The sequence below is a fragment of the Bacillus sp. BC05(2025) genome (assembly GCF_056725905.1).
The window spans coordinates 1-57,671 of sequence record NZ_JBWYRA010000006.1 but is presented as its reverse complement, the minus strand read 5'-3'; the positions used below and the strand labels follow the sequence as shown (position 1 = coordinate 57,671).

Here is a 57,671-nt window from a genome sequence, read left to right as displayed (position 1 = left end):
ATTGTCCGGTATAACAAATCCAAAGTTTTTCGATTCTGTATATGTACCAACTAGTTCTTTCGTGCCGCGTTCTAAAATGCGTACAATTGAACCTTCTTGACGTGAACCGCTCGATTGGGAACTAAGGCGCGCTAATACTGTATCGCCATGAAGTGCACCGTTTAACTCTGTAGGCGGGATGAAAAGATCATCGTCTCCCGTTTTCTTCTCGTCTGGTACAACGAACGCAAAGCCACGTGCATGTCCAATTAACTTACCACGTACTAAATTCATCTTTTCTGGAAGACCGTAACGATTGCTACGCGTACGAATAACAAGTCCCTTCTCTTCCATCATTACAAGTGCCTTTACAAAATCTTTAAAGCCTTCAGAACCTTCAATTCCAAATGCCTCTTCTAACTCTTGTATCGTTAGCGGTTTATACGCTTCTTCTCTCATAAATAATAACAACTTATCAATATGTTCTTGTGTGATTTCTTCCAAGCAAAAATACCTCCTTTAAAACCTTATATTATTTAGTGTATCCGAAAGATAGGGGATGTATAAAGCGAAACTTCAATACTCCCCTTATGATTTTTACAGTTTTCACAAAAAATTCCTTATGAAAAAAAGAGGCAACTAGATCTTACCAATCTAGTTGCTCCAAGAAGTTATATACATCCTCATGTAGCTCGTCACGCTGTTTATCAAGTGTAATGACATGCGTAGAGTCTTCATACCATTTAATGTCTTTTAACGTTGATTCTACACCGTTATAAATAATGTTAGCACTATCAGTATTAATCATTTCATCATGACGCGCCTGTACAACAAATGTTGGGGCATAAATCATGTCCACATTGTTACGCACGTCAGCAATTAATTGTTGTAATGCTTTTAATGTATTCATCGGTGTCTTTTGGAATTCCAACATTTCTTGCTCAATTTGCTCTGGTGATTTTTGCTCACGCTTTTTATATTCGCGGGCATATGCCAATATACCTTGGTACATTGTTTCTTCACTCTTAATATACATTGGTGCACACATTGGCACTACACCTAAAACCGGTACTGTATAACCTAATTTTAAAGAAAATACGCCGCCAAGTGACAATCCAACGACAGCAATTTTCTCAAAGCCTTTATCTTTTAAAAGCTGATATGCCTCCGTTACATCTTGCCACCAATCTTCAGGACCTGTATGAACAAGCTCTTCTGGTGGTACTCCGTGTCCTTTATAAATTGGCGCATGACAAGTGTAGCCTTTCTTTTCTAAGAAACGCCCTAACATACGTACATCAGCTGAGTTTCCTGTGAATCCATGTAGTAATAAAACAGCGCGGTCTCCACCTTCAAATGTAAATGGTTTCGGAGATGCTAATTTCATCATGTATTTCTCCTCTTTCTCTTCTGTAATCTAGTCGTATTCTTTCTATATCTAGTGTACCATATTTATATTTCTATAATCTAATTAGAAACTTTTTTCAAATAACAAAAAAGAAGAACCATTAGTACAACTTACTAACGCTTCTTCTTTCAATTCTATAAATTGAAGTACGTAACACCAATTGTTAATGCGAAGAACAATACAGCTAAAACAATTGTAATACGGTTTAATACCGCTTCAATTCCACGTGCCTTTTGCTTACCAAATAATTGCTCCGCACCGCCTGAAATTGCACCTGAAAGGCCTGAGCTATTACTAGATTGCATAAGTACCATAACAATCATTAAAATCGATACAATAATAAGTAAAACTGATAATAACGTATGCACTTGGCGTACCTCCTACAAAGATTCAGTTATTGTAACTGTAGCATAAATTCTATAGAAAAGCGAGAGCTATAGGGTTGCTCTCGCTTTTCTTCTATTACATGAACATCATTGCAAATAAAGGTCCAAGCAAACATGTCAAAATTGCTGTTAATGTCATTGTTACCGATCCAATAACACCTTCATGTTCATTATTTTTCATCGCTCTCATAACACCCATAATATGAGAAGCACATCCAAATCCGATACCTTTACCAACAGAGTTTGTAACACGGCTCCATTTTAATAAAAGCGGTCCGGTAATCGTTCCAGTAATACCTGCGATAACAACGAATGCTGCTGTTAATGACGGTACACCACCTACTTGCTCTGAAACACTCATCGCAACTGGCATTGTCACCGACTTTGGTAAAGAAGATAAAATTAAGCTTTTATCCGTTCCCATAAGTGACGCAATAGCAAAATCACTCGCGATGGCAACTGTTGTACCTACTAATACGCCACCAGCAATTGGTACAACATATTTTTGTAGAACGTGACGTTGTTTATAAAGAGGAATTGCAAATGCTACAACACCGGGTCCGAGCAGTTTTGCAATCCAACCGCCACCACTTTCCATATAATGTTGATAGGGTATATCAAGCATGATAAATAAGAAAGCCATTAATCCTGTTGCTACAAGCATTGGAATGGTGAATGGTGTTGGAAATAATTTATAGATTTTTTTAGATAATTGGTATAATAGCACCGTAAAAAGGACCCAACCGATTCCGATTAATATTTGGCTCATCTCGATTCTCTTTCCTTTCTATTCGCAAGATATTGTCCTGTATGTCCTGCGACAATAATAATTAAAAATGTACTCGCTACAATTGTAATGAAAAGAGAAATTCCTTTACTCATAAAAAAAGCACCGTAATTCATTAGGCCAAGCGTTGGCGGAATTAATAAAAACGGCATAATAGCAACGAGTGTTTCTGCTCCTAAATCGAACCATTTCACTGGAAGAACTTTTAGGCTAAGTAAAACAAGTAAGAAGAACATCCCAATCAAACTTCCTGGAATCGGAATATTTAACATTTCTTGCACCCAAGTTCCAACCATATAGAAAACATAAAGAGCAGCAATTTGGACAAGAATCTTTGTAAATTTCATGTTCATCATCCCTCATGTTTATACGATCTTCTGTTAATATCTTTATCATAGTATAAATTGTAAAAAGCTGCAATTTATCAACTTGACAGCAAAAACAGCCTATGTTACACGCTTACAACCTTGATATGACTGGATTTTCGAGTGTAAATTAAGTCAAAAACCTTGACCTAATATAAAAAGTTTTTATTTTCTGAATTTATATGATTGTTATTTCAATAAAATAATCTTTTTATCCTTACGCTTACATATATATAAAGTGAAACTTTAATCAGTGGGGGATTCTTTAATCAGCCCTCACCAATCGGACTTTAATGGGCAGCCCGCCCCCCACCTAAATTCTTTGCTTTCGCTGAATTTTGAGGTGGGGGTCTTACTGCCCATTAAAGTGGGATAAAGAAGATAGGTGGTGAACATATGTCCAAAAAAGTTCTTATTTTTTGTGATCCTGGAATTGATGATACGATGGCTCTCCTCCTAGCATTCTTCATCGATGAAATAGAAATCATCGGTATTGTTGCTGATTACGGCAATGTTCCAAAGGAAATGGCCGTACAAAATGCTCATTATTTTATGAACGAAACGAAGGATAGAAATATCAAAATATTTGGTGGATCAGAGCGTCCACTTACTGGTGCCCCACCTGCTTTTTTTACAGATGTACACGGGAAACAAGGGCTCGGGCCAATTATCCCAAAGGGGAATGTAACTAACGGAGAAATGGAGAATTTTTTCGAAGTTATCCCTCTTATCGAGCAGTATAAAGATGAATTAATCATTGTAAGTTTAGGAAGACTTACCTCCCTCGCAATTTTATTCATCCTATGTAAACAGTTAATGAAGCAAATTAAATCTTACTACGTAATGGGCGGTGCCTTTTTACACCCGGGTAATGTTACCCCTATTTCTGAAGCAAACTTTTATGGTGATCCTAGTGCCGCGAATATAGTCCTTCAATCCTCACCTAACATGTACATCTATCCATTAAACGTCACCCAGTATTCCATCATTACGCCAGAAATGGCTGAGTATATTGAAGCGAAAGGAAAAGCCCCACTCGTCAAACCGTTATTTGATCATTATTACTACGGATATTATAAAGACGCCCTACCACATTTAAAGGGAAGCCCCTTTCATGACACAATGCCAATACTCGCTTTACTTGATAACTCTATGTTTACGTATCACAAATCTCCTATCGTTGTCATGACAGAATCTTATGCACAAGGAACAAGCATTGGAGAATTCCCCTCTTTAGGAGAATCTAAACCATTTATTGATCGGCCGAGTCATCAAATCGCAATTGATTTTGATTATAACCGCTTCTTTAAACATTTCATGTCAATTATGACAGGTGAGCAATTTTAACCTAAAAAAACAGACCGTGATTTCTCACGGTCTGTCATTATTTTCTACAATTATCGTTTGATGTTGTAGAAAGATTTAATACCATCGTAAACAGCGATTTCGCCTAGTTCGTCTTCGATGCGTAATAATTGGTTGTACTTAGCAATACGGTCAGTACGGCTCATAGAACCAGTTTTGATTTGGCCAGCGTTAGTTGCAACTGCGATGTCAGCGATTGTAGCATCTTCAGTTTCACCAGAACGGTGAGATACAACTGCTGTGTAACCAGCACGTTTAGCCATTTCGATAGCTTCGAAAGTCTCAGTTAAAGTACCGATTTGGTTAACTTTAATTAAGATTGAGTTAGAGATACCTTTTTCGATACCTTCAGCAAGTTTTTGAGTGTTAGTTACGAATAAATCGTCACCAACTAATTGTACTTTATCACCGATACGCTCAGTTAATAATTTGTGACCATCCCAGTCGTTTTCGTCTAAACCATCTTCGATAGAGATGATTGGGAAGTCTTTGCAAAGCTCTTCGTAGAAATCAACCATTTCTGCAGAAGTTAAGCCAGTACGACCTTCGCCTGCAAGGTCATATTTACCAGTTTCTTTGTTGTAGAACTCAGAAGAAGCAACGTCCATTCCTAAGAATACGTTCTCGCCAGCTTTGTAACCAGCTTTTTCGATAGCTTCGATGATTACTTCTAATGCTTCACGGTTAGAACCAAGGTTTGGAGCGAATCCACCTTCGTCACCTACTGCAGTGTTAAGACCTTTGTCATGTAATACAGCTTTAAGTGCATGGAATACTTCAGCACCCATACGGATTGATTCTTTGAATGTTGGAGCACCAACTGGTAAGATCATGAACTCTTGGAAGTCTACGTTGTTATCAGCGTGAGAACCACCGTTGATGATGTTCATCATTGGAGTTGGTAATTGTTTTGCATTGAATCCACCAAGGTAACGGTATAATGGAAGACCTACGAAGTCAGCTGCTGCGTGAGCTACTGCCATAGATACACCAAGGATAGCGTTAGCGCCTAGTTTACCTTTGTTTGGAGTGCCATCTAATTCGATCATAGCACGGTCGATACCAGCTTGGTCAGTTACGTCGAAACCAACGATTTCTGGAGCGATTGCTTCGTTAACGTTGTTTACTGCGTTCATAACACCTTTACCAAGGTAACGAGATTTGTCGCCGTCACGTAATTCTACTGCTTCGTGTTCACCAGTAGATGCACCACTTGGTACGATAGCGCGTCCGAATGCGCCGCTTTCTGTGTAAACTTCTACTTCTACAGTTGGGTTACCACGAGAGTCAAGGACTTCGCGAGCATAAACATCAATAATTGTTGACATAATAAATTCTCTCCTTTTTATATAAGCAAATTATTTAATAATTGTTTTACCTGTCATTTCTTTCGGTTGCTCAACACCAAGAAGTGTAAGCATTGTTGGAGCGATATCACCTAAGATACCATCTTCACGTAATTCTACGTCGTTCTTAGTAACAATGAAAGGAACAGGGTTAGTTGTATGAGCTGTCATTGGCTCTCCGTCAGAAGTTAATTCTTCATCCGCATTACCATGGTCGGCAGTAATAAGTGCTACACCATCTTTTGCAAGAATCGCTTCTACAACTTTTCCTAAACATTCGTCAGTTGCTTCTACTGCTTTAATTGTTGGTTCCATCATCCCAGAATGGCCAACCATATCACAGTTCGCAAAGTTAAGAATGATAACATCATGTTTATCATTTTCAATTTCATTTACTAAAGCGTCCGTTACTTCGTAAATGCTCATTTCAGGTTTCAAGTCATACGTTGCAACCTTCGGTGAGTTAATTAAGATACGCTCTTCTCCTGGGAATTCAGCCTCACGACCACCGCTAAAGAAGAATGTAACGTGCGGATACTTTTCAGTTTCCGCGATGCGAAGTTGCTTTAATCCCGCTTGCGCAACAACTTCACCTAATGTGTTATCAAGGTTCATTGGCTTAAATGCCACGTAACCATCTACAGTTTCACTGAAATGTGTCATACAAACGAATTCAGGAATGTGAGGTACTTTTTCACCACGATCGAACTCACGGAAGTCTTCGTTTGTAAATACACGAGCAATTTGAATTGCACGGTCTGGACGGAAGTTATAGAAGATAACTGCATCATCATCATTGATTGTTGCAACTGGCGTGTTATCATCGTTAACAATTACAGACGGCAATACGAATTCATCGTAGATACCATTTGCATAAGAGTCTTCTACACACTCTTCTGCTGATTTATAAGTAGGGCCTTCACCATTCACCATAGCACGGTAACATTTTTCTACGCGATCCCAACGCTTGTCACGGTCCATGGAGTAATAACGACCAGAGATAGTCGCGAATTGTCCTACTCCTGTTTCTTTAATTACTTCATTTGTTGCATCAATATAGCTTTGTGCTGTTTTTGGTCCAACATCGCGGCCATCTAAGAATGCATGAATGTATACTTTCTCAACGCCTTCTTTAGCTGCTAAGCGAAGAAGAGCAAACATGTGGTTCATGTGACTGTGTACACCACCGTCAGAAAGTAAACCGAATAAATGAAGTGCAGTACCTTTTTCTTTTACGCTTTTAATTGCACTTTGGAACGTTTCGTTCTTATCGAACTCACCTTCACGAATTGCAACGTTAACGCGTGTTAAGCTTTGATATACAATGCGGCCAGCACCAATATTTAAGTGACCAACCTCAGAGTTACCCATTTGACCTTCTGGAAGACCTACTGCCTCACCACAAGCTGTAAGCGTTGTGTGAGGGAATTTGTTCCAGTAACCATCAAAATTAGGTTTCTTAGCTTGTGCTACAGCATTCCCGTAAGTTTCTTCACGAAGTCCGAAACCGTCAAGAATGATTAAAGCTGTTGGCTTTCTCATTTTACCGCCCCCAGAAGACCTAAGAACGAAGCAGGCTCTAAGCTAGCACCGCCAACTAAAGCGCCGTCGATGTCAGATTGTGCCATGTACTCTTTAATGTTTTCTGGTTTTACGCTACCACCGTATTGAATACGAACAGCTTCTGCAGCTGCTGGAGAAACAGCTTCTGCAACAACTTTACGGATATGCGCACATACTTCATTTGCATCTGCAGAAGAAGAAGATTTACCTGTACCGATAGCCCAGATTGGCTCATAAGCGATAACAGTTGCTTTAACTTGCTCTTCTGTTAAACCTGCAAGTGCTTTCGTCACTTGACCTGCTACTAGATCAAATGTTTTTCCGCTTTCGCGCTCTTCTAAAGTCTCACCACAACATACGATTGGTGTTAAACCATGTTCAAATGCTGCGATAGTCTTTTTGTTTACTGACTCATCTGTTTCAGCAAACATTTCACGACGCTCAGAGTGGCCAAGTACTACGTAGCCTACTTTTAAGTCGCTAAGTGCTACTGGGCTAATTTCGCCAGTGAATGCACCATTTTTTTCGAAGTGCATGTTTTGTGCACCTACTTGTAAATCAGTTCCTTCAGTCGCTGCTACAAGGCGCTCTAAGAATAGAGCTGGAGAGCAAACTACTGCATCAACAGCTGAAGCTGCTGGGATTTGACCTTTAACTTCCTCTACGAAGCTAACTGCTTCAGATAGAGTTTTATTCATTTTCCAGTTACCTGCGATAATTGGTTTACGCATGCTTTGCACCGTCCTTTTTCTTTGGCTGCTACTTATTTGTCGTTAAGACAAACGACACCTGGAAGCTCTTTACCTTCCATGAATTCTAATGACGCACCGCCGCCAGTAGAAATGTGGCTCATTTTATCAGCCATACCGAATTTTTCAACAGCTGCTGCAGAGTCACCACCGCCGATAACAGAGTATGTACCTTCTGCATCTGCTAATGCTTGTCCTACTGCTTTTGTACCTTGTGAGAATGGAGTCATTTCGAATACACCCATTGGTCCATTCCATACAACAAGCTTAGAATTTTTAATTACATCTGCATAAATTTCACGTGTTTTAGGACCGATGTCCACGCCTTCCCAGTTAGAAGGGATAGAATCGATATTAACGATTTGAGTTGTTGCAGTTTCAGAGAATTCCTCAGTGATTACAACATCAACTGGCATGTAGAAGTTTACGCCTTTTTCTTTTGCAAGTTGCATAAATTCTTTAGCTAGTTCGATCTTGTCGTCTTCACATAGAGATAGACCAATTTCATGACCTAAAGCTTTAACGAATGTGTAAGCAAGTCCGCCACCGATGATTAAGTTATCTACTTTGTCTAATAGATGACGAATTACACCGATTTTATCTTTTACTTTCGCACCACCAATAATAGCTGTGAATGGGCGTTCTGGGTTAGAAAGTGCTTTTCCAAGTACCTCTAACTCTTTTTCCATTAATAAGCCAGATACTGCTGGTAGGTAGTCTGCGATACCTGCTGTAGAAGCGTGAGCACGGTGAGCTGCACCGAATGCATCGTTTACGAAGATATCAGCAAGAGCTGCAAATTCTTTCGCTAATTCTGCATCGTTCTTTTCTTCGCCCGCATAGAAACGTACGTTTTCAAGAACTAATACGTCGCCTTCGTTCATTGCTGCAACCATTTCTTGTGCAACTGGTCCGAATGCTTCGTCTGCTTTTTTAACGTCTTTACCAAGAAGCTCGCCTAAACGTGCTGCCACTGGAGTTAAACGCATTTCTTCTACTACTTGACCTTTTGGACGGCCTAAGTGACTTGCTAAAATAACTTTCGCACCTTGCTCTACTAAATATTGAATTGTAGGAAGAGCTGCACGGATACGAGTTTCATCAGTAATTTTGCCTTCTTTCATAGGTACGTTGAAGTCAACGCGGCAAAATACACGCTTACCTTTTAAATCTACGTCACGAATTGATTTTTTGTTCATTGGATTTCCCTCCGACTACTAGTTAGGATTGACAAAACCCACTCAAAAGCTTAACACATTTGCTTTTAAAACGAAAGAAGAGAGAGAGGGAACAAACCCTCTCCCTCGTTTTGTCATTGATAGCTTATATAATTAAGAATTAAAGACCTTTAGAAGTCATGTAAGCTGCTAAGTCTACTACGCGGTTAGAGTAACCAGTTTCGTTATCGTACCAAGAAAGTACTTTAACCATGTTACCTTCCATTACCATTGTAGATAATGCATCGATTGTAGAAGAAGCTGTACATCCGTTATAGTCGATAGATACTAATGGCTCTTCGCTGTATCCAAGGATACCTTTTAATTCGCCTTCAGCTGCTGCTTTGAATGCTGCATTTACTTCTTCAACTGTTACTTCTTTGTCAAGTTCAACAACTAGGTCAACTAGAGAAACGTTAGCAGTTGGAACACGTACAGCGCCACCGTTTAATTTACCTTTAAGCTCTGGTAATACTAATGCTACAGCTTTAGCTGCACCAGTAGATGTTGGGATCATGTTTTCAGCTGCTGCACGAGCACGACGTAAATCTTTGTGTGGTAAGTCTAAGATTTGTTGGTCGTTAGTGTAAGAGTGAATTGTTGTCATCATTCCGCGTTTTACGCCGAATTTTTCGTTTAATACTTTAGCGAATGGAGCTAGACAGTTTGTAGTACAAGAAGCATTAGATACTACGTTGTGGTTAGCTGCATCGTATTGTTCGTGGTTAACACCCATAACTACAGTGATATCTTCGTCAGAAGCTGGAGCTGAGATGATAACTTTCTTAACTGATCCACCTAAGTGTTTTTCAGCGTCTGATTTTTTAGTGAAACGGCCAGTAGATTCTACTACTACTTCTACTCCGTAGTCGCTCCATGGTAATTGAGCTGGGTCACGCTCAGCGATAACTTTAATTTCTTTACCGTTAACAACGATGCTGTTTTCGTTAGCAGATACTTCTGCATTTAAAGTTCCGTGAACTGTGTCATATTTTAAAAGGTGAGCTAAAGTTTTAGCATCTGTTAAGTCGTTGATTGCTACTACTTCTACCTCAGAGTTGTTAAGAGCTGCGCGGAATACGTTACGTCCGATACGTCCAAATCCATTAATACCAATTTTAGTCATTTGAATTTCCTCCTTGGGGGATTATATTAAAGGGTAATACCCTTTGTTAACTGTTTTGCTGCACCTTCATCTGTAATTAGAATTGAAGTGTGCCCTTGTTTAATTACAGCCTGTATTGCCTTTGCCTTTGAAGAACCTCCAGCGACTGCAACAACGTGAGATACATTTTGTAAATCCTCTAGTTGCATACCAACTGTTCTTACTTTATGAACTACATTTCCTTGTTCATTAAAGTAGTAACCGAAAGCTTCGCCAACTGCTTCGCTTGCCTGAATCTTTAACCAATCTGCTTCTGAAGTATTTCTGCGACGTGCCATTGTTAACGCATCACCTATTCCATGAATGACGATATTGGAAGATCGAATCAACTCAAGAACTTCTTTCACGGAAGGCTCTGTCACAATAGACGCATATGCTTCGCTACTAACATGGTCTGGAACATACAATAAGCGATAATTACTCATCGTATTTTGCGCCATTTTGGCACAAATGGTATTGGCTTCTAATTCGACGCCTTCTCCAATTCCACCACGTGCTGGGACAAATAGCATATGTAAATCTTTGCAATCAAGCTGCATCATGTCCGCAGCAGCAGCTAGCGTAGTTCCTCCAGCCACAGCAACGATATTATTCGCTGTCAGACGGTCTTTTATACAAGTCACACAAGCACGGCCCATCTCCAGTTTGACCCAAGGTGATTCATCACTATCACCAGGGACAACGAAAACTTCATCCAAGTCTAATGTTTCCTTAAGTTGCTTTTCTAAAACCTTTAACCCGGAAATTTCTTTCATAAAGTCTTCCAAAGCAAGAACTAAAGCTGTTCCTTCTTCTGTCAAAGTCATTCCAGAAGAAGCGACGTGAACTAAGTTTTGTTCTTTCAAAACTTGAACCTCACTTCGCAATACTCGTTCTGTCATACCGAGACTTGCTGATAAGTTTCTTCTTCCAATCGGCTGCATGAGCCTAATGTATTGAAGAATCTGCATTCTCGTTTGCATAACAGGTAGCAGATCAGGTAATAATTTTTTTGTGTTCTGAATCCATGAGCGCATATTTTTTCTCCTCACTACATCGGTTCATTTTTCCTCGTGGTCACTTTACGTCCCATAGTGACATTTTGTGTCCCACACAGGTTAAAAAAATAATCCCTGCTACGTGTATTATTGTAACAGGAGATAGAAACTTATTCAACTCTTAACTGCATTCTTTATATAGTTTATTATGACACCTTTGTGAATGTGACCATATTCTACTTGTTTTCCGTCTATTTCTACAACCGGAATCATTAAGTGGTATTTTTCTAAAAGGTCATTATCTTCATATATATCTATTTCCTCGATTTGAAAAGAATATTCACATTGTACTTCCTGTAAAACTTGTTTCGCCTTCACGCAAAGGCCACAATCTTTTTTTGTATACAGTACAACTTTCATCTTCTTCACCTATCCGATCGTTTTTCGTAATGACGACGCTGGAATATGCATTTGTTCTCTATACTTTGCTACTGTTCTTCGAGAAATAACGATTTCATGCTCTTCTTCTAACAATTTTGAAATCTTTTGATCTGAAAGTGGCTTTTTCTTATTCTCCGCCTCAACAAGCGTTTGAATAAATTGTTTTACACGCTTTGTAGAAACTGCTTCATCCTCAGTGGTTGAAACGGCATTACTAAAGAACGATTTCATCTCAAATAAACCGTGTGGTGTTTGCACATATTTATTTCGCGTTGCACGGCTAATTGTAGATTCATGCACGCCTAACTCTTCTGCTACTTCTTTTAAAGCAAGTGGCTTTAAATACTCCGGACCTTTCCAGAAGAAATCACGTTGTTTTTCCATAATAATGGTCATCACTTGCAGAAGCGTTTGTTTTCTCTGTTTCAAACTACGCATAATCCACTGTACATGCTGATACTTTTCTGATACGTAAGATGCTACTTCGCTTTCACTATTATTAAGAAGCGCACTATATTCAGAATGAATTTCGATTCTCGGCATATTCCTCTCATTCATTTGTAAAACGAGACGATCGCCATCTTTTTTCACCGCCATATCAGGCACAATATAAAGTGGTTTATCAGAAGAAAACGCAAGACCTGGTTTCGGCTGCAGGGACGTAATACAGTTCACCGCCGATTGCAATTCCTCATTACTACACTTCAGCACTTGAACGAGCTTTCGCCAATCTTTCTTCACGAAATAAGCGAAATGGTCTTCTACAACCTCTTCTGCTAATCCGTTCCGCCTTTGTAAGCGCTTCAATTGCAAAGTTAGACATTCCTGAATATTACGCGCTCCTACCCCTGCTGGCTCAAGTGATTGGACAAGCTCTACAGAGCGTTCAACTACATGAAGCGGTGCAGAAAGGAGATTTGCTAACTCCTCGTTCGTTTCTTGTAAATACCCATTCCCATCCATGTTCATAATAATGAAAGAGGCTATTTTTCGCTCTTCTTCATCTATTTTATAATACTGTATTTGATTTAATAAATGTTGCTGAATCGTTGTGGAATCCACACTGTAGATTTCCATCTGATTCTCGACTTGTTTGCTGGTACTTTTACTGTTGTTAGAGCTCTTTTTCTTCTCCCTCTCAAAACCACCTAACTCAATAAGGGGATTCTCTAACGATTGCTCATACAAAAACTCCGATAATTCTTGTACATTATACTGGAGCATTGTAATCGCTTGCCTTAACTCTTGTGTCATTGCCAAACGTAAGCTTTGTTCTTGTAAAAGACTTGCCTTCAAACTAATCTCCCCCTTGTTTCTATTGTACAATAAGTTTGGTAAAAGGAGAATCCTATCGCAGACACCCATTCCAAAATATTATTAATTTATATGTATTAATGAGATTCACAACTTACAACCGAAATTTGAATAATATTGAAAGAAAATAATAAGTCATAAAAATTATTATCAAGTACTAATAGTAAATCTTATTATCAGATATAACAAGAGGGAAATAAAAAAAGTCCTAACCTACAAAACGTAAGTTAGGACTTTTTGACGCGCCCAGAGGGATTCGAACCCCCGGCAGACGTGGTACCGGAAACCACCGCTCTATCCGACTGAGCTATGGGCGCATGATTATAGAAAATACTTCATTTTCTTTTCATAATAATAGCAATAAAATCCATCTAAATCAATAAAAATATCCTCGTAATCCTTTGTGCACCCTAGTTATGAATATATTAACAAAGTACTATCCCCTAAATTTTCCAATCATAAATTCACCTCAACTCACAAATTATAATCTTTGAATTGATATTCCAAAGGGGGCTTCATTCAATGACTGTAATTACAAAACTAAAGCAAACTGTTTCTGGATTAAAAAGTGCACAAGCTAGCTTAGAGGGATTCGCTCTTGATACGGATAACCAACAAGCGAAGCAACTTTTCCAAACAGCTGCGCAGCAAACACAAACGATTATCGATTCTTTAAACCCACGTGTTGAAGAAGTCCAACAAGAAGAACCACAATACTCACAGCAATAACGAATTCGTCATGCTGTGAAATAGAAAAAGGATGATATGCAGTCATCCTTTTTCTATCACATTACATATTGCAATAGAAACGGAATGATAATCATGCGAAAACTCGGCCTCATAACCGCGTTATTTGCCCTGTTATTTAGCTCTTTTACCGGGTGTGATAATAGTCCCTTGGATAAAAAAGTGAAAGAAGAGGCAAAACGAACAGAGAAAGAAAAAGGTCCAAAATTAACAAAGACGAGTACGGAATCCTTTAATCAATCTATATCACAAGGAGCCAAGAAAAGAGCTCTCGCTATGGATGAAATTATAAAAAGCACAGCAGTGAATTCAAATTTAGATCTCTACATAGCAGTTACACCTGAGCATCACGAAAGATTTGGATTAAAGCCTCTCCGTAAGAAGCTTCAAAAGCAGCTAAGTGATGAGTATCCTACTTTCGATGTTCGTGTAAGTACAGATAAAAAAATCTTTATATTACTTGAAAAGCTTGAAAGAAAAATTAAAGAAAAAAAAGTATCTAAAGATGAAATTAATAAGCAATTAAAACTCATTGGGAAAAAAATGGAGTCTAACACTTAACGCTTTTTTAAAAGAAAAGGAAGGATTGCAATGTCTAGTAAAGATAAAAACTTAACTCCTGTACAACAGGAATATAAAAAATTCGAACAAGAACGTGAACCGAAGCGTCCTGTCTTGAAAAATTGTATTAAAGCCTTTTTCGTCGGTGGTTTTATTTGCTTCATTGGACAACTCATTTCTACGTTTTATATCACATATTTTGATTTCACTGAACGCTCGGCGGGAAATCCAACAGTCGCAACTCTTATTTTCATCTCGATGTTACTAACTGGGTTCGGTGTATATGATCGTCTCGGTCAGTTTGCAGGTGCTGGGACAGCTGTACCTGTCACTGGATTTGGTAACTCTGTTATCGCCGCATGTATCGAACACCGGACGGAAGGGTTTGTCCTTGGCGTTGGCGGTAACATGTTCAAATTAGCTGGTTCTGTTATTTTATTTGGTGTATTTTCGGCTTTCGTCATCGCACTTATTAAAACGATTCTCGTTCAATGGGGAGGGCTATAAATGTTACAAGGACACCGAACGTGGGTATTTGAAAACAAACCAGTTATTATTTCGACAGGAGTCGTTGGCGGGCCATTTGAAGCAAAAGGAAAAATTCCAGAAGACTTCGATATCCTTCATGAAGATTTATGGCTCGGACAGGATTCCTATGAAAAAGCACATAAAATTTTATTTGAAGAAGCTTGTAGCCGCGCTACTGAAAAAGCAGAACTTCGTAAAGATGATATTCAATTCGTACTCGCAGGAGATTTAATTAATCAAATTACCCCTACAAGCTTTGCTTGCCGTACACTAGGCACTCCTTATCTCGGGTTATTCGGTGCTTGTTCTACTTCTATGGAAGGTTTAGCACTTGGGGCAAGTATCGTAAATGCAAAAGGTGCTAAATATTTATTAACCGGGGCATCAAGTCATAACACTGCTGTAGAAAAACAATTCCGCTATCCTACCGAATATGGTGGACAAAAGCCACCTACTGCACAGTGGACAGTAACCGGCGCCGGAGCTGCTATTTTAAGCGATACTGGACACGGTCCCCGGGTAACATCCGCCACAATCGGAAAAGTGGTTGATATGGGATTAACAGATCCATTTAATATGGGAGGCGCAATGGCTCCAGCTGCCGTCGATACAATTGAAGCTCATTTACGTGAACGTCAAATTGATGCCTCTTACTACGATTTAATCGTAACAGGCGATCTCGGACATGTAGGACGCGAAATTGCTTATGACTTACTACATAAACACGGAACAAAAGTAACGAGCGAACAGTTTCAAGATTGCGGGCTACTCATTTATAGAGAGGGGCAACCTGTCATAGCTGGTGCTAGTGGACCAGGATGTTCCGCAACAGTCGTTTACGGTCATTTATTAAACCGAATGAAAAGAGGAGAGTTCAAAAAAATACTTGTCGTTGCGACAGGCGCTTTACTATCTCCCCTTACATTCCAACAAGAAGAAACGATTCCGTGTATCGCTCACGCCGTTTCGATTGAATATGGAGGTGCAACGCAATGATTTTCTTCTGGGCTTTCGTCATTGGTGGACTCATATGTGTAATTGGCCAACTTATGTTTGATGTCGGCAAACTAACCCCTGCTCATACAATGGCAACACTTGTTGTTGTCGGCGCTATACTAGACGGCTTTAACCTGTATGAACCATTAATTGACTTTGCAGGTGCCGGTGCAACTGTACCCATTACAAGCTTTGGTAATGCCCTCGTCCACGGCGCAATGGAAGAAGCTGCAAAACATGGCATCGTTGGCGTTATTACCGGCATGTTTAAAGTAACGAGTGCCGGTGTATCTGCAGCTATTATTTTCGGCTTCATTGGAGCTCTGCTATTCAAACCGAAAGGATAAGAGGTGTTTGTATGACAGTTATCGCTAGCGTTAAAACTTGCCTTGCTAGTGTAAGGGGCGCTCAAGCAAGTTTAAGCTCCCTTTCACTACATTCACAGGACGCGGAATCAAAACGCGTCTTTCATGAATGTATGTTAGAAATGGACAGCATCATCGCTGATTTACAGAATAGAGTTTCAGTATTAGAACGTGAAGAACCTCAATATAAAGGGTTTTAAGTAGACTGGAGGAAATGACTATGTCTCACCTGCCGGAATGGACACTTGTCATTCTTCGCTCTGTATTCATATTAATTATTTTATTCGCTATTACAAAATGGTTAGGGAAAAGACAAATCTCTCAGCTTTCCTTCTTTGAATACATAGCCGGGATGACAATCGGTGACATCGCTGCCCAAGTATCTACAGGGCTCGATTCAAAATTTTTTCACGGCGTCTTTGCGATACTCATTTTCGCTGTGGTACCTTTTTTAACAGGAATCCTCTCTTTAAAGAACAAAGCAGCTCGGGACTTCTTTGAAGGGAAATCTACCGTATTAATAAAAGATGGAAAGATACTCGAAGACAACTTAAAGAAAGAAAAATATACAAGTGACGAATTACTGGAACTTCTCCGTGGAAAAGATGCTTTCAGCGTAGCTGATGTTGAATTTGCTGTACTAGAACCGAGTGGAGAATTAAATGTATTATTAAAGAAGGATCGCCAACCTCTTACAGCAAAAGACATCGGCTTAAAAGTAGCAAACGAAAAAGAACCACAAACTGTTATTATGGATGGAAATATATTAGACGAACCTTTATCCTCTAGTGGGCATAACCGTGCTTGGTTACATTCTGAATTAGAAAAACTCGGTGTTGTCATCGAAAACGTCTTTCTCGGTCAAGTTGATTCATATGGACAACTTACTATCGACATTTATAATGACAAACTACAAATGCCTTCTCCTCAAAACAAACCTTTATTATTAGCATCTTTAAAAAAATGTCATGCTGATCTTGAACTATTTTCCCTAGAAACAAAGTCGAAATCAGCGAGCGAAATGTATAGTAAAAACGCGAAACAAATCGAAAAGATTTTAAATAAAGTAACCTATCTTTTAAAAGAATAAAGTGAAACTTTAATCAGTGCGGGTTTTCTTCATCCCCCCTGATTATTAGCCCTCACCAATCGGACTTTTATGGGCAGTTGATCCCCCACCTAACTTCTTTGCTTTCGCTGAATTCTGAGGTGGGGATTTTACTGCCCACTAAAGCGGGGTAAATATCGGAAGAACGCTTCAGTAAAAAGGCGTTCTTTTCTTTTTTTCTACAGTTTTTATAACGTTTAAATTTATGTAATTCGGTTATGATGTTGAAGATACATAAGCAGGGAATTTCAAAAACATAGCGAATATTTCATGGTACAACTACATATTTTTTTGATTTAAAGTGGTTTCGTTTGACCTTTATTGACCATAATTGTATTATAAGACTAAGAAAGCTTTAGAAGGAGGAAATAACAGATGAATTTAATTCCTACAGTAATTGAACAAACAAATCGTGGAGAACGCGCTTACGATATTTACTCTCGACTATTAAAAGACCGCATCATTATGCTTGGTAGCGCAATTGATGACAACGTAGCTAACTCAATCGTTTCCCAGCTTTTATTCTTGGAATCTCAAGATCCAGAAAAAGATATTCACATCTACATCAACAGCCCTGGTGGTTCTATCACAGCAGGTATGGCAATTTACGATACAATGCAGTTTATTAAACCACAAGTATCAACAATCTGTATCGGTATGGCTGCATCTATGGGTGCATTCTTACTTGCAGCTGGTGAAAAAGGAAAACGTTATGCACTTCCAAACAGTGAAGTAATGATTCACCAACCACTTGGCGGAGCACAAGGTCAAGCGACTGAAATCGAAATCGCTGCTAAACGTATCCTATTCTTACGTGAAAAACTAAACCAAATTCTTGCTGACCGCACAGGTCAACCACTTGAAGTACTACAACGCGACACAGACCGCGACAACTTCATGACAGCAGAAAAAGCTTTAGAATACGGTTTAATCGATAAGATCTTTACAAATCGTTAATAACTAAAAGCGGAAGTGGCTCGTTCAGAATCGCAGGGTGTTGGAGCTTTTACATCCGAGGCGCTTTTTTCCTCGAATGTAAAAGCGAAACAACCGGAGATTCTAGCCGCTGGAGCTAGATATAACTAAAAGCGGAAGTGGCTCGTTCAGCTCTGACTGGCTAAGGTTCTTTCGCATAAAAGGTGATTTTTGCCTTCTTATGCGGAAGGTTCTTAGACACGAAGAGCTAGCTGCTGGAGCTAGATACACTAAAAGCGAAAGCGCCCTATTACAGGGCGCTTTTTTATATGTTGTTCTCCTCTCACATACCCCACCTAGTATCACCTTAAATATATCGGCGATTTTTCAAATATATCGACCGTAACTCCAATTATATCAGCGATTATTTCAATATATCGACGATTCTACACAACTTATCGACTTACCGACAATTCTCGACAAGCGCGCACCCCTACATACCCCCATACCCCCACAAACAAACCCCAAACAACAAAAAAGCTATCGCACGCGCGCGATAGCTTCTTATTGTACATATGCAGCTAATGCTTCTAAAGCTTCTTCTGCATCTGAACCTTCTGTTGTAATTGTTATCATGCTACCAGTTCCAATTGCTAAGCTCATAATCCCCATTATGCTCTTTGCATTTACTGTCTTTCCATCTTTCTCAATGAAGATATCCGCATGAAAACGATTTGCCTCTTGTACAAACAACGCAGCCGGACGTGCTTGTAAACCGTTTTTTAATGAAACCTGAACTCTTTTTTGAACCACAGCTCCATTTCCCCTTTACCCTCTTATTTTTTTGCTACCGTTTCCCCCGCGCGTAATTTCTCTGCAATATCATCAATTTTACGCAAACGATGATTAATACCCGATTTACTAATTTTCCCCCCGGATACCATCTCACCTAACTCTTTCAATGTTACATCTTGATAATCTCTTCGTAGTTGCGCAATTTCTCGTAGTTTATCTGGCAATATATCAAGACCAACCGTCTCATCAATGTAGCGGATATTTTCAATCTGCCTTAGCGCTGCACCAATTGTTTTATTTAAATTAGCTGTTTCGCAATTCACTAAACGATTTACAGAGTTACGCATATCACGTACGATTCGAATGTCTTCAAATCTTAAAAGCGCATTATGAGCACCTATAATATTTAAAAACTCTGTAATTTTTTCTGCTTCTTTCAAATACGTAATGTACCCTTTTCTTCTTTCCAACGTCTTACTATTTAAATCAAATCCGTTCATCAATTCACATATAGCATCATTATGTTCCTTATATAACGAAAAGATCTCTAAATGATAAGATGATGTTTCTGGGTTATTTACTGAACCACCTGCTAAAAATGCACCGCGTAAATACGATCGTTTACAACATTTCTTCTCAATTAATTCTTGCGATATATTTCGAATGAATGAAAAGTCATCTCGCACGATATGAAGATCAGCTAATATTTCGCGAGATTTCTCAACGAGTCTTACGATATATACGTTATTTTTCTTCAATCGCATTTTTTTACGAACAAGTAATTCTACCGTTACGTCATATCCTTTTTTCAAAAGCGTATAAATCCTTCTTGCAATTGCTGCATTCTCTGTTTGAATATCGATAGATAGACGACGATTTGAAAAAGAAAGCGATCCGTTCATGCGAAGTAACGCTGATAATTCTGCTTTCTCACAGCATTCCTTCACCTCTAAATTCGTCAACTCTTTCTTTGTTTCTGATGCAAATGACACAGCCAACACCTCCTTATACGATTATTGTGGAACAAAAATCTTGTCCTATATGAAATGAGGAGCGTTACCTCAAATGAGGCAACGCACATCTACAACAGTGAATATAAAATAGAAGCTAGTTTTAATGTATCGTGTCTTACAACACGGTCATCATACTTCGCTAATTGATCTTGAATAACATCAATATTGTTTTCAGTAAAACGTTCTTCGTCCACTACAACTGGTGCTGACATTTCTTCCTCATATAACTGACGTAATTCACAAGGAATATCACGGTTATTTACAATTGCAGTATCGATAAATGGTTTACCTAAATGATCATGTAACGCCTGCACATGGTCAAACGCAGTATATCCCATCGTTTCACCAGCTTGCGTCATAACATTACACACATATACCTTCTTCGCTTTTGCAGAAAGAACAGCGTCCCCGATTTTGTTAACAACTAAATTCGGTAATATACTCGTATACAAACTTCCTGGGCCGAAAACAAGTAAATCAGCTCGTTTAATCTCAGTCAACGTTTCATGTAACGGCTCTACATCTTCTGGAGTTAAAAAGACACGGTTAATCTTCTTCCCGTAATAAGGAATCTTTGATTCACCTGTTACAATTTCTCCATCTTCTAGTTCCGCATGCAGTACTGCACTTTGATTCGCTGCCGGTAATACACGTCCTCTAACATTTAACACTTTGCTCGTTTCCGTAATTGCATGGAAAAAGTCTCCTGTAATCGAGGTCATACCTGCCAACAATAAATTTCCTAACGCATGACCTTTCAGTCCGTCTCCCGTTGTGAAACGGTGCTGAAATAAAGCTTCCACCAGTGGCTCTACATCTGATAACGCAACAAGTACGTTACGAATGTCACCTGGAGGCGGAATTTCTAGCTCATCACGTAATCTACCTGAACTGCCACCATCATCAGCGATTGTAACAACTGCTGTAATATCAACTGGATATTGTTTTAATCCTCTTAATAATACAGAGAGTCCAGTACCGCCTCCCATGATAACAATTTTAGGTTTTCTCTCTTTTTTCATCCCTTAATGGCCCTTTCTCTTCTCCACATCACGATGAGATACATGAACGCTATACTCTGGTTTCAAATGTTTCCCAAGGTATTCTGTAAGCGTAACAGAACGATGCTGCCCACCTGTACATCCAATTGCAATTACAAGTTGACTCTTACCTTCTCTTTTATAATGAGGCAGCATGAAAGTGATAAGATCCGTCAATTTTTCTAAAAACTTATGCGTCTCATTAAATTTCAGCACATACGATGAAACTTCTTCATCTAGTCCTGTTAATGGCTTCATATGTGGAATGTAATATGGATTTGGTAAAAAACGAACATCAAATACTAAATCTGCATCAATTGGAATACCGTACTTAAATCCAAATGACATAACATTTACACGAAATGCTTGCTCAGTTTCTGTTGAGAACAAGTGAACAATTTTTTCACGTAATTCTTTCGGTTTTAAATCCGATGTATCAAGCACAATATTCGCTCGTGCCTTCATATCTGTTAATAAATTGCGCTCTGCTTCGATTCCCTTTAACGGCAGACCGGTTGGTGCAAGTGGATGCGAACGTCTCGTTTCTTTATAACGAGTTACAAGCGTACTATCTTTCGCATCTAAAAATAAAATATGAGGAATAATCCATGTACGTTCTGATAAATCATCAAGTGCTCCCCATAAATGTTCGAAAAACTCGCGGCCACGTAAATCAATACCAAGTGCCACTTTATTCATTTTCCCTTTTGAATCCGCCATAAGCTCAATAAACTTTGGCAATAACATCGGTGGTAAATTATCTACACAAAAATATCCTAAATCTTCAAAACTTTGTAAAGCTACTGTCTTTCCGGCTCCAGACATTCCTGTAATAATTACCATTTTTATATCATTATTCTCTGTCATCGTATCCTCTCCTTGACGGTTTAACTCGGATCTAATCGATATGAAAGCAACTCAAAATCTGGGGTATATACAAATGTACCGTAGATTATGCCATTTCCTTTAATTAAATAATCAATAATGTGATAATCTCCTGGTGCCATTGCTAAATCATCAATTTTATCAAATGTATGCCAACCAATGATGCCTTCTTCGCTCTCTAGTTTGTTTTCTCCTGCAAAATCTGTCGCTAAAAAGGAGAACATCATCCATTCAGAAACAACTTTATCACCTTCTTGGATGACAAAGGTGAAGACCCCCTTTAACGCTGGGTTCTTTAAATAAATACCTGTTTCTTCACGATACTCGCGAACAACGGAATCTCTTACAGTCTCCCCACGCTCCATTTTCCCGCCTGGTGCAACCCACCAATTCCGGCGAGGTTTTTGGAGTAAGAGTACTTCATTATCTCTAATTAACACACAGTTTGTCACTCTTTGCATGTTTCTTCACCTCAGCTACTTGCAGCAAATTTCTCACTGCATACTCATTTCATTATACTATCAAAAACAGTTTGCTACAACGAAGGAGCCAGTCCCCCTTTCGCTAAGCACTGCTACTCAACAATTTTAAAAAAGCTTTTTATAACAAGCAATGTAAATGCCTGGACTTTCAGTGAATAGCATGAAAAATCCCCTTAACGACTTTTATCGCCAAGGGGACTCCATCCCTTACTTCTTACCGAAATAAGTAACAATCGCAAATCCTAAAATAAAGGTAATAATTGAACTTATAATTGAGAATCCACCAGTCGGAATACCAGGGAACACAATCACAATCGAACCGATAACAAGTCCAATAATTGCCGCAAATGTCATACTTTTATAACGATCTAATAAGAAACTAATTCCTTTACTACTTACCACGAATCCTACCATAACACCAGCACCGATAACTAGAATTAAAGGTAAGTTCAGTGTAGTTAAAGCATTAATTGCTGTCGGATACACACCAATAATTAATAAAATAAATGATCCGCTAATTCCAGGAAGCAACATAGCCATACTAGCCATCCACCCTGCAAAAAATAAACCAATTGCATTTAAAATTGTTAACGTTGTAATTGGGTCTGCTGTCTTATCTGGTTTAAAGAAAGCTGTGATCGCAACAAGAATTGCTGCAACGATTAATAAAACAATGTGCTTACCTTTAAACGACGACTTTGCATCAGCTTCCCTCATTAACATCGGTAATATGCTAATAATTAAACCGAGGAAGAAAAATTGAGTCGGTTCATAATGATTCTCAAGTAAATATTTAATAACGTGACTTAACGTTAAAAACGCTGCCGCCACACCAGCTGCAAGGGGAATTAAAAATCCTAAATGTTTTTTCCATTCACGACTAAAGAACCCACTAATTGCTGCAAGCAATTGTTCATAAATCCCTAACACAACAGCGATTGTACCGCCGCTCACACCAGGAATTAAATCACTAACGCCCATACAAAATCCACGATATATATTACGCCATTCCATACTGAATAAATTCCTCATTTCTTATAGTGATTTTTTCCGTAAAGTTCAGTATATCAATAAGAAAGCTTATAATACCGATATTTTTTGACAAAACTTTGACATTTTCACACAAAAAAAGAAGAAAGCTCCTATCTGTAGCTTTCTTCTCAAAAGGTATGTTATTCCTTATTTTTCTGATACGGTTTTTAGTTCTTCTAATAATTCTTCAACGTAATGCTGTGCACTTTGTGCTGCGATACTACCGTCACCTGTTGCAGTTACAATTTGACGTAGCATTTTTTCACGAACATCTCCAGCTGCGAAAATACCAGGAATTTTCGTTTCCATACGCTCATTTGTTTCAAGGTAACCATTTTCATTTGTAATACCTAGTTCAACAAATGGTTTTGATAATGGTAACATACCGATGTATACGAATACGCCGTCAGTTTTGACTTCTTTCTCTTCTCCACTGTTTACGTCTACAAGTGTTACACTTCCTACTTTACCACTTGCTTCGTTAATTTCTTTAATCGTGTGGTTCCAAATGAAATCTACTTTCTCATTTTGGAAAGCACGATCTTGTAAAATTTTCTGTGCACGAAGCGTGTCACGACGGTGAACAATCGTTACTTTTGATGCGAAGCGCGTTAAGAACACACCCTCTTCAACAGCAGAATCTCCGCCGCCAATAACTACAAGTTCTTTCCCTTTAAAGAATGCGCCGTCACATACTGCACAATATGATACACCGCGGCCACCAAGTTCAGCTTCACCTGGCACACCAATTTTTTTATATTCTGCACCGCTTGCAACGATAATTGCACGTGCTTTATATTCTTTTTTACCAGCAATAATTGTTTTGTATTCTTTACCATCGATGACTTCTTTCACATCACCGTATGCATATTCAGCACCAAATTTCTTCGCATGCTCAAACATTTTATTTGATAAGTCTGGTCCTAAAATAGACTCATAACCTGGATAGTTTTCTACATCTTCTGTGTTTGCCATTTGGCCACCTGGAATACCGCGCTCAAGCATTAATGTGCTTAAATTCGCACGAGATGTATATACTGCAGCTGTCATACCAGCTGGTCCTGCACCAATAATAATGACATCATAAATTTTTTCTTCTGACACACCATTCACTCCTATTCATTCCTACACAATTAAGTTACCCTCATTATACTGTTAGCATCATTTTTTTCCCAATGATTTGCTTATCTTATGTGTGCGTACGTTTAACAGCCTGCACATATTTTCGAACAGTCGCTACAGATACATTATATACATCTCCAAGCTCCGACTGTGTCATCTTATTTCCTTGTTCGCTGCGTACGATATATTCAACCGCAGCTGACCAACCGTATACATTTGTAAAAACTGCTCCAGATGTATATAAACGTATGAACGTACAGAACCAAAATTGTAAACACTCTTCGATTAATTCATCATCTTTTTTCGTATAATTGTATAAAGCATCCGCAATTCGCGCGCACTGTTCAAATTGCTGTAAATCAGCTGGAATGCTCTTATGGCTATTAAGTAAAAAGAAATACTTTGCAAGTTGCGATACGATTGGAACACCATTCTTCGCTTGCGTTACATCAAAGAAGAATCCCACCTTCTCCGGCGTTGATAATTCATTCATTAAATATAAAGCTAGCATTTGTTCCTCTAGCGTCGCGCTTTGCTGAAATGATTTTCGTAATTCTTCAAATAACACATTTTGTCCTTCATCCGCTAAATTTAGCGCATTCCACGGCTCTTTCCCCTTTTTATCAGGGTGCAATTCTACAACATGTTGCCACATTTTTTCCGCTACTTGCTGATCTTTCACCATATAAGCAGAATATGCAAACCAATAATAGAAACTAACGTCTCCCTCGTATCCTTGACGTTTTAATACTTTGAACCATTTATACGCATGCTCGAAATGACCGATTGTTGCAAGTGTCGTTCCTAGTTTCAAACGATGTTCAAATGAAATTGGATATACTGCAACTAACTGAGCAGCTAACGCTTCTACTTGTTTATGCTCTCCAATTGAATACAGAAAAATAAGCGTATTACAGAGCGCATGTATATTACCAGGATTTTTCTCTAAAATCATTTCCGTTAACTTTAGTGCCTTATCTACATTGCCAGATTGAAAATGAGCAATGGCTAAATTATTATGCCCCGACCAAAATTCCGGATAATCTTTCGTAACAATTTCTAATGTAGTAATCGCTTCTTCCAATTGTCCGTTACGAATATAACGATTCGCTTCTTCCTGCATAACAATTAAATCATCTTCATCCTCAATCTCTTCTGCACCCATCGCTTCTTCTTCCATAATTTCAAGTAATTCTAATGTATCCTCAACGAATTCTTTCTCTTCCGCCACTTCTAAATAACGCTCCGCATATTTTTTCGCCTGCTGAAATAGCCCCATATATGCATAGTTATTTGCAATAAAATAATAGCATTGTTCAAGTTCAGGGTTAGATCTAACTAACTTTAAGAAGGTTTGATTCGATTCTTGATATTCACCAGCCTCAGATAATACTGTTGCTAATTGGCATAAAATAAACGGCTCCTTCTCACTTTGTGCCGCTCTTCGAAAATATTTAATTGCATCTTGCAATTTTTGTCCTTTGTAAGCCCTCATCCCTTTTTTATAAAAGAAGTCCGCTAATTGATTAAAAGAGATAACTTGTCCGTTCTCCTTATATATTCTTTGATTTTTCCCCATATATCCTCCAGTTTTTTGTTTTCTTCGTTCACACATTCTTCTATCTATAAGTATAAACGATTCCGTAAAAAACAAAACAGTATATTATACTCAATTATTTCCTTTTTATGCATTAAAAAAGAAGAGAAATGTTACATTTTTAGCATCAACCTTCTCTAGCATCCATTTCTTCTTTTGTATAAATAACACGCATTGGATTTCCACCTACGAAAGCGCCACTTGGTACATCTCTATGAACGAGTGTGCCAGCTGAAACGATCGCACCATCGCCAATCTTAACACCTGGTAATATCGTTGTATTCGCTCCAATCATCACTTCATTTCCTATGATGATCTCTCCAAGTCGATATTCTCGAATTAAATATTCATGCGCTAAAAGCGTTGTATTATATCCAACAATTGAATTTTCTCCCACAGTTATCTTTTCTGGGAACATAATGTCCGGCATTACCATAAGCGCGAACGAGGTTTTCTTTCCTACCTTCATCCGTAAAAATGTGCGGTACAGCCAATTCTTGACGGATAAAAATGGTGTATAACGAGCGATCTGGATAATAATAAAATTCTTCATTACCTTCCAAAAAGACACTGTTTTATACACATTCCATAATGAATTTTCTCCCGAAACGGGATAGCGCGTTGTCCGTCGCACTTAGCTCGCTCCTCTACTAAAAAGTGAAACTGTAAGTTAGTAGAGAAACATATCCCCTACTAACTTACTTGGACCTTTATGAACGGTTCATATGAGACAAAATCGGTAGTAAATCACTCATTTTATCTAACATAAAGTCCGGCTTATAAGCCTCTAAATACGCTCTACCTTTCAGTGTCCATGAAACCGCAGCTGTTTTCGTACCCGCATTTTGTCCACCAACAATATCATGATGGTTATCCCCAACCATCAATGCTTCTTCCGGTTTCGCATCTAATAACTGAAGCGCTTTTTGAAGTGGCTCTGGATGTGGTTTCACATGATCTACATCATCGATTGTCACGACAACATCAAAAAACTCATCAAGTTTCGACAACTTTAATCCCATTTCAACAGTTTGTCTCGCTTTCGTTGTAACAATCCCAACTTTATAGCCTTGCTTCTTCAACTCTTGAACTGTTTCATATACAGTTTCATATTCTTCTACTAATTCATCATGATGATCATGGTTAAATTGACGATAGCACGTGATCATCTCTTCAACCTTGTTTTCATCAATCTTGCTGAAAGTATCCTGTAAAGACGGACCGATAAATGGCAATACATCTTCACGCTTATATTGATTTGGATAATATGTATGTAACGTATGTAAAAAAGAAGAAATAATAAGTTCGTTTGTATTAATTAACGTTCCATCTAAATCAAATAACACTGTATTTATTCTCATTGCCTTAGTCCTTTCGCTTTCCTGAATATGAAAGAAGCAGCATCTCATAATAAGATGCTACTTTTCTCTAATTTTCCGAATATCTTTTATCAGCTTGCCCCATTTTTCGTCTCACAATAATGAAAATAATAGAAATAACAACAAGTCCAATTGACATTACTTGTGCAATACGAAGTGGTCCTAGCATTAAACTATCTGTACGTAAGCCTTCTACAAAGAAGCGTCCTATTGAATACCAAATTAAATATGTGAAGAATAGTTCACCACGGCGTAAGTTCACTTTGCGTAATGCAAGTAATAGAATTACTCCCGCAAAATTCCATAATGATTCATATAAAAACGTCGGGTGGTAGTACACACCATCAATGTACATTTGATTAATAATGAAATCCGGTAAATGAAGACCTTCTAAAAACTGTCTCGTTACTTCATCACCATGTGCCTCTTGGTTCATAAAGTTTCCCCATCGACCAATTGCTTGTCCTAATAAAATACTTGGCGCAGCAATATCAGCCAACTTCCAGAATGAAACCCCGCGGCGTTTCGCAAAAAGAATCCCTGTAATAACAGCCCCGATTAAACCACCATGAATCGCCAATCCACCTTGACGAATATTAATAATTTGACTCGGGTTTTGCGCGTAATATTCCCATTCAAAAATAACATAGTACATCCTCGCAAATAGAATAGCGATCGGTACTGCAATTAATACAAGGTCAACAAATGTATCTTTTGGAATACCTAGCCTTTCTCCCTCGCGAGTTGCTAGCCAAAGACCTAATAGCACACCTGTACCGATAATAATCCCGTACCAATAAACAGGAAACGGCCCAAGTTGGATAGCTACGCGGTCAAGCTGTGGTACAGAACCTAGCAGCATATGTATGACCTCCCTCTCCAAAGTTTACTCCTGATTTCCTAATTCAATCGCACTCATTAATCGTTCAGAGAACTGCTGAGCTGCATTGACTCCCATACGTTTTAAACGGAAGTTCATCGCTGCCACTTCAATAATAACAGCTAAGTTTCGACCAGGGCGAACTGGAAGTGTAATCTTCGTAAGTTCTGTATCAATAATCTTCATCTTCTCTTCATCAAGACCTAAGCGATCGTAATTTTTCTTTTGATCCCAAATTTCAAGATTAATAACAAGTGTAATACGCTTATAATTTCGCACTGCCCCTGCACCAAATAACGTCATAACGTTAATGATACCTAGACCACGAATTTCTAATAAATGCTCAATTAAATCTGGTGAGCTTCCTACTAATGTGTCTTCATCTTCTTGGCGAATTTCTACACTATCATCCGCAACAAGACGGTGACCACGTTTTACAAGCTCAAGAGCTGTCTCACTTTTACCGACACCACTTTGACCTGTAATTAAAACACCAACGCCATAAATATCTACTAACACACCATGTACAGCTGTTGTAGGTGCTAACTTACCTTCTAAATAATTTGTTAAACGACTTGATAATCTTGTTGTCGTTTGAGCAGAACGTAATAAAGGCATGCCTGATTCACGTGATGCTTGCAATAACTCATCTGGTACATCTTGATTACGAGTCACAATAATACATGGTGTCTCCTCAGTACAAAGCGCTTTCATTCTCTCTTGTTTTTGCTCTGTCGTTAACGTGTCAAAGAACGTAAGCTCCGTCTTTCCAAGAAGTTGCACGCGATCAGCTGGATAATATGTAAAAAATCCTGCCATTTCAATTCCAGGTCGTGATAAATCACTTGTATCAATTGGACGATGAATTCCCTCTTCACCACTTATTAACTCCAATTGAAATTGTTCAATTAAATCTTTTGTCCTTACTTTCGGCATATGTATAAACCTCCACTCCGCTGCGGGTTCAGTCTCATTTGATGTAAAATTCCATTCTACCGGATATTGTACCATTTTTTTCTGGAAACAAGAAATACGGTTTCTAATAAATAGAAAAAAACATTTCATACACAGCATGAAATGTTTTTCTTTTTGTCATTTTCTCTTTTTTTCATATAGAGGTTCCACAATTGCTTTTTCAATAATCATATTAAAGATTGAAATACAAATTGCCGCAACAATCGCTACACCAAATCCCGATATATTAAATGCATCTCCTAATAATGAATCTGCTATTTTTAGCGTAATCGCATTAATTACAATTAAGAAGAAACCAAAAGTTACAACAGTAATTGGTAGCGTAATTAAAATTAAAAACGGTTTTACAAACACATTTAAAACAGCCAAAATAATACTCGCAATAATTGCAGTTTGTATATTTGCTACGTAAAACGCGTCTGGTGCAATCCCTTTTAAAAGTCCCGATACAGCGATTAACACAACGCTATTTACAAGAAGTGATACAATCCATCTCATTTTCTTACACATCCTTTTGACATATATATTTCATCATACGCTAATAGATAAGAAACGCAAGTATCATACAAACACTTATATCAACTTATTCTACTCTTCCTGCTTGTATACCTACCAACATCTCTTTGTGAAATAGGGACCACACCATCTATGTTCATGCGTTTTTACAAAAGTCCAAGTGAACTCTTTACCTACAATATAGATATCGCCTTTATACATATCATCCGTCTCACACAATATATCATTCAGATGTAATGAACTCGCATCTTTTATTAGCAGTACATCATCACAATGTTGATAGAATATATAGCAATCCTTTTTCACTTCATTATGAAACGCGTTCTCCGCTTCTTCACCCTCTAAACACTTCTTTTTCTCATAACTAAATATGTGCCAAAGATACCCACATCCGTACTTATCTCCGTAAAGAAAAATGTCTTCTTTTTCCTCATCACTTACATGGTTTGCAAAGTTATCCTCCCAGCGCTTCCGAAAATATACACCCCAACTTTGAAACTCTCTTACCTTCATATTTTTCTTTCTTAAAACATCTACAAACTCCATTTTCTCCCCCTATGAACGAAAAACCGAGTGTCATTGCCACTCGGTTTTTAATAATACCTTATTGTGATAGCTCTACTTCTTTTATCTTCTCTTTCATTCTTGCTTTATCACGATTTAAAATCTCTTTTAAATATTTACCTGTATATGAACGCTCTTCTTTCACTACTTGCTCTGGCGTTCCGGAAGCAACGATTTGTCCACCTTTGTCTCCACCCTCTGGTCCAAGGTCAACGATATAATCAGCTGTTTTAATTACATCTAAATTATGTTCAATTACAAGTACCGTCTCACCGCTCTCAACAAGACGTTGCAGCACTTCTAGAAGACGTGCGATATCATGTGCATGTAAACCAGTCGTTGGCTCGTCTAAAATGTATAACGTACGTCCTGTAGAACGACGATGTAATTCAGAAGCTAATTTCACACGCTGCGCTTCACCACCAGATAACGTCGTAGCTGGTTGCCCTAATTTCATATAACCAAGCCCAACGTCTACAAGCGTTTGAAGTTTACGTTTAATTTTTGGAATATTAGCGAAGAACTCTACTCCATCTTCAATCGTCATCCCTAACACTTCAGAAATGTTTTTATCTTTATATTTCACTTCTAACGTTTCACGGTTATAACGTTTACCGTGACAAACTTCACACGGAACGTATACGTCTGGTAAGAAGTGCATTTCGATTTTAATAATTCCATCACCACGGCACGCTTCACAACGTCCACCTTTTACATTAAAGCTGAAACGTCCTTTTTGATATCCGCGCACTTTCGCTTCATTCGTTTGTGCAAACACATCACGAATATCATCGAATACACCTGTATACGTCGCTGGATTAGAACGTGGTGTACGACCGATTGGCGATTGATCAATATCGATTACTTTATCTAAGTGCTCAAGACCTTTAATTTCTTTATGCGTACCCGGCTTCGCTTTCGCTTTATATAACTTTTGCGCTAACGATTTATATAGTACTTCATTAATCATCGTACTTTTACCTGATCCAGATACACCTGTTACCGCTACAAACGTACCAAGCGGGAATGACATCTTCGCATTCTTTAAGTTATTCTCTTTTGCGCCGACAATTTCCACTTTCCTTCCGTCACCTTTACGTCTTTCAAGTGGAACAGGAATAAACTCTTTACCGCTTAAATACTTCCCTGTTAATGAATTATCATCTTGCATCACTTCAGCCGGTGTACCTGCTGATACGACTTGTCCACCGTGAATACCTGCACCAGGTCCAATATCAAGTAAATAGTCAGCTGCCATCATCGTATCTTCATCATGTTCAACGACAATTAACGTATTACCTAAATCGCGCATTTCTTGCAATGTACGAATAAGACGATCGTTATCACGCTGATGCAAACCGATAGAAGGTTCATCAAGAATGTAAAGTACGCCAGTAAGACGAGAACCAATTTGCGTCGCTAAACGAATACGCTGCGCCTCACCACCTGATAATGTTCCTGCGGCACGACTTAACGTTAAATAATCTAAACCGACGTTTACTAAGAACCCAACGCGCTCCTGGATTTCTCTTAAAATTAAATGCGCAATTTTTTGTTGTTTCTCCGTTAGTTCCACATTTGAGAAGAATTCCTGTACTTCTTGAACAGAATACTTCGTTACGTCAGCAATCGTTTTCCCGCCAACGAAAACAGCTAAACTCTCAGGCTTTAAGCGCCCACCTTTACACTTCGGACAAGCTTGCTCTGCCATATATTTTTCCATTTGCTCACGAACATAATCAGAACTCGTTTCACGATAACGACGTTCAATATTTGGAATAACACCTTCAAATAAAATCTCATTTTCCTTTACTTGACCAAATTCATTTACATAGCGGAAATAAACCTTCTCTTCACCGCTTCCGTATAACACTTTATCAAATAAATCTTTCGGTATATCTTTCACAGGCACATCCATATCAACGCCATAATGATTACATACAGATTGTAAAAGCTGCGGGTAATATTGTGAGCTTGTCGGTTCCCAAGGCGCAATCGCATGTTCCTTTAACGATAAATCCCAGTTCGGAATAACAAGTTCTAAATCTACCTCTAGCTTTGAACCAAGTCCATCACAAGAAGGACATGCTCCGAATGGACTGTTGAATGAAAACATACGCGGCTCTAATTCTCCAATTGAAAAACCACAATGCGGGCAAGCATGATGTTCACTAAATAGAAGTTCCTCTTCTCCCATTACATCGATTAACACACGGCCTCCGCCAAGCTTTAATGCACTTTCAAGTGAATCTGCAAGGCGGCTTGCGATTCCTTCTTTTACAACAATACGGTCAATGACAACTTCAATAGAATGCTTCTTATTTTTATCTAACGTAATCTCTTCAGATACATCCAGCATTTCACCATCAACACGTACACGAACATATCCTTGCTTCTTAATATCTTCAAGCACTTTCACATGTGCACCTTTACGCCCAGAAACGATAGGGGCTAACACTTGTAATTTCGTACGCTCAGGATATTCAAGAACACGGTCTACCATCTGTTCCACTGTTTGTGATGTAATTTCAATGCCATGATTTGGACAAATCGGCGTACCAATTCGCGCAAATAATAAACGTAAGTAATCATAAATCTCCGTTACCGTTCCGACAGTTGAACGCGGATTACGACTCGTCGTTTTTTGATCAATTGAAATCGCTGGTGACAATCCTTCAATCGTATCTACATCCGGTTTATCCATTTGTCCTAAAAACTGACGCGCATACGCAGATAACGATTCTACGTATCTGCGCTGCCCTTCTGCATAAATCGTATCAAACGCTAATGATGATTTCCCAGAACCAGACAATCCCGTCACAACAACAAGCTGATTTCTCGGAATGGTTACATCAATATTTTTTAGGTTATGTGCCCTAGCACCTTTTACAACAATAAAATCCTTGCTCTTACTCACTCTTTTCACCCTTCCGCTTTTAATTCTAATAGTAAATCTCTTAATTCAGCTGCACGCTCGAAATCTAACGCTTTTGCTGCTTCTTTCATCTCTGCTTCCATCTTCGCAATTGTTTTTTCACGCTCTTTTTTCGTCATCTTCTTAGCTGGCGTTGCTTCATATGTTTCTGTTTCTTCAGCAGCTGTCGTGGCACGTATCACATCACGCACGCCCTTTTGAATTGTTTTCGGCGTAATACCATGCTCTTTATTGTAAGCTTCTTGTATAGTGCGACGACGCTTCGTTTCTTCAATTGCAATTCCCATCGATCTCGTTATACGATCTGCGTACATAATAACGCGGCCGTTTTCGTTACGTGCTGCACGACCGATTGTTTGGATTAACGAACGCTCTGAACGTAAGAATCCTTCCTTATCAGCATCTAAAATAGCGACAAGTGAGACTTCCGGAATATCTAATCCTTCTCGCAATAAGTTAATACCGACAAGAACATCAAACTTACCGAGGCGAAGATCACGGATAATTTCAATACGTTCTAACGTTTTAACTTCAGAGTGAAGATAGTTCACTTTAATTCCTACATCTTTTAAGTAATCCGTTAAATCCTCTGACATCTTCTTCGTTAAAGTCGTAATTAATACACGTTCATTTTTTGCAATGCGATCTTGAATCTCTCCTAATAAATCGTCAATTTGCCCTTCAATTGGTCGTATATCAATAGGTGGATCTAAAAGTCCTGTTGGACGAATAATTTGTTCTATTACTTCTGGCGACTGCTCTAATTCGTACGGTCCCGGCGTTGCTGAAACGTAAATCACTTGATTCGTTTTCTCCTCAAACTCATCAAACGTAAGCGGTCTATTATCTAAAGCTGATGGCAGACGGAATCCATGATCTACAAGCACTTGTTTACGTGCTTGGTCCCCGTTATACATCGCTCTTACTTGCGGTACTGATACGTGTGACTCATCCATAACGATTAAGAAATCTTTCGGGAAATAGTCTAATAGCGTATACGGCGTTGCACCCGCTGGACGAAGTGTTAAATGGCGGGAATAGTTTTCAATCCCTGAACAAAAGCCCATCTCGCGCATCATTTCTAAATCATAACGTGTACGTTGTTCTATACGCTGCGCTTCTAACAATTTGCCATTATCATTTAATTCCTTTAAACGTTCTTCTAATTCTTTTTCTATATTTTCAATAGCGACCTTCATCTTTTCTTCACGTGTAACGAAGTGAGATGCTGGGAAGATTGCTACATGATCACGTTCTGCTAATACTTCACCTGTTAACGCATTTACTTCACGAATACGATCGATTTCATCACCGAAAAACTCAATTCGAATACAATGCTCGTCAAGTGATGCCGGGAAGATTTCAACTACATCTCCGCGCACGCGGAATGTACCACGCTTGAAATCAATATCATTACGTCCATACTGTACATCAACAAGTTCACGAAGCAATTGATTGCGGTCCTTTTCCATACCAACTCGAAGTGAAACAACTAACTCACGGTATTCTTGCGGAGAACCTAAACCATATATACACGAAACACTCGCAACGATAATTACATCGTCCCGTTCAAATAATGCGGACGTTGCTGAGTGACGCAATTTATCAATTTCATCATTAATTTGCGCATCTTTTTCAATAAACGTATCTGTTTGCGGCACATATGCTTCTGGCTGATAATAATCGTAATAACTAACAAAATATTCAACTGCATTATTCGGAAAAAAGTCTTTCAACTCACTATATAACTGTCCTGCTAATGTTTTATTATGAGCCATGACAAGTGTTGGCTTCTGCACTTCTTTAATGACATTTGAAATCGTAAATGTCTTACCCGTTCCTGTCGCTCCAAGCAACACTTGCTTTTTCTTTCCACTATTAATTCCCTCTACAAGCTTCTCTATAGCTACCGGCTGATCACCTTGTGGGGAATACGCTGAGACAATTTCAAATTGACGTTCCAAGAAAATCCGACCTCCTCATAAAAAATCTGTATTATTATTTTACCACGAATGCCCATAAAAAACCTAAAAAAACGAACAGATATTCGGTAAAGTTTTCGACAATATATACATAGAAAAAGGAAGGAGAGAACACTTCCTTCCTTATCAAACCTTCTCCCACATGAACAGAAAGTAAACAACACACTAATTAAAAACCTAATGCATTTCAAATAGACATATAAAACTAGCTCTTTTTCCTACTGTCATCCTCTCCTATACAAACTATTGGTATACTAAAAAAGCTACTTTCCTCTACGAAAGTAGCTTCTCTTTTCCTTTTTCCTTCTTCGGGAAAAGAACATATGAAAATGAAATAACTGTATCCACTAAAAGTATAATCGCCCAAACTTGGCTAACACGACTTGCTTTTTCATTTAAAACAATCCCCGTTTCTAACCAATTATGCCATTGTTCAAACGGGACAAAACCGTACAGAAAGAAAAAGAAAATATGCACAACAACGAATAAAACAAGATGTAATACCCAATTTTTTATTTCCTGCTTCGCATAAGCCATACCTGTTAATTCTACGTGTTCTTCCATAATTGGCGCTGGTTCATTCCGCCATTTCGCAACTAGCTTTTGCGCAAATATATCAAGCTTCTTCAAATCCTTTTTCCCGTAGAAAACTGCATACAATAAAATAATTACCGTAATGATTTGAAAGTTAGAGAACTTTCCTGTTTGATAATAATCCACTACCCCTACGGTTAAAATAAACACTTCATTTATGAGGAGTACAATCCCCATAATAAAGCTTGCCTTCTTCAAACGGAATCCGTAGCGGAGTAAAAAGAAACCGATAGCTGATAACCAAAATACAATCTCTGCCCCAATTAAAAAATACCAACGATATTCTGCAAGTATACTCATTTATCCTTCTCCTTTTCATCATATATACGAAAAGCTTCATCCATATATAATAAAAGTTCTTCTTCAATTGGATACATGCTCATTTTCTGTGAATCTTCCTTCGATTTTCTAACTTCCCATAACTTATCTAAAAATGCTTCATCACCATTGGCCATTTCTAAACACTTCTGCATTAATCTCTTCGTTGCCCCTTGCACCTCATCACTTGCGGCTTCTTTACCGTCTTTCATAAAAGTGCGTAATTGCTTTAATAAATCTACCCATTCTAAAACATTCGGATCTTCTTCACTCATATTTGGCAAATTATGAAGTAATTTTTGTTCTTCCTTTGAAAATACTTCATTTTGAAATATTTCACGTATACGAGAAGACTGTTTCGAAAGCTGGATCAGTTCAAACATAACTTTCCAATCGAGCTCTCCCTCCACATCTACCGAATAAACAACTGCTTGTAAAACGCGCTCCATTCGATTGAATTTCTTTTGTTCTTCCTGTACAAATCGAAGTTGTTTTTCAAGCGAATCCTTTAAGTTAAGTTCACCTTTTACTAACATATTCGCAGACTCTTTTAATGAAAATCCCATTTCCTTTAAAAATAAAATTTGTTGGAGACGTATTACGTCAGCTTCACTATATAAACGATGACCGCCTTCTGTTTTCCCGCTCGGCTTTAATAAATCTATTTGATCATAATAACGTAATGTACGTACTGTTACCCCTGTTTCTTTCGTCAATTGTTGTATTGAAATCACTACCATCACCTCTTCCCCTTCATTATAAAAGATGACGTAACGTCACTTTCAATACTTTTGTTAAAAAAATACAAAAAGCTGTTTATACTCTTCGTATAAACAGCTTTTACGGAAATAATCCTTTTTGTACAGCGCGCCCACAAAATAAAATAAGTGCTCCAACGACAACACTCGTTGCTGTTTTATGATAATGAGCTGACACTAATAAATAATATGATAAACCTACAGTGCCAAGCATAATACAAATACTTGGTACTGGATTACGAGAGAAATTCTGCATTCCCCAAAACAAAGCAAAAATAGCCGTAGCGACACATAATACCGGTAATCCCATCCCAGTTCCCCTTTTTCTATCTATTCCTTGTTGCTAATACACTCGTCGATGCCACACTTATTAATAAACCAAAACCAATCCCTATATATTTAAACGTATAATCTAATTGAAATCTCTCAAACTTATCATTTATTTTTTCTCCCCTTACTCTAGCGTAAATATTTCCTCCACCTTCATTCCAAAATATTTAGCGATTTTTAACGATAATTCTAGACTCGGGTTATAATGATGGTTTTCAATCGCCACAATCGTCTGCCGCGTCACCTGCATCGCCTTTGCCATTTCAACTTGCGTTATATGATTTTGCTTTCTTAACTCTTTTATTGTATTTTTCACACCCATAGGCTCCACCTTCAAAAGTAAAGATATCTTTACTCTAATTATAAATATTTTCCATTTCAAAGTAAAGATATCTTTACAAATTTTAAAAATACATTTCACTGAACATCTTCTCTACCAAAGTACAAGAGTCATTTAATTTATATCAGCGATTTTTTAATATATCGACTTACCGACATCCGTAGCCCTATAATCATAAGAAAAAGCTGTTCCCAAATACCTATGGGAACAGCTTCTCCGCCCTACTACATAAACCTTAACGCATATACAAGAACGTATCCAAGAATAGCAAGGAAAACTGAACCGATCAGCCCCGCCACGAATGCTTTGCTTCCTAACTTACGGAACGTTTTAAACTCTACATTTAAACCAAGCCCCGCCATCGCCATTGCGATGAGCATATAAGCAATGACAACAATGTATCCGGCAACAACTTCTGGGATAATACCGAGCGAATGCACTGCACTCATCGCTAAAAATCCGAAGATGAACCACGGAATCGGAAGGTCACGCCACGATCTTTTTTCCTCGCTACCTTCGCTCTTACCGAACCATAATCCAATTAAAATCGCTACTGGCACAAGCATTGCAACGCGCGTTAACTTCACAATAACTGCGATGTCTACAGCCGTGCTTCCTCCTGGCGCTGCAGCTGCGATGACATGAGCGATTTCATGCAGCGTCGCACCTGAGAATACACCGTAGCCGTACGGCGAGAAGCCAAGCACTGGGTATAATAGCGTATAAATAAGTGTAAATATTGTACCTAAAATTGCAATAATCGCTGCGCCAACTGCCGTTTCCTCATCCTTCGCTTTCACTTGCGGTGCAATTGCCACGACAGCAGCCGCCCCGCAAATTGCCGTCCCGCATGCTGTTAAAATTCCAAGCTTCTTCTCTACCTTAAATACTTTCGTTAGTCCGTATACAACGAAAATCGTAAATGTAATAACAACCGCTGCGATGACCAATACTTTCGGCCCTGCCTTCGCAATATCAACAAGATTTAATCGCATTCCAAGTAAGATGATCCCGAAGCGAAGCAACTTCTTACTCGCAAAGTTTGTCCCTGCAATTGCATCATGAGGAACTCCAATTGCCGCACGCCAAACCATCCCAATTAGAATAGCAATTACTAATTGTCCCATAATATTTAAAAATGGAAGCTCTGCTAAATATTTCGCCGCAATTGCAATTAATAGTGTAATTCCAATTCCTTGCGAAAATCCAAAACGCTTCTTCTTTTGTATAACAAGTGTTTGTTCCACTTTGTACCACTCCAATAATCGTATTGGAACATGCATGTTCTATCTACTTACATTATAAGAGAGTTTCTATAATAAGTTTAATATCAATATTGAATCTCTATCATCAGAAATATTTATGATAAGATGAAAGAAAAACGAGAGGAGCTCATTACATGAACGTAGATATTTTAAAAATTTTCGTTACTGTCGTGGAACAGAAACACTTCTCCCGTGCAGCAGAATTATTAAACCTTTCACAGCCTGGCGTAAGTATGCATATACGCAACTTAGAAAATGAATTTGGAACTACACTTATTCAGCGATCCCCGAAGCACGTTCAAGTGACAGAGGCTGGAAACATATTATATATACATGCAAAGCAAATGCTCTCTCTTTACGAAGATGCGAAACAAGAAATTAACGAACTACATAACGTTGTAACAGGAACCCTTCGTATCGGTGCTAGTTTTACAATTGGCGAATACTTACTTCCCAAAATAATGGCTAACTATGCGAATGAAAATCCACACGTCGAAGTTCATACCTTTATCTCAAATACAGAAGACGTCTTGCAAAGTCTTCGCTCTAATCAAATTGATATCGGCTTAGTGGAAGGGCAAGTCGTATACGGCGACGTTGACGTTGAAACATTTATGCAAGATGAAATGAAGCTCGTCGTTCCGCCAAATCATCCGCTGCTCCGCACAGATGAAATAAATGAAAGCTCACTCCAAGATCAAGTATGGGTATTAAGAGAAAATGGCTCTGGTACACGTGCTTATAGCGATCGTTTTATTCATCAACACCATTTAAAAATGAAACGATTCTTTACATTCAGTAGTATCCAAAGCGTAAAGGAAGCCGTCGCTGCCGGGCTTGGCATCGCTATCCTTTCCGATTGGACTGTACGGAAAGAGCTACTGGCAAAAGAACTATTCCACGTCGAAGTTCCAGACGAACAACTCATCCGTCCATTCTCCATCGTGCGCGGCAAATATTTTATCCCATCTAAAGCTATTCAAGTATTTTTAAATCATGTAGACTCTTTTGCGAAAAAACAGAGTAAACCTTCACATTAGTGTGAAGGTTTACAATTATGAAACATTATTAATTCAAATCCGGAAATGCCAAGAAGCGCTCTAATGTCTTCCCTATATATCGACGAGACCTTCCGCATTTCCCAAGAAATATTGAAACTTCGACATAGAATAGCATCAATAACAGTAAAAGCCGTGCATCAGCACGGCTTTTCACTTTAAATACGGACAGCAGTCCCGCTCACTGCAACCATTAGCATCCCTTCGCGAACTACTTCGTAATCCACGTCGATACCAACAATTGCATTCGCATTTTTTTGCCTCGCGAAAGTTTTCATTTCTTCCATTGCGATGTCGCGCGCTTCTTTTAATTTACTTTCATAAGCGCCAGCACGACCACCGACAACATCACGAACAGAGGCGAAAAGGTCACGAACGATATTCGCGCCCATAATCGCTTCTCCATTCACGATATCGATATACTCAATAATTTCTTTTCCTTGAATTGTAGATGTTGTTGTTACAATCATACTTTATAGCCTCCCATATGAGATTTCCATCTACTTATATGATGTGCTAATTCATTAGAAATTATATTTACGAACTGAACTGAGCCTCGTATAACCTGCTGTATCCTCCGCCTTGTTCAATTAATTCATCATGTGAACCTTGTTCCGCAATACCATCTTTATTTACAACGACGATACGATCTGCATTTTTAATCGTCGCAAGTCTGTGAGCGATAACTAATGTTGTACGGCCGACAGATAGTTCAGCAAGTGATTTTTGAATCGCTAGTTCCGTCTCTGTGTCTAGTGCAGAAGTTGCTTCATCAAGTATTAAAATTGGCGGGTTTTTCAAGAACATACGAGCAATCGCTAGACGCTGCTTCTGTCCACCTGAAAGTTTCACGCCGCGCTCACCGATAACGGTATCTAAACCATCTGGTTGTGAGTAAATTAAATCTTCTAATTGCGCACGTTTTACTGCCTGCCAAATTTCAGCCTCTGATGCCTTTAAATTTCCGTAAGCGATATTTTCGCGAATCGTTCCAGAGAATAAGAACACATCTTGCTGCACGATTCCGATTTGCTTACGAAGTGACGATAACGTCATATCATTCGTATCAATACCATCAATTTGAATGGATCCTGATGATTGTTCATAAAAACGTGGTAATAAGCTACATAAAGTCGTTTTTCCAGCTCCTGATGGTCCAACGAATGCAACTGTTTCGCCTGCATGTATTTTCAAGCTAATGTCATTTAAAATCGGTTCTTTATTTTCATATCCGAACGTAATGTTGTTATATTGAATATCACCATGTACATGTTTCACTTCCAACGCATCTTTAGCGTCTACAATATCTGGCTCTGTTTCAAGAAGCTCTACATATCTCTTAAAACCAGCGATTCCTTTCGGATAACTTTCGATTACCGCATTAATTTTTTCAATTGGGCGGAAGAAAATATTCGTTAATAGAACGAATCCGATAAATCCACCGTACGTTAATTCACCTTGTAGCACAAACCATGTACCACATATTAAGACGAAGAGCGTTACGAGACGCATAAGCATATAACTAATCGACGAATTTAACGCCATAATTTTATACGCCATTAATTTCGTTGTACGGAAACGAGCATTATTAACAGCGAATTGCTCTTTCTCAAACTTTTCATTTCCAAATGCTTGTACAACGCGGATGCCACCAACGTTATTTTCAATGCATGCATTAAAATCAGCAACATCTGAGAATAAACGTCTAAATGTTCCTGTCATTTTTTTATTGAAGTAAAGCGCTAACCATAATAAGAATGGAATGACGAAGAACGTCAATAGAGCCAACTTCCAGTTGATCATCATCATAAATGAAAATGCCCCAACTAAAGTCATAACGGCGATAAATAAATCTTCTGGCCCGTGGTGAGCAATTTCACCAATTTCCATTAAGTCGTTTGTAAGACGTGAAATTAAATGACCTGTTTTATTATTATCAAAAAATCTGAATGATAGCTTTTGGATGTGATCAAATAATTTCTGCCTCATATCCGTTTCAATGTTAACACCAAGCATATGTCCCCAATATGTAACAACATATTGTAAGCCCGCATTTAACATATACACTGCAAGTAAACCGAAACAAGCCCATAAAATAAGCGTCCAGTTTTGCCCCGGCAATAACTTATCAATAAATTGATTTACGATAAGCGGGAAGCCAAGTTCTAACAACCCTGCGACAACTGCGCAAGAAAAGTCGAGTATAAATAAACCTTTATACGGTTTATAGTAAGAAAAAAATTTACGTAGCATACCTTCCCCCCATTTTTCAAAATTAAAAAGACTCCCTAAATGATAACCATTATCAAATAATTATTCAAGTGATTCAACTATGAAACTAAAATAAGGTTTGCGATAGTCGTCGTTTTTTGCCGAAAAGTCGATATATTCGGATAATCGCCGATATAAATTTCATTTACTATTAATCCTGTCCAAACAAAAAAGGGTATCACTACAAGGTGATACCCTACTTTTATTACATAGCTTCCGAATCCCACTCATGCTCCTGCTGAACAAACACAATACCCAATTCGTGATGTCCTCCGGCGTATAATGCCGTTTGAGCAAGGCGAAGCTCTCCACTTGTATCTAATACTTCTAATTTACAAAATGCTCCTGTCGTCTTCGTTTGAAGTGCATCGTAAAATTCCTCGGCGCTTCTTGGAATGACTCCATTTACTTTCGTAATCATTTCTCCAGGTAGTAAATTCAGCTCCGCCCCAATTGTATTTGGAATTGTATCTAATACAACGAGTCCATCATTACGTGCAGCAAAGTACGCTGGTCTTGTTTCATCCGCAATTTTCTCTTGCATGGAAATTGTAAAACGTCCAAGCATTGCAACGCCCATTGCGATAATTGCAAGTACGTGCCACCAATAACTTGCGACTCCTAAAACAAGCACAAGTCCTGCTAATCCGTACACACGTCTTCCTGTAAATAATAAAGCTTCCGTCGGCTCATAACTTCTAATCCTTCTCATAAATCCAATTAAAAATGGAACGAGGAATAGTGAATATGTATCTGAACCGATTGAAACGACAGGCCACCATGAAATAAACTGTGTTACCGCGTCACCTGGTATAAGAATAAAAATAGGAACGATCCATAAACGCTTTGATTCGTGTAAACCAACCTTTAATCCCCGCTTACCCTTCCTAATCTTCGGCGTCGAATATCCCACTGCATTTTTAGAAATCAACAAGCCCTCTACAACGAGCATAACACCTAGCAAAATAGCAAGAGATACAATCGTACTCTCTTCACCTTCTCCAAGCTGTAAGAAGGAAACTGGTAGCTTAGAAGATAATAGAACACATACAATCGCGATACTAAACGTATAAGCTGCTGATAAATATCGATACATAGCCGTTAATCCAAATAATAACGTCCATAATAAGATGGCCCATAAGCTTGCTTTAGAAACAACAAGTCCAAGTCCAATGGTAATAATAGATACGATTAATCCGTATTTAACTCCTGCGAATAAAGATGTTCGCAGTTCAAACCAAATATCATAAACTTTAAAGGAAAAATCCTTTCGTTCTCGTAACATACGTAAGTATCCAACGAAGATACTACTTATTAAAAATACATAGACAGCAGGGTGTAAGAAAAAACGTCCAACCGCCCGCATTATTTCAAAAATCCATGCCTCCACGAATCCATTCACCACCATTTATATCATTCTTTCTTTTTATATTATCATAACTGGACAAACGTTTGTTTAACACAAAAAAATACAGGCAGCAAACTGCCTGTATTTTTTCTACTTCGCTATTAATTTTAATGCTGACTGTAATTGTAGATCATTTTCTCCAGAACGGATTTTTTCAATAATTTTCGTTTGAATCGCTTCAGCTGTCTTTTTATCAAGCTGTCCTGTCGCTTCCATCTTATTCGCATTTTGGAATGCTTTTAGCGCTGATTCTGTCTCTTTACTAAAGTATCCATCTTCACGTCCTGGTACATATCCTAAACTCTTAAGCATTTCTTGCGCGTGTTTTACTTGTACATCATTTGAATTGTATGAAAGTGTCTTTTCAATTTGAATTGGTGTCGCATGATAATAATCTGGTTGCTTCACTTCTACTGTTGGCGCAATTCCTTTTTTATGAATCCAGTTTCCATCCGGTGTTAACCATTTAAACATCGTTAATTTAATGTTGCTGCCATCTTTAAATGGAACGGCTTGCTGAACAGTACCTTTACCAAACGTTTTTTCACCAACTAAATCGTATCCTTCTCCCTCTTTTAGCGCACCCGCTAAAATCTCTGAAGCAGAAGCACTTCCATTATCAATTAATACTGAAATTGGATATGGCTTTCTCTCTTTCAGTTCAGTAGAGAATTTCTTCTTCTCACCATTTCGTTGTTCTACTTGTAGCATCGGCTTTTTATCCGTCATAATTTCCCCTAGTATCTCTTCTACACTATTTAAGTAGCCACCAGGATTACCACGTACATCAATCACTAAGCCTTTTATGTTTTTCTTCTCTAACTCTTTTAACTGATCCTTAAATTCTTTCGCCGTATTTTCAGCAAAAGAAGTGATTTGCATATAACCGATATCTTTTCCGCTCTCTTGCTTCACAGAACTAAACACTGTGAAAATCGGAATTTTTTCACGCTTAATTTTAAATACAATCGGATCAGCTACTCCTGCACGCTTAATTTCAATCGCAACAGTCGTTCCTTTTTTACCACGAATCTTTAATACCGCTTCTTCACGGGATAAATCTTTCACACTATTTCCATCTACAGATAAAATTTGGTCATTCGGTTTAATTCCAATCTTTTCTGCTGGTGAGCCTTTAATTGGAGACACGATAATAAGCTTACCGTCCGTTTTGTTCACCTCAGCCCCGATTCCCTCTAGTTCAGGATCCAGTGATTCACTAAACTGTTTCGCCGTTTCTTTATCCATATACGTGGAATAAGGGTCCTTCAGCGTAGACAACATGCCTTGTATTGCACCTTCGACTAATTTTTCGTCTTTCACGTCTTCCACATAACGTGAATCAATTAGTGCATACGCCTCATTAATTTTTGCCAAATTCCCTTGCGCAGTGCTAGCGTTTCCACTCGAAATTGTTTGCGTTACTTCTGCTGGGTTAACCCCAAATAAAGACATACCTGCAAACATTCCGCCAGCACCAATTAAAAATGCAACAACCATTCCAATAATTGCAACTCTACGTTTCAATGCGGAATTCCCCTTTCCAAAACACACAGGTGGTGTAGCAAAAGGCATCACACAGTGTGTGATGCCTTTACCTATTTCTACTATATGATAAGCTTGTACGAATTATGTTTGCAACTTTTTATACTTTTAAGAAGCGGCGAATTGACATTACACTTCCCCACATACCGATTAAAGCACCGATTAACACTAGTAAACCAGCTAATTGGAATACGAATGGGCTGTATGGTAGAAGTTCGAAAATTGTTCCGCCAAGTTTCTCGTTAAACACACCTTGCAGTGAATTATACGTAACTAGAATTAAGCCAATTGGAATAATTGATCCTAATACCCCTAAGAATAATCCCTCTAATAAGAACGGCCAACGAATAAACCAGTTTGTCGCACCTACAAGTTTCATAATTTCGATTTCTGTACTACGAGCATAAATTGTAATTTTAATTGTATTAGAGATTAAGAACATCGCTGTGAATAAAAGACCAGCAATTAACACAATCCCGATATTACGACCAGTTTTTACAGTATCAAATAATCGTTCAACTTGCCCTTTTCCGTACTGAACATTACTTACAAACTGCATTTTTTCAATCTTTTTCGCGATTGTCGCTGTATCTGTTGGTTCTTTTGCTTTTACAACGAATACGTTTTTCAGTGGGTTATCTTGTTCAAATAACTCAAACGTTTTTCCGCTATCGCCTAAGCTTTTAATTAAACGTTTTAACTCTTCTTCTTTAGAAGAATATTTAATAGAGTCTACTTTTGCAATCTTACTCATATCTTCTTCTAATTTCTTTTGATCAGCTTCTTTTGCTGCTGGATCAATGTGTACACGAATCTCTACATCTTGCTCTACTTTCGTCGCAAAATGGTTCATATTCATAATTGCTGTTAAAAAGACACCTACAAGTAATAATGTAACTGTTACCGCACTAACAGAAGCAAACGTCATCCATCCGTTACGTGATAGATTCTTTACACCTTCTCGCAAATGTCGACTAAGGGTCTTAGCCTTCATATCCGTATCCTCCCTCAATCTCATCTCGAACAATTTTTCCGCCTTCAATCGCGATTACACGATGACGGATTGTATTTACGATATCTGCGTTATGTGTCGCCATAACAATCGTTGTACCACGCTCATTAATGCGTGTGAAAATTTTCATAATATCAAGAGCTGTTTCAATATCTAAGTTACCTGTTGGCTCATCGGCAATTACAACCTTTGGTCTATTAACAATTGCTCTCGCAATCGCAACACGTTGCTGCTCCCCGCCTGAAAGTTCACTTGGAAGTGCGTCTGCACGATCTTCAAGACCTACAAGACCTAAAACTTCTGTTACACGCTCACGAATTGCATCTGGCTCTTCTTCAATTACTTCTAAGGCAAACGCAACATTCTCATATACCGTTAACTTAGGTAGTAATTTAAAGTCTTGGAAAATTACGCCTAATTGACGACGGAAATATGGAACGTCTCTTTCTGCTAATGACTCGATAGTAAGACCATTTACATTAATAGATCCTGTAGATGGCTTCTCTTCACGATACATCATTTTAATAAATGTAGATTTCCCGGCTCCACTCGGTCCAACTACGTATACAAACTCACCTTGTTTAATGTTAACTGTAAGACCAGCAATGGCTTTCATACCATTCGGGTACTCCTTATAAACATTCGTCATTTTTATCATTATTTATCACCCAATACTTAATGATTTTTTCGAAATACTTTTCTGTACATCTGAAAATAAAAACTTTATTCTCACTTAACTACTCTTGTTGAAGGTAGCTTCCATTCATGCTTTTTATTAGCAGCGCTACTCTATGTAATATATTTCAGCAAAATTCTACAAACCTCATTGTAACATCAAACGGTTTCCAATTCGGATACATTTTTGTTACAGTTATGTTACATTCCACAAAAAGGAAAACGAGCTGGCTATATAACCAACTCGTCTATTTTACTCTCTTTATTTATGTTCAGCTAACCACTCAGCTACTTTTTTCGCATCCTCACCTTGAATAAGTCCTGGTGACATGGAACCGCGACCTTTTTCAATGATTTTTTCGATGTCTGCCGCATCATATTTCTGTCCTACTTTTCGTAAATCAGGTCCAGTTGCACCTGATAAATCTGTTGCGTGACATCCAGCACAACTTCTTTGGAAAATTTGCTCTGCACTGTCTGTACTTGCAGACTGGTTCGAAGACTTACTCTCTTCTTTATTTCCACACGCTCCTAAAGCAAAAACGACTGATGTTCCTAGCGCAATAGCCAACAATTTCTTTTTCACTTCTATCGCTCCCCATTGTTGATATTCTTTTCATTCCTAACACACTCATTTTCATTATAAGCATTATCTTTATATAGAAAAACTAAGGTATATTTCATATTCTTCAAAAATACCGTGAGAACCCCAATGATATAAAGCTTTTGTAAGTTGTTTCAATTCTGTGAACAACATAAAAACTTCTATAAAGAATCCTTTTTGAACGAGAATTTAGAAAAGTTCTATATAAAGTGTTACTCTATTGCCACTCTGTTTTACTATTTTCTACTTTTTACAAAACAATATACAACATTGTATGCTACATATAATCCCATCAAAAAGAGAAGTTGTCGTTTCCAACTTCTCTTCCTCTGTCGTTCATCCATATAGATAAAATAATACTCTTTATATCCTCTATATCCTCAACATGCGCCAACAATTTTGTTGGTCTTTTTTCATTTAGCTTATTAGATGCGAGAACGTAAATAAGCATCAATAAATGGATCAATTTCTCCATCCATAACGGCTTGTACGTTACCAACCTCTGTATTTGTACGGTGGTCTTTCACAAGAGAATATGGGTGGAATACGTAAGAACGAATTTGGCTACCCCATCCGATTTCTTTTTGCTCACCGCGAATCTCATCTAACTCCGCTTGTTGCTCTTCTAGTTTCTTTTGATATAATTTCGCTTTTAACATCTTCATCGCATGCTCACGGTTTTTAATTTGAGAACGCTCTGACTGACACGTTACAACCGTATTTGTCGGTGTATGCGTAATACGAACTGCCGAATCTGTCGTATTAACGTGCTGTCCACCCGCTCCACTTGCACGATACGTATCAATTTTCAAGTCTTCTGTACGTACTTCAATTTCAACTTCATCATTGAATTCAGGTACAACTTCACAAGATACGAACGATGTATGACGACGGCCTGAAGAATCGAATGGTGAAATACGCACAAGACGATGTACACCTTTCTCTGCCTTTAGGTAACCGTAAGCGTTATGGCCTTTAATTAATAAAGTAACACTCTTAATACCCGCTTCATCACCTGGTAAATAGTCAACCGTTTCTACTTTAAATCCACGTTTTTCAGCCCAACGTGTGTACATACGTAGCAACATAGAACCCCAGTCTTGTGACTCTGTTCCACCAGCACCTGGGTGCAATTCTAAAATCGCGTTATTTTTATCATAAGGGTCGCTTAGTAATAATTGCAGCTCATACTCATTCATTTCTTGAATTAAGCCTTTTACTTCTGATTCCAGCTCCTCATGTAAATCTTTATCATACTCTTCTTTTAAAAGCTCATGCGTGATTTCTAAATTTTCGAACGTCTCGTCTAACTGACGGAACTTTCCAACCATATCTTTCAGTGCATTCGCTTCGTTAATGACAGCTTGTGCGCCTTGTTGATCATCCCAAAATCCCGCGCCCATCATTTTCTCTTCTAATTCTGCAATTTGTTTCTCCTTAGTAGGAAGGTCAAAGAGACCCCCTAAAAGCCGCTAATCTCTTAGCCATTTTCTCTAATTCTTGTCTAATTTCTACTAATTCCATTTCCTTCACCTCTATGTAATTGCTGTTACTTTCGTATGAAAACAAGGGAAACTCTCTCCACTTATGACGGAGAGAGTTTAATCCTTCTTAATTATACATTTTTGATGTAAAACTTTGCAAAGTAGCCTGGGCTAATGCCTTGTATTACTTCCCAATACCACAGCAGTTTTTATATTTTTTACCGCTACCACATTTACATAAATCGTTACGGCCTACTTGGTCACCTTTTACAACTGGCTTTTTCTTCGCTTCTTCGCCATCGCTAGATGGGTGAACAGCTTCACCTTGAACAACTTCTTGACGCTCTAGGTTTTGTTCAATTTCAGCTTTCATAATGTAACGAGAAATTTCTTCTTCAATAGAAGCAATCATTGATTCGAACATTGCGAACCCTTCCATTTGATACTCACGAAGTGGATCAATTTGACCGTAAGCACGTAAATGAATACCTTCACGAAGGTGATCCATCGCATCAATATGCTCTGTCCATTTCGTATCTACAACACGGAATACAACAACTTTTTCAAACTCACGCATTTGCTCTTCTGGCATAAGCTTTTCTTTTTCGTTGTAACGCTCTATTAATTTCGCGATAATTGGTTCGCTCATTTCCTCTGGAGCAAGGCGACGTAATTCTTCTTCTTTTACATCTCCTTCTTGCAGAAGGTTTGTATTTAAGTAGTCAACAAGACCTTTAATATTCCAATCTTCTTCAATTTCTTCTTGTGTATGAAGTGCAACTGCACGCTCTACTGTAGATTTCATCATACCTTCAATAATATCGCGTAAGTTCTCAGACTCCATTACCTCTTGGCGCTGCTTGTAAATAACTTCACGTTGCTGACGAAGTACATCATCGTATTGTAGTAACTGCTTACGTGCATCATAGTTATTTCCTTCTACACGTTTTTGCGCAGATTCTACTGCACGAGAAACCATTTTACTTTCGATTGGCTGAGAATCATCCATACCAAGACGATCCATCATTGCTTTCATATTGTCAGAACCGAAGCGGCGCATTAGTTCATCTTCCATTGATAAGTAGAACTGCGTAACACCAGGGTCTCCTTGACGACCAGCACGACCACGTAACTGATTATCAATACGACGACTTTCGTGACGTTCTGTACCGATAACTGCTAAACCAATGTTTTTAATATCGTCCCCAAGCTTAATATCCGTACCACGACCCGCCATGTTCGTCGCGATCGTTACAGCACCTTTCATACCAGCTTCTGCAATGATATCTGCTTCACGCGCATGGTTTTTCGCATTTAAGATGTTATGACGTACGCCTTTACGTGTTAACATTTTTGAAATAAGTTCTGACGTTTCAATCGCAACTGTACCAACAAGAACAGGTTGTCCTTGTTTATGACGATTTACAATATCCTCGACAACAGCATTAAATTTACCTTCCATTGATTTGAAGATTAAATCAGCACGATCATCACGAATAATCGGTTTGTTTGTTGGAATTACAATAACGTTCATATTGTAAATGTTACGGAATTCCTCTTCCTCTGTTTTCGCTGTACCAGTCATACCAGATAACTTTTCATACATACGGAAATAGTTCTGGAATGTAATTGTCGCAAGCGTCATACTTTCATTTTGAATTTCTACGCCTTCTTTTGCCTCGATAGCTTGGTGTAACCCTTCGCTATAACGACGACCTTTCATAAGACGACCAGTAAATTGGTCTACAATTACGATTTCGCCTTCTTGTACAACATAATCTGTATCACGGTGCATAACAACGTGCGCACGAAGTGCCTGATTAATATGGTGAAGAAGCGCTACATGTTTTAAGTCGAATAAGTTTTCAATATGGAAAGCTTTCTCGGCTTTCGTAATACCATCTTCTGTTAACATTACATTTTTCGTTTTTACATCAAACGAATATTCTTTTTCATTTTCTAACGTACGAACAAATGCATTTGCAAACATGTATAGCTCTGTTGATTTTTGAGCTTGTCCAGAAATAATAAGCGGCGTACGCGCTTCATCGACTAAGATAGAATCGACTTCATCGATAATAGCAAAGTGAAGTGGGCGTTGAACGCACTGCTCTTTATATAAAACCATGTTGTCACGTAAGTAATCGAATCCAAGCTCATTATTTGTGCTATACGTAATATCAGCAGCATAAGCCTCTTGTTTTTCTTCGCGTGACATACTGTTTAAGTTAATTCCTACTGTTAAGCCTAGGAACTCATGAAGTTGTCCCATTTCGCTCGCATCACGTTGTGCTAAGTATTCGTTAACTGTAACAACGTGAACACCTTTTCCTGTTAAAGCATTTAAATATACAGGCAATGTAGATGTTAACGTTTTACCTTCACCCGTTTTCATCTCAGAGATATTCCCTTCATGTAAGGCAATACCACCCATTAACTGTACGCCATACGGACGCATTCCGAGAACACGAGTCGCAGCTTCACGAACAACCGCAAAAGCTTCAGGTAGTAGATCATCTACTGTTTCACCTTTTGTTAGACGTTCTTTAAATTCAAGCGTCTTCCCTTTTAATTGTTCATCAGTTAATGGCTTAATAGATGGCTCTAGTGCATCAATTTGATCAACTGTCTTCTGCATACGTTTAATTTGGCGTTGATTTACATCAAACACCTTTTTTAAAATACCGATCATAGGAAATACGCTCCTCTTTTTATTAAAATAAAACTTCCGATTGTTTTTTCTTTTTCTCTATTACAATCAGTCGTTATAAAAATCAAATGTATGTTATGCCAATTTTTCTCCTAATTAAAAAAACTAAAATGTATATACCTAATGATAATTGTAACACTTGTCTTATAACTATGACAACAATCGGCCGAATGTCTCGTTCTAAATTAAGAAAACTTTTTGTAGAAATCTATTTTCAGCAAAAAAAAGCGCAGCCATTTCGGCTGCGCTTTTGGATTATTATTTAGTTTCGATTAAACCATATTTCCCATCTTTACGGCCATATACAACGTTAGTTTCGTTTGTATCAGCATTTGTGAAGACGAAGAAATTATGTCCTAGCATATCCATTTGTAGAATTGCTTCTTCAACGTCCATCGGTTTTAAATCGAATCGTTTTGTACGTACAAGTTCTAGTTCATCCTCTTCTACCTCATCCAGAACAGCTACTGCTTCTGGAAGGATAAAGTTCGTTTTCACAGAACCTTTCTCACGTAACTTACGATTTACTTTTGTTTTATGTTTACGAATTTGTCGCTCGAGTTTATCAACTACTAAATCGATAGCAGCGTACATATCGCTATTAGTTTCTTCTGCACGAAGTAATAAATCAGTAAATGGAATTGTTACCTCGACACGTTGCTTGTCAGAGTATACTTTTAAATTAACTTTAATCTCTGGGAATGTATCAAAATAACGCTCTAACTTACCTAGTTTTTTCTCTACATATTCCTTTAATGCTGGAGTTACTTCAATATTTTCACCACGAATGTTGAATTTCATAGATGAATTCCTCCTTTCAAGCCTATGTACTATAATTTCGACACTGGCTTAAAAACTCCTTCTAACTTTTTTAAAAAAATTAGTGGAATTGCGATTTTTTTATCGTTTTTTGTTGAAATGAAAAGATGCATCGTTTCTATCTTTATTTTATCCTATTAACATCGTGAATAACGAATATAACTGTGGACAATTCGTTACAGAAAAGAAACAACTTTTTGACAACTTAACTCATAATAAAAACCCCTTGTAACAAACAAGAGGTTCTACTACATATATATAACGTTGCCACAAACGCAGCTTTCTCTCCCCAAAAACAACATTCCTACAGTTTTACAACATTAGCTGCTTGCGGTCCACGTGCGCCATCTACAATGTCAAACTCAACTTGTTGTCCTTCTTCTAATGACTTATATCCATCTTGTTGAATCGCAGAAAAATGAACAAACACATCATCACCGTCTTCACGCTCAATAAACCCAAATCCCTTTTCTGCATTGAACCATTTTACTCTTCCTTGCATGTTCATTCCATTCCCTTCACTCTAAAAATCAGGGCATTTGCCCCATAATTTCACTATAACGAATGACAGCTTACGAAGTCAAAGAAGACTTATCGTCTTTTTATTATCTCTTTCGACAGTTACAAATCAACTTCTACAGAGCGTCAAACTTGAAACTTCTCTAGCTCCTCTATCGTATAAAAGACTTCCAATTTGTCTCACTGTAATTCCTGTCGTATATACATCATCGACGAGTAAAATGTGTTGACCATGAAACACCTCTTCTCCCTGAAAATAAAAAGGATTACTTCCCGAAAGCCTTTCTTTTCGCGACTTCTTACTTTGCTTTTCTGTTTCTCTTCTTCTTAATGATGGATAAGAAATGTTGACAGGTAAACAAGCTGCTAATAACTCCGCTTGATTAAAACCACGTTCATATTCCCGTTCCCTACTAAGCGGAACAGCAATAACAGTTGAGACGTTCGTAAAATACTTTTGAAATAGCTCTCGAAAGGATTGATGAAAAATACGAACTAACTCCCCATCTCCTCGAAACTTAAACTGTGCTACTATTTCTTTCATCTCATCATCGTACACATGCAAGGAACGATTTTTAAAAGGACGATACTTCTCCTCATTGATCCACCTTACGCAATCCACACAAATATCATTTTCTTTATATACGGAAGGCAAGTCCTCTAAAGGTCGCCCACACTCCTTGCAAATCTCCCCTATAATATAGGAAAGTTTCCGCTCACATCTATTACATACATATTTTTTATGGGACTTTACAAAGAAGGTGTACCAACTAACTGTTTCCACCATATACTCATCACAAAGTAAACAATGCACTAGTCGATCAACCCTTGTTCCTTCGCATTTTTGTTCATACTTTGAATATGTTTTTGCGCCCGTACCATCGACTCTGTCTTACCGTAATGAAAATACATAACCTCGCCATAGGGCTCTTCAAAACTACGACCCGCTCGGCCTGCAATTTGTACGAGCGCACTCTCTGAAAAAATTTCTTCTTCTGCCCCTAGAACTGCCACTTGTAAGTTCTTCACAGTTACCCCTCTTTCTAAAATTGTCGTTGTAACTAATAACGGAATTTCTCCCTTTCTGAACGCTGCTACTTTTTCTTTTCTCATCGGATCTTCTGCATGTACACCATCGATCCTATTATCTAACCCTTTCAATAACAGACTTATTTCTTCTATATATCGCACATGAGGAACAAATAAAAAAATAGGATACTTTTTGTTGAAGTTCATTTTCAACCATTGTAGTAACACGCGAGGAATTTTTTTATGATGAAGGCTTTTCTTCCAATTCCCGCACCAGCTAAATAGAGGAACTGGTAACGGATGACGATGGTATCGTCCTGAAACAATGATCCCTTTTTGTTTCCCCTTTTTGAAATTATGCTTCCACTTTTCGTCGGGAGTTGCTGTTAAATAAATACGCGCCGCTTTCTCTTTCATCGCTTGATTCACTGCATACTGCAACATTTGATCCGCATGATAGGGGAAGGCATCAATCTCATCTACAATCATGACATGAAATGCTCTATAGTAGCGTAACAGTTGATGAGTCGTTGCAACGACTAACGCTGCATCTTTTTCAAGATCTACACTCCCTCCGTATAAAGCAGCTACATTTATACTAGGAAACACTTCTTGTAATCTCGGTGCTAATTCTAGTACTACGTCTGTTCTTGGCGTTGCAATACAAACTCTTTCTCCCTTTTGAAGTGCCTCTCCAATACCGTAAAATAACATTTCTGTTTTCCCAGCGCCGCATACAGCCCAAATAAAAAAAGATTCTTTCTGCTTAATAGCTTCTATAACACCTTTCGCCGCCAACTCCTGACCGATAGATAAAGTTCCATTCCACTGTAACGGATTCCCCCCCTTTTCTCCGTTTCTTTCACGAGTCCCGCGAACGAGTACAGCACATTCACTAACTCTCCCCATCGTTATACACTTCCGGCAATACGTACATACTCTCCTGCACCTTTTACATAAAAATGATGCAAATAGTCGTTGCTCTATATTTCCGCAGCGCTGACATGTATATTTAGAAGCATTCTTCATTACACCTTGTACACATACGACCTCTCCCTTGTTTTCCATATCACTTAATTCTCTCCGTAAATCTGAAGAGAGTTCTTCTAATAGTAATTGCTTTCCAGCAAGCATTAGCACTCACCTCCAGCATTACTATAAACCTTTCTTATGATCTCGTAAAAACGCAAAAAAGCCGATAACCTACTTATAAAATAGTAAGCTATCGACTTTATACACATGTTTTATTCGTTTATAAATCCTAGAATCGACCGTATCCTAAGAAATGTTTTTGGTTGTAGCTACTGCTTAAGCTAGAATAAGCAATCCCTTTGTCACCAGCATGAATCATTTGGCCATTACCAACGTAAATACCGATGTGAGATGGACCTGGTTTATAAGTACCTTGGAAGAATACTAAATCTCCAGGTTGTGGGCTACTTACTTTAGAAACTGAATTCCAGTAACCTGCAACGTCTTGACGTCCTACACCATAGATGTAAGAAATGAATCCACTACAGTCAAAACCACCGTTTGATGGAGATGCACTTCCCCAAACATACGGTAAGCCTAAGTAACCTTGTGCTTTACCAATTACGCCACCCGCATTTGAAGCTGGTGCTGGCTCTGGTTTTTTCGTTTCTTGCTTAGGTGCTTCTTTTTTAGGCTCTTCTTTTTTAGGTTCTTCCTTTTTAGGTTCTTCTTTCTGAGCTTGTCCACCGTTGTTTGCTGGTGCTGCAGGTGCAGCTTGCTCCGCTGGTGCCGGCTGAGCTTGCGCAGCTTTAGCCGCTTGCTCTGCTTGCTTTTGAGCAGCAGCTTCTTGCGCAGCTTTTTCTTGCGCTTCTTGTTCAGCAATACGTTGTAATTGTAACGCTTGCTTCTCAAGATCTTTCAATTGATCTTCCGTACTTGTCATAGAAGTTACAACTGTATCCATTTTGCCGCTTAAATCGTTTACTGCCGCTGCTTTTTTCTCTTTTTCAGCGTCAAGTTCTTTCTTAGCAGTTTCAATTTGAGCTTGTGCTTCTTTTAATTCTTTTTGCTTTGTTTTTACCGTTTCAACATCTTTTTTCACGTTCGCTTGATCTTCTTGTTGTGTTTTCATGATATCTTCGTCAGACTCAAGAATTTTAGAAACAGAAGTTAAGCGATCCACTAAATCTGCAACGTTTTTAGAATTTACAAGAACTTCTGTTACAACATTTGTGTTTGGTTGTTCTTGAAGTGCAACTAAACGTTTTCTTAATAACTCTTCACGTTTTGCAATTTTCGTTTGTAATTCTGCAATATCTTTATTTTTCTTTTCGATTAATTGCTCCGTATCAGCAACTTTTTTCATTGTTTCATCAAGCTTTGAAGCATTCTCTTGGACAGACTTATCCAAACCTTGAATTGTTTTGTTTAAGTCATTCATTTGTTTTTGTAATTCATCACGTTCTTGTTGTTGTTTATGTAAAGTATCATTTTGTGTGTTAATTTGTGATTTCACGTCAGCAATTTTATCTTCTGCAAATACATTTGGTGTTAGCCCTGAAAACATTAACCCTGCAACTAATGCGCAAGATGCCATTTTTAGCTTTTTCATTGTATTTTTTACACCGCTTTCTTTTTTTCTTTTTCCGTATATAACCTATAAAATTTATACCATAATTCGGGATTTTTTTTGCTAATGTTACGTTTTTGTAAAACAAATGTAATATTATATGTAACACTATCGCAAAATATGCATATTTTTGTATGTATGTGTAGAATTTTAAATACTTTTTATAAGCAAAGAAAAAAACGCAAGGTTTCCCTTACGTTTTATTAAATGTACTAATACGAATGAAATCAAAGCGTTATTTCATCCATTTTTCAGCCCAATTTTGGACTTCATCCATAACACTTTCTAATGCTTTCCCTTTATCAGTTAAGCCGTACTCGATTCGAACTGGTACTTCTGGATAAACATTACGAACTACAATGCCTTCACTTTCCAATTCCTTTAAACGCTCTGACAACATGCGATCGCTCATATTCGGTATAATATCTGCGATTTCTCTAAAACGTTTTGACTCTTCAAGCAAAGATTTAATAATTAAGCCAGTCCATTTCTTACTAAGCAAAGTAAAAGCTGACTCAAACTTTGGACATAAACAAGAATTATGCTCCATATGTTTCACCTCTCTTCTATTATAATATAGTTTCTTGTAAAAAGTAAGTTATAAAACTTTCCTCGTTATTTTATTTTACGTACATTTTACCATTTCCAAATATTAACTTGTCAACCACACGTAAAATATCCGTAAAAAAACCCTCTTCAAAAAGAGAGCTTTTTATATCTTTATTACTTCGTATACCATCCAAGACCTAATGCACCTTCACCTAAATGCGTACCAATTACAGCACCAAAATAACCTATACGGATTGTGACATGAGGATATTTTGCTTCTAATTCAGCCTTCCATTCATTCG

The 57,671-nt window shown here is 38.2% G+C and carries 59 protein-coding genes, 1 tRNA gene and 2 pseudogenes (1 of these 62 running past the window's edge); 10 read left to right on the top strand and 52 right to left on the bottom strand.

Going from position 1 to position 57,671, the window contains the following annotated elements; genetic code table 11:
- From rnr to ACZ76X_RS19205, 5 genes are all read right to left on the bottom strand, one after another.
- Window positions 1-483: the start of a ribonuclease R gene (gene rnr, locus ACZ76X_RS19225; protein ID WP_479851389.1), read on the bottom strand. The gene continues 1,944 nt to the left of window position 1, outside the view; only the first 483 of its 2,427 coding nucleotides appear in the window; it begins with the start codon at window positions 481-483; the stop codon falls past the left edge of the window.
- Between the two features lie 142 nt (window positions 484-625).
- A complete protein-coding gene (gene estA, locus ACZ76X_RS19220) occupies window positions 626-1,366 on the bottom strand; it encodes a carboxylesterase (RefSeq protein ID WP_000761976.1) in 741 nt (246 codons plus the stop codon).
- 155 nt (window positions 1,367-1,521) lie between these two features.
- A complete protein-coding gene (gene secG / locus ACZ76X_RS19215) occupies window positions 1,522-1,755 on the bottom strand; it encodes a preprotein translocase subunit SecG (RefSeq protein ID WP_479851388.1) in 234 nt (77 codons plus the stop codon).
- A 94-nt stretch (window positions 1,756-1,849) separates the two neighbouring features.
- Window positions 1,850-2,542 (bottom strand): LrgB family protein, encoded by a 693-nt coding sequence (locus ACZ76X_RS19210; protein WP_000078299.1) that lies wholly within the window; start codon window positions 2,540-2,542, stop codon window positions 1,850-1,852.
- Complete coding sequence (locus tag ACZ76X_RS19205; RefSeq protein WP_479851387.1) at window positions 2,539-2,907, bottom strand: CidA/LrgA family holin-like protein; 369 nt, start codon at window positions 2,905-2,907, stop codon at window positions 2,539-2,541. Before ACZ76X_RS19205 ends, ACZ76X_RS19210 begins: the two co-directional genes overlap by 4 nt.
- A 414-nt stretch (window positions 2,908-3,321) precedes the next feature.
- Between ACZ76X_RS19205 and ACZ76X_RS19200 the strand changes: the two genes are divergently transcribed.
- Window positions 3,322-4,272, top strand: coding sequence for a nucleoside hydrolase (locus ACZ76X_RS19200; protein ID WP_479851386.1), 951 nt, complete (start codon window positions 3,322-3,324; stop codon window positions 4,270-4,272).
- A gap of 50 nt (window positions 4,273-4,322) precedes the next feature.
- Here the strand turns inward: ACZ76X_RS19200 and eno are convergent, their stop codons facing one another.
- From eno to ACZ76X_RS19155, 9 genes are all read right to left on the bottom strand, one after another.
- Complete coding sequence (gene eno, locus ACZ76X_RS19195) at window positions 4,323-5,618, bottom strand: phosphopyruvate hydratase (RefSeq protein ID WP_000103949.1); 1,296 nt, start codon at window positions 5,616-5,618, stop codon at window positions 4,323-4,325.
- Window positions 5,619-5,648: 30 nt separating this feature from the next.
- Complete coding sequence (gene gpmI, locus ACZ76X_RS19190; protein ID WP_098669522.1) at window positions 5,649-7,178, bottom strand: 2,3-bisphosphoglycerate-independent phosphoglycerate mutase; 1,530 nt, start codon at window positions 7,176-7,178, stop codon at window positions 5,649-5,651.
- Window positions 7,175-7,930 carry a triose-phosphate isomerase gene (tpiA, locus tag ACZ76X_RS19185; protein ID WP_001231037.1) on the bottom strand — a complete coding sequence of 252 codons (756 nt, stop codon included), beginning with the start codon at window positions 7,928-7,930 and terminating at the stop codon, window positions 7,175-7,177. Before tpiA ends, gpmI begins: the two co-directional genes overlap by 4 nt.
- A 32-nt stretch (window positions 7,931-7,962) precedes the next feature.
- Entirely contained in the window at window positions 7,963-9,147 is a 1,185-nt protein-coding gene (locus ACZ76X_RS19180) for a phosphoglycerate kinase (RefSeq protein ID WP_078417346.1), read from the bottom strand.
- A 139-nt stretch (window positions 9,148-9,286) separates the two neighbouring features.
- Entirely contained in the window at window positions 9,287-10,291 is a 1,005-nt protein-coding gene (gap, locus tag ACZ76X_RS19175; RefSeq protein WP_000161236.1) for a type I glyceraldehyde-3-phosphate dehydrogenase, read from the bottom strand.
- Window positions 10,292-10,317: 26 nt separating this feature from the next.
- Window positions 10,318-11,346 carry a gapA transcriptional regulator CggR gene (gene cggR / locus ACZ76X_RS19170; protein WP_048528176.1) on the bottom strand — a complete coding sequence of 343 codons (1,029 nt, stop codon included), beginning with the start codon at window positions 11,344-11,346 and terminating at the stop codon, window positions 10,318-10,320.
- Between the two features lie 135 nt (window positions 11,347-11,481).
- Window positions 11,482-11,727 carry a glutaredoxin family protein gene (locus ACZ76X_RS19165; RefSeq protein WP_306186636.1) on the bottom strand — a complete coding sequence of 82 codons (246 nt, stop codon included), beginning with the start codon at window positions 11,725-11,727 and terminating at the stop codon, window positions 11,482-11,484.
- Window positions 11,728-11,736: 9 nt separating this feature from the next.
- A complete protein-coding gene (gene rpoN / locus ACZ76X_RS19160; RefSeq protein ID WP_479851385.1) occupies window positions 11,737-13,044 on the bottom strand; it encodes an RNA polymerase factor sigma-54 in 1,308 nt (435 codons plus the stop codon).
- Between the two features lie 259 nt (window positions 13,045-13,303).
- Window positions 13,304-13,379: transfer RNA gene (locus ACZ76X_RS19155), tRNA-Arg, on the bottom strand.
- Between the two features lie 205 nt (window positions 13,380-13,584).
- On the opposite strand from ACZ76X_RS19155, the gene ACZ76X_RS19150 reads away from it, so the two are divergent.
- From ACZ76X_RS19150 to clpP, 8 genes are all read left to right on the top strand, one after another.
- Complete coding sequence (locus ACZ76X_RS19150) at window positions 13,585-13,791, top strand: DUF1657 domain-containing protein (protein ID WP_000216166.1); 207 nt, start codon at window positions 13,585-13,587, stop codon at window positions 13,789-13,791.
- Between the two features lie 93 nt (window positions 13,792-13,884).
- Complete coding sequence (locus tag ACZ76X_RS19145) at window positions 13,885-14,370, top strand: YhcN/YlaJ family sporulation lipoprotein (protein WP_479851505.1); 486 nt, start codon at window positions 13,885-13,887, stop codon at window positions 14,368-14,370.
- Between the two features lie 30 nt (window positions 14,371-14,400).
- Window positions 14,401-14,877 (top strand): stage V sporulation protein AC, encoded by a 477-nt coding sequence (spoVAC, locus tag ACZ76X_RS19140; RefSeq protein ID WP_063263108.1) that lies wholly within the window; start codon window positions 14,401-14,403, stop codon window positions 14,875-14,877.
- Window positions 14,878-15,894: a stage V sporulation protein AD gene (gene spoVAD, locus ACZ76X_RS19135; RefSeq protein ID WP_479851384.1), complete on the top strand. Its 1,017-nt coding sequence runs from the start codon at window positions 14,878-14,880 to the stop codon at window positions 15,892-15,894. It abuts the gene before it with no gap.
- On the top strand, window positions 15,891-16,241 hold the full coding sequence (gene spoVAE / locus ACZ76X_RS19130) for a stage V sporulation protein AE (protein ID WP_000575922.1): 351 nt from the start codon (window positions 15,891-15,893) through the stop codon (window positions 16,239-16,241). Before spoVAD ends, spoVAE begins: the two co-directional genes overlap by 4 nt.
- Before the next feature lie 11 nt (window positions 16,242-16,252).
- Window positions 16,253-16,459, top strand: a complete 207-nt coding sequence (locus ACZ76X_RS19125; RefSeq protein ID WP_000215900.1) for a DUF1657 domain-containing protein — start codon at window positions 16,253-16,255, stop codon at window positions 16,457-16,459.
- Window positions 16,460-16,479: 20 nt separating this feature from the next.
- A complete protein-coding gene (locus tag ACZ76X_RS19120) occupies window positions 16,480-17,349 on the top strand; it encodes a DUF421 domain-containing protein (protein WP_306186620.1) in 870 nt (289 codons plus the stop codon).
- Window positions 17,350-17,742: 393 nt separating this feature from the next.
- The gene (gene clpP, locus ACZ76X_RS19115) at window positions 17,743-18,324 is read left to right on the top strand and encodes an ATP-dependent Clp endopeptidase proteolytic subunit ClpP (RefSeq protein WP_001049162.1); all 582 of its coding nucleotides are present in this window, start codon (window positions 17,743-17,745) and stop codon (window positions 18,322-18,324) included.
- Between the two features lie 522 nt (window positions 18,325-18,846).
- Here clpP and ACZ76X_RS19110 read toward each other — a convergent pair.
- From ACZ76X_RS19110 to ACZ76X_RS19005, 22 genes and pseudogenes are all read right to left on the bottom strand, one after another.
- Window positions 18,847-19,095, bottom strand: coding sequence for an HPr family phosphocarrier protein (locus ACZ76X_RS19110; RefSeq protein WP_000250307.1), 249 nt, complete (start codon window positions 19,093-19,095; stop codon window positions 18,847-18,849).
- 23 nt (window positions 19,096-19,118) lie between these two features.
- Window positions 19,119-20,069 (bottom strand): DNA-binding protein WhiA, encoded by a 951-nt coding sequence (whiA, locus tag ACZ76X_RS19105; protein WP_097840930.1) that lies wholly within the window; start codon window positions 20,067-20,069, stop codon window positions 19,119-19,121.
- Window positions 20,070-20,158: 89 nt separating this feature from the next.
- A complete protein-coding gene (locus ACZ76X_RS19100) occupies window positions 20,159-21,112 on the bottom strand; it encodes a gluconeogenesis factor YvcK family protein (protein WP_479851383.1) in 954 nt (317 codons plus the stop codon).
- 3 nt (window positions 21,113-21,115) lie between these two features.
- A complete protein-coding gene (gene rapZ / locus ACZ76X_RS19095) occupies window positions 21,116-21,997 on the bottom strand; it encodes an RNase adapter RapZ (RefSeq protein WP_000138459.1) in 882 nt (293 codons plus the stop codon).
- 20 nt (window positions 21,998-22,017) lie between these two features.
- Window positions 22,018-22,476 carry an NUDIX hydrolase gene (locus ACZ76X_RS19090; protein WP_001190080.1) on the bottom strand — a complete coding sequence of 153 codons (459 nt, stop codon included), beginning with the start codon at window positions 22,474-22,476 and terminating at the stop codon, window positions 22,018-22,020.
- A 228-nt stretch (window positions 22,477-22,704) separates the two neighbouring features.
- The gene (locus ACZ76X_RS19085) at window positions 22,705-23,511 is read right to left on the bottom strand and encodes a DUF368 domain-containing protein (protein ID WP_479851382.1); all 807 of its coding nucleotides are present in this window, start codon (window positions 23,509-23,511) and stop codon (window positions 22,705-22,707) included.
- 165 nt (window positions 23,512-23,676) lie between these two features.
- Window positions 23,677-24,633, bottom strand: a complete 957-nt coding sequence (trxB, locus tag ACZ76X_RS19080) for a thioredoxin-disulfide reductase (RefSeq protein ID WP_142337499.1) — start codon at window positions 24,631-24,633, stop codon at window positions 23,677-23,679.
- 85 nt (window positions 24,634-24,718) lie between these two features.
- Window positions 24,719-26,230, bottom strand: coding sequence for a tetratricopeptide repeat protein (locus tag ACZ76X_RS19075; protein ID WP_479851381.1), 1,512 nt, complete (start codon window positions 26,228-26,230; stop codon window positions 24,719-24,721).
- 145 nt (window positions 26,231-26,375) lie between these two features.
- Complete coding sequence (locus ACZ76X_RS19070) at window positions 26,376-26,882, bottom strand: acyltransferase (protein WP_098669120.1); 507 nt, start codon at window positions 26,880-26,882, stop codon at window positions 26,376-26,378.
- 76 nt (window positions 26,883-26,958) lie between these two features.
- Complete coding sequence (gene ppaX / locus ACZ76X_RS19065; protein WP_479851380.1) at window positions 26,959-27,609, bottom strand: pyrophosphatase PpaX; 651 nt, start codon at window positions 27,607-27,609, stop codon at window positions 26,959-26,961.
- Between the two features lie 67 nt (window positions 27,610-27,676).
- A complete protein-coding gene (lgt, locus tag ACZ76X_RS19060; RefSeq protein WP_061656527.1) occupies window positions 27,677-28,489 on the bottom strand; it encodes a prolipoprotein diacylglyceryl transferase in 813 nt (270 codons plus the stop codon).
- A gap of 24 nt (window positions 28,490-28,513) precedes the next feature.
- On the bottom strand, window positions 28,514-29,443 hold the full coding sequence (gene hprK, locus ACZ76X_RS19055) for an HPr(Ser) kinase/phosphatase (RefSeq protein ID WP_048528164.1): 930 nt from the start codon (window positions 29,441-29,443) through the stop codon (window positions 28,514-28,516).
- A 156-nt stretch (window positions 29,444-29,599) separates the two neighbouring features.
- Window positions 29,600-29,980 (bottom strand): phage holin family protein, encoded by a 381-nt coding sequence (locus ACZ76X_RS19050; RefSeq protein ID WP_001267308.1) that lies wholly within the window; start codon window positions 29,978-29,980, stop codon window positions 29,600-29,602.
- 111 nt (window positions 29,981-30,091) lie between these two features.
- Window positions 30,092-30,544 (bottom strand): DUF4275 family protein, encoded by a 453-nt coding sequence (locus ACZ76X_RS19045; RefSeq protein WP_479851379.1) that lies wholly within the window; start codon window positions 30,542-30,544, stop codon window positions 30,092-30,094.
- 58 nt (window positions 30,545-30,602) lie between these two features.
- The gene (gene uvrA / locus ACZ76X_RS19040; RefSeq protein WP_479851378.1) at window positions 30,603-33,479 is read right to left on the bottom strand and encodes an excinuclease ABC subunit UvrA; all 2,877 of its coding nucleotides are present in this window, start codon (window positions 33,477-33,479) and stop codon (window positions 30,603-30,605) included.
- 5 nt (window positions 33,480-33,484) lie between these two features.
- Window positions 33,485-35,461 carry an excinuclease ABC subunit B gene (gene uvrB, locus ACZ76X_RS19035; protein ID WP_479851377.1) on the bottom strand — a complete coding sequence of 659 codons (1,977 nt, stop codon included), beginning with the start codon at window positions 35,459-35,461 and terminating at the stop codon, window positions 33,485-33,487.
- Window positions 35,462-35,752: 291 nt separating this feature from the next.
- On the bottom strand, window positions 35,753-36,373 hold the full coding sequence (locus ACZ76X_RS19030) for a hypothetical protein (protein WP_000025198.1): 621 nt from the start codon (window positions 36,371-36,373) through the stop codon (window positions 35,753-35,755).
- Window positions 36,370-37,131, bottom strand: a complete 762-nt coding sequence (locus tag ACZ76X_RS19025) for a MerR family transcriptional regulator (protein WP_142337501.1) — start codon at window positions 37,129-37,131, stop codon at window positions 36,370-36,372. Before ACZ76X_RS19025 ends, ACZ76X_RS19030 begins: the two co-directional genes overlap by 4 nt.
- A gap of 100 nt (window positions 37,132-37,231) precedes the next feature.
- The gene (locus ACZ76X_RS19020; RefSeq protein ID WP_000524124.1) at window positions 37,232-37,459 is read right to left on the bottom strand and encodes a hypothetical protein; all 228 of its coding nucleotides are present in this window, start codon (window positions 37,457-37,459) and stop codon (window positions 37,232-37,234) included.
- Between the two features lie 16 nt (window positions 37,460-37,475).
- A pseudogene (locus tag ACZ76X_RS19015) lies at window positions 37,476-37,547 on the bottom strand (ATPase); the annotation flags it as partial.
- A gap of 56 nt (window positions 37,548-37,603) precedes the next feature.
- Window positions 37,604-37,801: a helix-turn-helix transcriptional regulator gene (locus tag ACZ76X_RS19010; RefSeq protein ID WP_002143740.1), complete on the bottom strand. Its 198-nt coding sequence runs from the start codon at window positions 37,799-37,801 to the stop codon at window positions 37,604-37,606.
- A gap of 242 nt (window positions 37,802-38,043) precedes the next feature.
- Window positions 38,044-39,066, bottom strand: a complete 1,023-nt coding sequence (locus ACZ76X_RS19005; protein WP_479851376.1) for a YeiH family protein — start codon at window positions 39,064-39,066, stop codon at window positions 38,044-38,046.
- Window positions 39,067-39,218: 152 nt separating this feature from the next.
- Here ACZ76X_RS19005 and ACZ76X_RS19000 point away from each other — a divergent pair, with 152 nt between their 5' ends.
- Window positions 39,219-40,124 carry a LysR family transcriptional regulator gene (locus ACZ76X_RS19000; protein WP_479851375.1) on the top strand — a complete coding sequence of 302 codons (906 nt, stop codon included), beginning with the start codon at window positions 39,219-39,221 and terminating at the stop codon, window positions 40,122-40,124.
- Between the two features lie 176 nt (window positions 40,125-40,300).
- On the opposite strand, the gene ACZ76X_RS18995 is transcribed toward ACZ76X_RS19000, so the two are convergent.
- From ACZ76X_RS18995 to ACZ76X_RS18920, 16 genes and pseudogenes are all read right to left on the bottom strand, one after another.
- Window positions 40,301-40,612, bottom strand: a complete 312-nt coding sequence (locus ACZ76X_RS18995; protein ID WP_000637523.1) for a heavy metal-binding domain-containing protein — start codon at window positions 40,610-40,612, stop codon at window positions 40,301-40,303.
- Window positions 40,613-40,679: 67 nt separating this feature from the next.
- Window positions 40,680-42,395, bottom strand: coding sequence for an ABC transporter ATP-binding protein (locus tag ACZ76X_RS18990; protein WP_479851374.1), 1,716 nt, complete (start codon window positions 42,393-42,395; stop codon window positions 40,680-40,682).
- 223 nt (window positions 42,396-42,618) lie between these two features.
- The gene (locus tag ACZ76X_RS18985) at window positions 42,619-43,821 is read right to left on the bottom strand and encodes a PDZ domain-containing protein (RefSeq protein WP_479851373.1); all 1,203 of its coding nucleotides are present in this window, start codon (window positions 43,819-43,821) and stop codon (window positions 42,619-42,621) included.
- A gap of 90 nt (window positions 43,822-43,911) precedes the next feature.
- A complete protein-coding gene (locus ACZ76X_RS18980; protein WP_479851372.1) occupies window positions 43,912-45,348 on the bottom strand; it encodes a S41 family peptidase in 1,437 nt (478 codons plus the stop codon).
- A 118-nt stretch (window positions 45,349-45,466) separates the two neighbouring features.
- On the bottom strand, window positions 45,467-46,360 hold the full coding sequence (gene ftsX / locus ACZ76X_RS18975) for a permease-like cell division protein FtsX (RefSeq protein WP_479851371.1): 894 nt from the start codon (window positions 46,358-46,360) through the stop codon (window positions 45,467-45,469).
- Entirely contained in the window at window positions 46,350-47,036 is a 687-nt protein-coding gene (ftsE, locus tag ACZ76X_RS18970; RefSeq protein WP_087955103.1) for a cell division ATP-binding protein FtsE, read from the bottom strand. Before ftsE ends, ftsX begins: the two co-directional genes overlap by 11 nt.
- Window positions 47,037-47,315: 279 nt before the next feature.
- The gene (gene cccB / locus ACZ76X_RS18965; RefSeq protein ID WP_000727973.1) at window positions 47,316-47,639 is read right to left on the bottom strand and encodes a cytochrome c551; all 324 of its coding nucleotides are present in this window, start codon (window positions 47,637-47,639) and stop codon (window positions 47,316-47,318) included.
- Between the two features lie 443 nt (window positions 47,640-48,082).
- Window positions 48,083-49,181 (bottom strand): peptide chain release factor 2 gene (prfB, locus tag ACZ76X_RS18960; RefSeq protein ID WP_098669925.1). Its coding sequence is split into 2 segments (ribosomal slippage): window positions 48,083-49,108 and window positions 49,110-49,181, totalling 1,098 coding nucleotides; the frame shifts between segments, so codons are not numbered across the junction.
- Window positions 49,182-49,325: 144 nt separating this feature from the next.
- Complete coding sequence (secA, locus tag ACZ76X_RS18955) at window positions 49,326-51,833, bottom strand: preprotein translocase subunit SecA (protein WP_479851370.1); 2,508 nt, start codon at window positions 51,831-51,833, stop codon at window positions 49,326-49,328.
- 276 nt (window positions 51,834-52,109) lie between these two features.
- Window positions 52,110-52,652 (bottom strand): ribosome hibernation-promoting factor, HPF/YfiA family, encoded by a 543-nt coding sequence (hpf, locus tag ACZ76X_RS18950; RefSeq protein WP_098669928.1) that lies wholly within the window; start codon window positions 52,650-52,652, stop codon window positions 52,110-52,112.
- Between the two features lie 322 nt (window positions 52,653-52,974).
- Window positions 52,975-53,172, bottom strand: coding sequence for a cold shock protein CspC (cspC, locus tag ACZ76X_RS18945; RefSeq protein ID WP_001990088.1), 198 nt, complete (start codon window positions 53,170-53,172; stop codon window positions 52,975-52,977).
- 126 nt (window positions 53,173-53,298) lie between these two features.
- Window positions 53,299-54,003 carry a phosphoribosyltransferase family protein gene (locus ACZ76X_RS18940; RefSeq protein ID WP_479851369.1) on the bottom strand — a complete coding sequence of 235 codons (705 nt, stop codon included), beginning with the start codon at window positions 54,001-54,003 and terminating at the stop codon, window positions 53,299-53,301.
- Entirely contained in the window at window positions 54,003-55,352 is a 1,350-nt protein-coding gene (gene comFA / locus ACZ76X_RS18935) for an ATP-dependent helicase ComFA (RefSeq protein WP_479851368.1), read from the bottom strand. Before comFA ends, ACZ76X_RS18940 begins: the two co-directional genes overlap by 1 nt.
- Window positions 55,353-55,479: 127 nt before the next feature.
- Window positions 55,480-56,908: pseudogene (locus ACZ76X_RS18930) on the bottom strand (C40 family peptidase).
- A 147-nt stretch (window positions 56,909-57,055) separates the two neighbouring features.
- Complete coding sequence (locus tag ACZ76X_RS18925; RefSeq protein ID WP_000400857.1) at window positions 57,056-57,370, bottom strand: winged helix-turn-helix transcriptional regulator; 315 nt, start codon at window positions 57,368-57,370, stop codon at window positions 57,056-57,058.
- A gap of 173 nt (window positions 57,371-57,543) precedes the next feature.
- On the bottom strand, window positions 57,544-57,671 hold a 128-nt coding region (locus ACZ76X_RS18920), incomplete at its 5' end, for a DegV family protein (RefSeq protein WP_479851504.1).

Excerpts from the sequence above, each read along its gene's own strand:
- ACZ76X_RS19100 (WP_479851383.1), bottom strand. The coding sequence starts at position 21,112 with ATGAAAAAAGAGAGAAAACCTAAAATTGTTATCATGGGAGGCGGTACT.
- ACZ76X_RS19010 (WP_002143740.1), bottom strand. The coding sequence starts at position 37,801 with ATGGGTGTGAAAAATACAATAAAAGAGTTAAGAAAGCAAAATCATATA.
- spoVAC (WP_063263108.1), top strand. The coding sequence starts at position 14,401 with ATGTCTAGTAAAGATAAAAACTTAACTCCTGTACAACAGGAATATAAA.
- ACZ76X_RS19210 (WP_000078299.1), bottom strand. The coding sequence starts at position 2,542 with ATGAGCCAAATATTAATCGGAATCGGTTGGGTCCTTTTTACGGTGCTA.
- ACZ76X_RS19180 (WP_078417346.1), bottom strand. The coding sequence starts at position 9,147 with ATGAACAAAAAATCAATTCGTGACGTAGATTTAAAAGGTAAGCGTGTA.
- ACZ76X_RS19125 (WP_000215900.1), top strand. The coding sequence starts at position 16,253 with ATGACAGTTATCGCTAGCGTTAAAACTTGCCTTGCTAGTGTAAGGGGC.
- ACZ76X_RS18990 (WP_479851374.1), bottom strand. The coding sequence starts at position 42,395 with ATGCTACGTAAATTTTTTTCTTACTATAAACCGTATAAAGGTTTATTT.
- gpmI (WP_098669522.1), bottom strand. The coding sequence starts at position 7,178 with ATGAGAAAGCCAACAGCTTTAATCATTCTTGACGGTTTCGGACTTCGT.
- ftsX (WP_479851371.1), bottom strand. The coding sequence starts at position 46,360 with ATGAAGGCTAAGACCCTTAGTCGACATTTGCGAGAAGGTGTAAAGAAT.
- comFA (WP_479851368.1), bottom strand. The coding sequence starts at position 55,352 with ATGCTTGCTGGAAAGCAATTACTATTAGAAGAACTCTCTTCAGATTTA.
- clpP (WP_001049162.1), top strand. The coding sequence starts at position 17,743 with ATGAATTTAATTCCTACAGTAATTGAACAAACAAATCGTGGAGAACGC.
- ACZ76X_RS19020 (WP_000524124.1), bottom strand. The coding sequence starts at position 37,459 with ATGGGATTACCGGTATTATGTGTCGCTACGGCTATTTTTGCTTTGTTT.
- ppaX (WP_479851380.1), bottom strand. The coding sequence starts at position 27,609 with ATGAGAATAAATACAGTGTTATTTGATTTAGATGGAACGTTAATTAAT.
- rapZ (WP_000138459.1), bottom strand. The coding sequence starts at position 21,997 with ATGACAGAGAATAATGATATAAAAATGGTAATTATTACAGGAATGTCT.
- ACZ76X_RS19000 (WP_479851375.1), top strand. The coding sequence starts at position 39,219 with ATGAACGTAGATATTTTAAAAATTTTCGTTACTGTCGTGGAACAGAAA.
- cggR (WP_048528176.1), bottom strand. The coding sequence starts at position 11,346 with ATGCGCTCATGGATTCAGAACACAAAAAAATTATTACCTGATCTGCTA.
- ACZ76X_RS19050 (WP_001267308.1), bottom strand. The coding sequence starts at position 29,980 with ATGAGATGGATTGTATCACTTCTTGTAAATAGCGTTGTGTTAATCGCT.
- cspC (WP_001990088.1), bottom strand. The coding sequence starts at position 53,172 with ATGCAAGGAAGAGTAAAATGGTTCAATGCAGAAAAGGGATTTGGGTTT.
- estA (WP_000761976.1), bottom strand. The coding sequence starts at position 1,366 with ATGAAATTAGCATCTCCGAAACCATTTACATTTGAAGGTGGAGACCGC.
- ACZ76X_RS19075 (WP_479851381.1), bottom strand. The coding sequence starts at position 26,230 with ATGGGGAAAAATCAAAGAATATATAAGGAGAACGGACAAGTTATCTCT.
- spoVAE (WP_000575922.1), top strand. The coding sequence starts at position 15,891 with ATGATTTTCTTCTGGGCTTTCGTCATTGGTGGACTCATATGTGTAATT.
- spoVAD (WP_479851384.1), top strand. The coding sequence starts at position 14,878 with ATGTTACAAGGACACCGAACGTGGGTATTTGAAAACAAACCAGTTATT.
- ACZ76X_RS19145 (WP_479851505.1), top strand. The coding sequence starts at position 13,885 with ATGCGAAAACTCGGCCTCATAACCGCGTTATTTGCCCTGTTATTTAGC.
- ACZ76X_RS18925 (WP_000400857.1), bottom strand. The coding sequence starts at position 57,370 with ATGGAGCATAATTCTTGTTTATGTCCAAAGTTTGAGTCAGCTTTTACT.
- ftsE (WP_087955103.1), bottom strand. The coding sequence starts at position 47,036 with ATGATAAAAATGACGAATGTTTATAAGGAGTACCCGAATGGTATGAAA.
- ACZ76X_RS19025 (WP_142337501.1), bottom strand. The coding sequence starts at position 37,131 with ATGGTAGTGATTTCAATACAACAATTGACGAAAGAAACAGGGGTAACA.
- hpf (WP_098669928.1), bottom strand. The coding sequence starts at position 52,652 with ATGAAATTCAACATTCGTGGTGAAAATATTGAAGTAACTCCAGCATTA.
- ACZ76X_RS19205 (WP_479851387.1), bottom strand. The coding sequence starts at position 2,907 with ATGAAATTTACAAAGATTCTTGTCCAAATTGCTGCTCTTTATGTTTTC.
- gap (WP_000161236.1), bottom strand. The coding sequence starts at position 10,291 with ATGACTAAAATTGGTATTAATGGATTTGGACGTATCGGACGTAACGTA.
- ACZ76X_RS18985 (WP_479851373.1), bottom strand. The coding sequence starts at position 43,821 with ATGGTGGTGAATGGATTCGTGGAGGCATGGATTTTTGAAATAATGCGG.
- ACZ76X_RS19030 (WP_000025198.1), bottom strand. The coding sequence starts at position 36,373 with ATGAGTATACTTGCAGAATATCGTTGGTATTTTTTAATTGGGGCAGAG.
- ACZ76X_RS19090 (WP_001190080.1), bottom strand. The coding sequence starts at position 22,476 with ATGCAAAGAGTGACAAACTGTGTGTTAATTAGAGATAATGAAGTACTC.
- secA (WP_479851370.1), bottom strand. The coding sequence starts at position 51,833 with ATGATCGGTATTTTAAAAAAGGTGTTTGATGTAAATCAACGCCAAATT.
- eno (WP_000103949.1), bottom strand. The coding sequence starts at position 5,618 with ATGTCAACAATTATTGATGTTTATGCTCGCGAAGTCCTTGACTCTCGT.
- ACZ76X_RS19120 (WP_306186620.1), top strand. The coding sequence starts at position 16,480 with ATGTCTCACCTGCCGGAATGGACACTTGTCATTCTTCGCTCTGTATTC.
- ACZ76X_RS19045 (WP_479851379.1), bottom strand. The coding sequence starts at position 30,544 with ATGGAGTTTGTAGATGTTTTAAGAAAGAAAAATATGAAGGTAAGAGAG.
- ACZ76X_RS19150 (WP_000216166.1), top strand. The coding sequence starts at position 13,585 with ATGACTGTAATTACAAAACTAAAGCAAACTGTTTCTGGATTAAAAAGT.
- tpiA (WP_001231037.1), bottom strand. The coding sequence starts at position 7,930 with ATGCGTAAACCAATTATCGCAGGTAACTGGAAAATGAATAAAACTCTA.
- hprK (WP_048528164.1), bottom strand. The coding sequence starts at position 29,443 with ATGCCGAAAGTAAGGACAAAAGATTTAATTGAACAATTTCAATTGGAG.
- ACZ76X_RS18995 (WP_000637523.1), bottom strand. The coding sequence starts at position 40,612 with ATGATTGTAACAACAACATCTACAATTCAAGGAAAAGAAATTATTGAG.
- ACZ76X_RS19200 (WP_479851386.1), top strand. The coding sequence starts at position 3,322 with ATGTCCAAAAAAGTTCTTATTTTTTGTGATCCTGGAATTGATGATACG.
- lgt (WP_061656527.1), bottom strand. The coding sequence starts at position 28,489 with ATGCTGCTAGGTTCTGTACCACAGCTTGACCGCGTAGCTATCCAACTT.
- ACZ76X_RS19085 (WP_479851382.1), bottom strand. The coding sequence starts at position 23,511 with ATGGAATGGCGTAATATATATCGTGGATTTTGTATGGGCGTTAGTGAT.
- ACZ76X_RS19165 (WP_306186636.1), bottom strand. The coding sequence starts at position 11,727 with ATGAAAGTTGTACTGTATACAAAAAAAGATTGTGGCCTTTGCGTGAAG.